Genomic DNA, 57,309 nt, shown 5'->3' on the forward strand with positions numbered 1-57,309 from the left:
CGCACCCACAAATTGCGCCGCTTCACGGCGGCCCGGCCGGGCCGCCGTGAAGCAGAACAAAACCAGAAATCTGTCAACGATCCTAACGGTCTATAACGTCAACTATGTTCCCGGTTGCTCACTATCGGTACTCAGGCGGGTTCCGCGGAAGCCCCGGTCTCTACATGCCGTTCCACCAGGAGGGTCGTGCCGTCCGCGCCGATGACTCGGATGGTGGCGCCCTTGGGCATATCGTTGCCGCGGACGGTCCATACGCCATCGCCGATCTTGGCTCGTCCATAGCCGTTTTCGATCGCGGTGCTGAGGATCAGGACACGGCCGACATAGGAGGCGCCGCGCCGGTTCAGCGCCGGTTCGTCGCTGTCGGACGGTTTCGGCCGGAACCAGCGCCGGCCCAGGATCGCGCCCGCCACCGACAGCACGGCGAAGACCAGGATCTGCAGCGGCAGGGAGAGGGCCGGCACGATCAGCAGGAGGAAGCCGACCGCGCCCGCGCCGACGCCGAGCCACAGGAAGGCGATTCCCGGCGCCAGGATCTCCAGCACCACGAACGCCATCGCGGCGACCCACCAGTACCAGAAGGAGATTTCGATCGCTTCCATCGTCCGATCCTTCCGTCAGGCGCCCTCGACCACGGGGGCGCCGGACGGGCCTCCCCAGGGCGAGGCCGGGCGCGGCGGAACCGGCGGGCGGGGGCCGGCCGGCGGCGTCGCGCCATTGCCGCCGCTGCCGCCGAACGCCTCCCGCGCGATCTCCGTGATGCCGCCGATGGCGCCGATCACCCCGGCCGCTTCGATCGGCATGAAGAAGACCTTCTGGTTGGGCGCCGACGCCATCTCCTTCAGCGAATCGACATAGCGGTTGGCGACGAAATAGTTGATCGCCTGGATGTCGCCGGCGGCGATCGCTTCGGACACCATGCGCGTCGCCTCGGCCTCGGCCTGCGCGCCCCGCTCCCGCGCCTCGGCGTCGCGGAAGGCGGCTTCGCGCCGGCCCTCTGCCTCCAGGATCGCGGCCTGCTTCAGCCCCTCGGCCCGCAGCACCTGGGCGCGCTTGTCGCCCTCGGCCTCCAGGATGGTGGCGCGCCGTTCGCGTTCGGCCTTCATCTGGCGGCCCATCGCGTCTACAAGGTCGCGCGGCGGGCTGATGTCCCGGATCTCGATCCGCGTGGCCTTGACGCCCCAGGTCGAGGTCGCCTGGTCCACGACAGACAGCAGCTTGGTATTGATGATGTCGCGATTCGACAGCAACTCGTCCAGATCCATCGATCCCATGACCGACCGGACATTGGTCATGGTCAGGTTGAGGATCGCCAGTTCCAGATTGTTGACCTCATAGGCGGCCATGGCCGCGTCCAGCACCTGGAAGAACACGATGCCGTCGGCGGTCACCATCGCGTTGTCCTTGGTGATGACCTCCTGCGACGGCACGTCCAGCACCGTCTCCATCATGCTGATCCGCGACCCGATGCGATCGACGAAGGGCACGATGATGTTCAGGCCCGGCTTCAGCGTCCGGGTGTAGCGGCCGAACCGCTCAACGGTCCATTCCTTGCCCTGAGGAACGGATTTGACGCCCATGAAGACGATGAGAATCGCCAGCACCAGAACGGCGACGACGAAAATGCTGAACGGCGACAGCAACATGCCCCGACCCCCTGTCAGAAGTCCCCTTCTTCCGCCCCCCGGCGAAAGCTCCCGGCCATAATCTGACACATATGCGCGAAAGTGGGCAGCTTTCTAATCGCCAGGGGGGGGAAGGGCGGGAGGATGCCCGGCGCCGGCGGCGCAGCATCAGGAACAGGCCCGGCGCGAAGACGACGATCAGGACGATCCGCGCGATATGATGGGTGGAGACGAAGGCCGCGTCCGCGCCCAGCGCGATGGCGACCAGGCTCATCTCCGCCAGCCCGCCCGGCGCGTAGGCCAGCACCAGCTCCGTTATGGCGATGCCGGTCAGCGCATGCATGAGAAGCGCGAAGGCGACGGTGATGGACAGAAGGCAGAGGGTCAGACCGATCGCGGTCGCTCCGATGACCGCCACCCCGCGGATCGTGGTCCCCGCGAACCGGCAGCCGATGAAGGCGCCGACGACCACCTGCGCCGCGGCGATCGCGAGCGCCGGCGGCGATCCGTCGGTCAGGCCGGCAAGGTGGAAGATTGCGGACAGGACCATCGGCCCGACCAGTGCGTCCGCCGGTATGCGGAGCGCGCCCGCGATCGGCGCGCCGACGATGCAGAGCGCCAGCATCAGGTAATCCAGGGGCGCGATGGCGGTCAGCGCCGGCCCCAGCCCGCCGCGCGCCGCCGCGTCATAGCCGTCCAGGAACCGGAACCAGACCGGAATGGTGAAGATCACCAGCATGATCCGCGCGCTGTGGCTGAGCGCGATGGCCTTCTCGTCGCCCCCCAGCTGGCTGCCCATCATCACCATCTCGTTGAAGCCGCCGGGGGTGGCGGTGAAATAGGCGGTGACGCTGTCCCATTTCGCGACGCAGCGGAGGAAGACCATGCCGACGGCGGTGCAGATGGCGATATAGGGAACGAGGCCGGCGAGCGTGACGGTCCAGCGGCCCAGATGGCCCACGATGTCGGGGGAGAAGGCGCTGCCCAGCATGATGCCCAGCACCATCACCATGAAGCCGCGCAGCCCCTTCGGCACGTTCAGCCTGACGCCCGCGATGGCGGCGACGCTGGTCGTCAGCATCGCGCCGATCATCCAGGCCAGCGGCATGTTCAGCCAGTTGAGCACCGCTCCGCCGGCCGTGCCGAGGCCAAGCGCCAGAGCCATGCGGGAATAGTCGACGGCGCGGATGGTGGCGACCTGACGGGCGGCCAGCTTGGACAGGGACGGCATATCGGAATCTGTTGGCGGCGGGGAAGACGCTCCTTCGATGCTCCGTTTGGCGCGTCGCGTCAATCTCGGGCAGAGATTATTCAGCGCCGTCGCCGACCCCGTCCGCCTCCACGAACCGTCCCAGCCGGACAGCGGTCTGCCCCTTCCGGACGTTATGGCACGGCATGATGATGACACAGCCATCGTGCGGCGCGAGGATCGGATGCGCGCCGTCCCGCCCGATCGGCGCGCCCGCCCTTTCCATCACCTCCAGCCCCCGGAAATCCGCCGCGAAGGTGAAGCGATCGGTCGCGGTGGTGACGGTATGGGTCACATCCACGACCCGTTGCGGCCGGGGCTCGGCGAGCGGGCGAAGTCCGGCGGGAACCCGGTCGATCGCGCCGGTTCGCAGCAGGAAGGCGAGCGCCGTTTCCAGCGCCGTTTCCGCCGCCCGGACCGACCAGTGCTGCCCGCATTCCACCAGAAGCGCCGCCGCATCCTCCTCCGAATCGCCGAACCGGCCATAGTCGCGCAGCCGACGGCCGGTCAGATGACCGTCGTCGCGCACCACGGTCTCCGGCGTTCCGACGCGCCGGGCGAGGTCCAGCCCCTTCTCGTGCCGGCCCGCCAGGATCAGCGAGGTCGCGTCCTGCTGCATGGAATGGAGGTCGAGAAGCATGTCGGCCTCGTTGACAATCGGCCTGATCTGCCGCGCCCGGTCCAGTTCCCGGGATCGCGACTTTCCCTCCAATACTGCCGAATCCCACAGCCGGTTCATGTCCTGGTCCAGGAACCGCGTCCGGCAGGGATCGGCGGGATCGAAGCGGGCATAGGCGGCGACGTTGACGAAGCCCAGCGTCACCTTCCCCGCCGCCGGCCGCAGCCTCGCCTTCATCAGCGCATCCAGCGCGATCGCCCCGCACGGCTCGTTGCCATGGACCAGCGCGGTCAGCAGGACATGCGGCCCCTGCCGCCCGCTGTCCAGCGCGATGAACCAGGGAACGCCCGTGCCGCCATCCTGGTAGGCGGAGATGTCCGGCGGAGATATCTCGACCGGCGGTCGGGGCGTCACGGCAGGAACTGTTCCTTGATGATGCGTTCCTGCAAGGCATGCTCCGGATCGAAGAGGAGGGTGAGCGCCACGCTGGGATCCGCCGTCACCTCCACCCGCGCGACATCCCGCACTTCCGTCGCGTCGGCGACGGCGCTGACCGGCCGCTTGCCCGCCTCCAGCACGTCGAAGACGATCCGCGCGGCATAAGGCAAGAGCGCGCCGCGCCAGCGCCGGGGGCGGAAGGCGCTGACCGGCGTCAGGGCCAGCACATCGGCCTCCAGCGGGATGATCGGGCCGTGGGCGGAAAGATTGTAGGCGGTCGACCCCGCCGGCGTCGCCACCAGCGCACCGTCGCACACCAGCTCGTCCAGCCGTTCGATGCCGTCGATGGATATCCGCAGCTTGGCCGTCTGGCGGGTTTCCCGCAGCAGCGACACCTCGTTGATCGCCAGCGCCGCGACTTCCTCGCCCGAAACCCGCCGGGCCAGCATCCGCAGCGGGTGCAGCGTCACGGGCACGGCGGCCGCCAGCCGCTCCAGCAGCCCGTCCTCCCGATAGTCGTTGAGCAGGAAGCCCACCGACCCGCAATTCATGCCGAAGACCGGCACGCCGCGATCGAGGAGCCGGCGCAGCGTCTCCAGCAGGAATCCGTCTCCGCCCAGCGCGACGATCACCTCCGCCCCCTCCGTGGGTGTGTCGCCATATCGGGCGGTCAGGCGCGACAGGGCGGCGCAGGATTCCTCGGTGTCGGAGGCGACGAAGCTGACGCGCTTGCCCGCGACGGCCGATGCGATATTGGGGGCGGTATCCATCATGATGGGTTGGACTCTAGCGCGCCGTTCCGGGAAGCGACAGGCGCTTATGGCGGGCAGGGCCGACCCTCGAAGCCCGGCCCGCGCACCTCGATGGAGCCATAAGCGCCGGGGATGATGGTCATCAGGATGATCGTCGTGTCGTCGAGATAGCGGTAGCGCTCATAGGGCGATTCGGCGGGCAGCCTGACCGGCGTTTCCATCCCCAGCGTGTCGGGGAGAAGCGCCCGCGCGAAGGACCATGCTTCCTCCGTGTTCCACAGCGCCTGCGGGGCCTGCCAGCATTCGCGGATCACCCGGTCGCGCTCGTCGACGGAGAAGCGCAGCCTTTCGGCGCCATATTCGCCCAGATAGACCAGTTCCCGGCTCCGTGCATCCATTGGATAATCGCCAAGATCGGCGCGGAGCGGTGGTGAGGGAAGGGAAGCGAGCAGCGCCGCGCAGACAATCGAAGCGATGCGCGCGGCCATCTCCCTACCCCCCGGTGACGCTCATATGCCGGGCCACCGCCGGCTGGTTGTGGCGGCGATCGATGATGAAATCGTGGCCCTTGGGCTTGCGGCCGATCGCCTCCTCGATGGCGGCGATCAGCGGCGCATCGCTCTCGGACTGGCGCAGCGGCGCGCGCAGGTCGGCCGCGTCCTCCTGGCCCAGGCACATATAGAGCGTGCCGGTGCAGGTCAGCCGCACGCGGTTGCAGCTTTCGCAGAAATTGTGGGTCAAGGGCGTGATGAAGCCGATCCGGCCGCCCGTTTCCTCCACCCGGACATAGCGGGCGGGGCCGCCGGTGCGATGGTCGATCTCCGTCAGCGTCCAGCGATTCGCGAGGTCGGCCCGGACCAGCGACAGCGGCAGGTACTGGTCCAGCCGCGTCTCTCCGCCGATGTCGCCCATCGGCATGACCTCGATGAAGGTCAGATCGTGGCCGTGCTTCCCGCACCAGCCGATCAGCGTGTCGAACTCGTCGTCATTGACGCCCTTGAGCGCGACCGCATTGATCTTGACCCGGATGCCGGCCGCCTTCGCGGCGGCGATCCCGTCCATCACCTGGGCGAACTTGCCCCAGCGGGTGATCGCCAGGAACTTGCCGGGGTCCAGCGTGTCCAGCGAGACGTTGACCCGCTTCACCCCGCAGGCTGCCAGCGCCTCGGCATGCTTGGCCAACTGGCTGCCGTTGGTGGTCAGCGTCAGCTCGTCCAGCGCGCCCGTCCGCAGATGCCGGGACAGGCTCTCGATCAGGCTCATGATGTTGCGGCGGACCAGCGGCTCCCCGCCCGTCAGGCGCAGCTTCCGGACGCCCAGCCCCACGAAGGCGCTGCACATCCGGTCCAGCTCCTCCAGCGTCAGCAAATCCGCCTTGGGCAGGAAGGTCATCTCCTCCGCCATGCAATAGACGCAGCGGAAATCGCACCGGTCGGTGACCGACACGCGGAGATAATCGATGCCGCGTCCGAAGGGATCGATCAGCGGCTTCGCCGCAGGGATGCTGCTCATGAACGGCCTTTCCTGTCCTGCAGGACAATATAAGGATGGTCGGGGCGTTTGTCGAAGCGTCGGCGACATTGACGGCGGGCGCTTCCTGGCGTTTCGTGGTGCCCATGACCAAAGAATTCGCCATCGCGCCCGATCCGGACGATCCCCGGCTGACGGAGCGGGTGACCGGCATCGACCATAATGGCGAGCGGATAGAGACCGCCGTCACCGTCGAACGGCCGCTGACCCTGTTCCTCAACGGGCGGGAGATCGTCACCATGATGACGATCGGCGACTATCCGGATTATCTGGCGATCGGATATCTGCTGAACCAGAACATGCTGCGTCAGGACGACCGGGTCACGGCAGTCGATTACGATCCCGACATCGACACGGTCGTCGTCCGCACCGAACGGCCGACGGACTATGAGGACAAGCTGAAGAAGAAGACCCTGACCTCCGGCTGCGCCCAGGGGACGGTCTTCGGCGACGTGATGGAGAGCTTCGAGACGATCCGCCTGCCCGAATCGGCGCGGATCAGGACCTCCTGGCTCTATACGCTGACCCGCAAGATCAACACCGCCCCCAGCCTCTATCTCACCGCCGGGGCGATCCATGGCTGCGTCCTGTGCGAGGGGGATCGGCCGCTGGTCTATATGGAGGATGTCGGCCGGCACAACGCGGTCGACAAGATCGCGGGGTACATGTTCCGGCACGGCGTCGATCCGGCGAGCAAGATCTTCTACACCACCGGCCGCCTGACCAGCGAGATGGTCATCAAGACCGTGCAGATGGGCATCCCGATCCTGGTCTCCCGCTCCGGCTTCACCGCCTGGGGCGTGCAGCTTGCCCGGCAGGCGGGGCTGACGCTGATCGGCCGGGCGAAGGGCCGCCGCTTCCTGGCGCTGGCGGGGGAGGATCGCATCGTCTTCGACGCCGATCCGCGCGCGGTGGCGGAGGAGGAAGGCCGCCACCGGCGGAAGGGCGCGGTCGACGATGCCGCGGAGTGACATCGTCGGGATCCTGCTGGCTGGCGGCCTGTCCCGGCGGATGGGCGGCGGCGACAAGACGCTGAGGACTCTCGGCGGCAGGCCGATCCTGGACCATGTGATCGCGCGGGCCGAACCGCAGGTGTCGGCGCTGGTGCTGAACGCCAATGGCGACCCGGCGCGGTTCACCTCCTATGGCCTGCCCGTCGCGTCGGATTCTGTGGAGGGATTCGCGGGACCGCTGGCTGGAATCCTGGCCGGATTGGACTGGGCGGCGGCGCACCGGCCGGAGGCGACCCATGTCGCCAGCTTCGCCTGCGACGCGCCCTTCTTCCCCCGCGATCTGGTGGACCGGCTGTCGGCGACGCTGACGCCGGAGACGCCGCTCGCCTGCGCCGCTTCGGACGGCCGGTCCCATCCCGTCTTCGCCCTGTGGCCGCTGACCCTGCGCGACGATCTCAGCCGCGCGCTGGTGGAGGAGGGGTTGCGCAAGGTCGACCTCTGGACCGCCCGCCACGGGCTGGCGACGGTGGATTTCCCGGTCCGGGATATCGATCCCTTCTTCAACGCCAACCGCCCGGACGATCTGGCGGAAGCCGAGAGGCTGCTGGCTATGGCCAACTGACGCGTCACCGAGATTGTTTTTATGGTCATTCCCGACTTGATCGGGAATCCAGGGGCCGCGCCGTTTCGGCCCTCTCCACCCAATGAGGATGCCTCCATCGGCAAGGCTCCTGGATGCCGGATCGTGGTCCGGCATGACGTTTTTGGCGGGAGAACGCGCCTTTCTTCCTCACCTTGAGCCCGTCAAAGTGCGTGCCCCACATGGTTCGACAGGCCCACCATGAGGTTTCCCTGGTTGGTCATTCCCGACCTGATCGGGAATCCAGCGGCCTTGCCTCCTCCGCCCTCGCCGGACATGGTGAAAGCTCCGCCGCCAAGGCCCCTGGATGCCGGGTCGGGGCCCGGCATGACCGCGTTTTTTGATGGCTCTCAATACTGGAAGGCCGCCGAAAGATCGGGCACACATGGTTCGACAGGCTCACCATGAGGTTTTCTTGTAATTGGTCATTCCCGACTTGATCGGGAATCCAGCGGCCTTGCCTCCTCCGCCCTCGCCGGACACCGTGAAAGCTCCGCCGCCAAGGCCCCTGGATGCCGGCTCGGAGGCCGGCATGACCAACTATCATGATGGCGCGTCCGGATGAAGCAGACCGCGCCGCTTCAGGTCGGCCCAGAGATCATCGGGGATCGGCCGGGTCAGATGCTCGATATTCTGTTCCATCTCCGCCCTTGAGCGCGCGCCGGGGATGACGCTGGCGACGACCGGATGCTTCAGCACAAATTGCAGGGCGGCCGCCGGCAGCGAGACGCCGTGGTCGCGGCAGGCCTCGCCCAGCCTGGCCGCGCGGTCGCGGACATCCTCGGGCGCGCGGTCGTAGTTGAAGGTGTCGCCGCCGGCGAGGATGCCCGAATTGTAGGGGCCGCCGATGATGATCGAGACGCCGCGCCGTTCGCAGAGCGGGAAGAAGCCGTCCAGCACCGTCTGCTCCAGCAGCGTATAGCGGCCGGCCAGCAGGAAGACGTCCCAATCCTGGTGCTCCAGCGCCTCCGCGCAGACCTCCCATTCATTGACCCCAAGGCCGATCGCGCCGACCACCCCTTCCTCCTTCAGCCGCCGCATCGCCCGCGCGCCGCCCGACATTGCTTCCGCCATCAGGCGGGGATGGTCGTCGCCATAGCTCGTCCGCCCGACATCGTGGAGATAGAGGATATCGATCCGGTCCGTGCCCAGCCGCTGAAGGCTGTCTTCCACCGACCGCATGACCCCATCATGGCTGTAGTCGACCACCGGCTGGAAGGGCAGCGGGGCTTTCCAGTAATCCTCCGGCGCCTGTGGCTCCGTCCGCCGCACCAGCCGCCGTCCCGCCTTGGTCGACAGTACGACACGGTCGCGGCCGAACCGGCGAAGCGCCTCCCCGAACCGGTGCTCGGACAGGCCATAGCCGTAGAATGGCGCGGTATCGACATAGAGAAGGCCGGCTTCCAGCCCGCCTGCGATCGTCTCGGCCGCCGTCTGATCGTCCACCGCCTGGTAGAGCCCGCCCAGCGCGGCCCCGCCCAGCCCCATGACCGGAACCTCGATGCCTGTCCGGGCGATGGGGCGTCTTTGGGCGAGCGTGCGGGGCGTCATCTCCGGTAGGCTCCTTCCTGTTGGCGATGTTCTGCCATGCAGCTTCAGGCCGAACGGGGCGGTCGATCAAGCCGGGGAGGCGAAGGATGCCCGATTTTCCGATCATCGACAGCCATGTCCATTTCTGGGACACGGGCCGCCTGCGTTATCCTTGGCTGGCGACGGTCCCGAAGATCGACCGGCCGTTCGGGCTGGAGGATTATCGCGCGGCGACCGTTGGCACGGAGGTCGAGGCGATGGTCTTCGTGCAGGCGGAGGCCGCGCCCGAACAGGGGCTGGAAGAAGCCGATTGGGTGGCCGGCCTCGCCCGCCGGGACCCGCGCATCCGCGCGCTGGTGGCCTGGGCGCCGCTCGACCGTGGACGGCGGGTGGAGGCGCATCTGGAGGCGGTCAGCCGCCATGCCTTCCTGCGCGGCATCCGCCAGAACATCCAGGCGCAGCCCGACCTGGATTTCTGCCTGCGCCCCGATTTCGTCGAAGGGGTGCGGATGCTGGGCGATTTCGATCTCAGCTTCGACATCTGCGTCGACCACCGGCACATGGAGAATGCGGTCCGGCTGGCGGAGAAGGCGCACGCCGTGCCAATGGTGCTGGACCATATCGGCAAGCCCGCCATCAGGGACGGCGCGCTCGACCCGTGGCGGAGCCATCTCCGCGAACTTGCGGCGATGCCCCATGTGTTGTGCAAGCTCTCCGGCGTCGCGACAGAAGCCGACCATGAGAACTGGAAGGATTCCGACCTCCGCCCCTTCATCGACCAGGCGCTGGAGGCTTTCGGTCCGGACAGGCTGATGTTCGGCAGCGACTGGCCCGTCGTGACGCTGGCCGCCTCTTACGAACGATGGATCGCAGTGCTGGACGATGCGCTTAGCCCACTGCCTCCGGCCGACCGCCGCAAGATCTGGCGCGACAACGCCGCGCGGTTCTACCGGCTGGGGGATACCCCCCGTCATTCCAGCGAACGCTGGAATCCATAGGCCTTCGCCGTTTCACCGGCAGGGAGAAAACCAGGCGCGGTCTCGGTTTCGATTGATACCGTATGGATGCTGGATCAAGTCCAGCATGACGGTTTGTGGGGGAAGAATCCTCACCTTGAGCTTGTCGAAAGGTGTGGGGCACACATGGTTCGACAGGCTCACCATGAGGGGAAGGGACGAATCTTCCCTTTGTTGGTCATTCCGGCCCCCGAGCCGGAATCCATGCGGCGTCGAGGTCCCATGGATGCCGGATCAAGTCCGGCATGACATTGTTTTTGTTGGTCATTCCCGACTTGATCGGGAATCCATAGGCCCTCATCGCTTCGCGGACGTCGAAAAAATCGGCGCAGCATGACGATCTCTTGAAAAGACTCCTCACCCTGAGCCTGTCGAAAGGTGCGGGCACACATGGTTCGACAAGCTCACCATGAGGGGAGGAGCACGCTCTATTCCATATGCCCGCATATTTCTTTAATGCGCGCTTAAGGATGGGTTGTCGCCATTGCGATGCTGCGCTGCAAAAAACGCGGCTGTAGTTCATCAGGAAATGGACTATCTCCTTATTCGAAAGGAGAAAACAACCATGTCCATCTTCACTCGTATCAGCACTGCTCTCGGCATCTCCACCCTCGGTCGCGAGGTCTCTCGCGCCATCGCCGAGCTGGAGGCCTATTCCGATCGTGAGCTGGCCGACATCGGTGTGACCCGTTCGGGCATCCGCCAGGCCGTCCTCTACGGTCGTGAGAACGTCGCCGTCGATCGTCCGATCATCGCCCGCCCGGTCAATGACGACCGTCCGGCGATCGCTGTCAGCAACGCCGCCTAAGGGTCCGTCCCGGGCGACGTTGAAGCACAGCTTCCCTTGAGGGCCGCCATTCGGGCGGCCCTGAGGAGCGGGTTCCGCCCGGCTCCTCTTTTTTATGCGCGGATACTGGCTGACGCTGCGCGTCAGGCTAGAGAGCGCCTTCCAGAATATCGACGATCAGCCCGGTCGCGGCCTCCGCCAGGATGATGCTGCCGCCGACAATCAGGTACTCGTACCCGTCGCGCCTCGGCAGTTGCGCCAGCAACGGCGAGGGCAGGTACCGTTTCGCGATGCCCGGCGGCAGCGGCTTCCCGCGCGCCAGATTCCGGGCGATGCCCGGCGGCAGGCCCCGTGCCTCGAACCTGTGGACGTCGAAATAATCATAGATCAGGTCACGCTCGCGCGGGCTGAAGAAAGCCGAGGCCAGTGTGATCGCGGCGGCCGATCCCAACTCTTCGGCCAGATCCTCTGAAAAATCATCGCGGTCGCGATCGTCCCTGTCGCCGCCATGGCCGCGGCCAGGATGATCGTCCTCGAAAGCGGGCGGGCCGCCGCCATGGCCCCGGCCGCGCCCCGGATCGGCGTTTGCGAGAAGCGGCGTTGCCGCCATCAGCGCGGCGCAGCCCAGCGCCAGCAGTCGTATGGATTTCATCGTCTGGTCCTTAAGATTCCGTGGGCGTCCCTACCATTCCTCCTACGCATCGATTGTGGTGGCGGTTTCGCGCCTTTCGGGCAGAACGAAGGCTTTCACACCCGCACGCCCAGTTCGAACAGCCCGCGCTTCAAGGCGGCGGGGTCGTCGAACACCCGGAAGGCCCCCGCGTCCACCAGTTCGCGGTCGCCATAGCCGCCGGACAGCAGCCCCACGCCCAGCGCCCCGGCGCGACGGGCGGCCAGAATGTCCCATACGCTGTCGCCGACGACGAAACAGCGCGTCGTCGGCACGTCCAGGCGGCGGGCCGCCTCCTCGAACAGATCGGGGTTCGGTTTGGCGTAGGCCACCTGGTCGCGCGTGACGATCGTCATGTCCCCGACCGGCAGCCCCAGCTTCTCGATCAGCGGCCCGGCCGTCAGCATCCGACCACTGGTGGCGATCGCCCAGGGCACGCCCGATTCGGTCAGCCCCTCCAGCAATTCCCGCGCGCCGGGCAGGGGGCTGATCGATCCCAGCCGCTCCTTGAAGGAGGCAGCGTGGCGGTCGCGCAACTCCTGCCGCAGGGAATCGTCCACCGGCACGTCCGTCTCCCGCGCCAGCGCCTGGGCAAACAGTCCGCCGCTCATGCCGATCCGGCGATGGATGCGCCAGATCGACATCTCTATCCCCACCGCGGCGAGCGCGTCGGACCAGGCGAGGACATGGTGGTAGACGCTGTCGACGAGCGTGCCGTCCAGATCGAACAGAATGGCGGGATGGTCGGGCGTGGGCATGGGCGGCGAGCCTCCGGAAATCTTGAGGGAGGGGCCGATTTGACCGCGAGGGCGGCGATCCTGTCCAGCCGTCATGGGCGCAGGGCAGCCGCCCGCTTGCGCGACGGCGCGGGCCCGTGCGAAAGCTGGCCCGAACCTTCTTTCCCAGCGCCGGATCCCGCCATGCCCCTGACCCCCGAAGAAATCACCCAGGCCGCCGATCTCCTGGCCGACGCCAGGCGTGACCACCGGACATTGCCGGAACTGCCGGGTGCGCTCCGGCCGCGCGACGAGGCCTCGGCATACGCCATCCAGCACAATGTCGCCCGGCGGCTCGGCCCCGTCGCCGGCTGGAAGGTCGGGGCGGGCGGCCCGGACGAGATTCCGACCTGTGCGCCGCTGCCGGCCGATCGCGTCACGGCATCACCCGCCCGGCTGCCGGCCGGCATGTTCCACGGCATCGGCGTGGAGGCGGAGATCGCCTTCCGCTTCGCCCGCGACCTGCCGCCGCGCGACCGCGCCTATTCGGAGGCGGAGGTGCTGGACGCCGTGGACGCCGCCATGCCGGCGATCGAGATCGTGGACGGAAGGCTGGCGGACGGGATGAAGGCCGATCCGCTGTCGAAGTTGGCGGACCATCTGGTGAACGGCGCGTTCATCCATGGCGCGCCGCTGGCCGACTGGCGGGGCCGGGCCTGGACCCGCCAGCCCATGGCGCTCTCGATCGACGGCAAGATCGTGGCGGAGGCGGTGGGCGGCAGCCCGGTGGGAGAGCCCTATTGGCTGCTGGTCTGGCTGGCGAATGTCGGCGCAGCCCCGATGGGCGGCATCCGGGCGGGGGAGATCGTCACCACCGGCTCCCGCAACCCCCTCGTCTTCGCCCCGCCCGGCGCGAAGGTGACGGCCTCCTTCCCCGGCCTGGGCGACGCTGAGGCCGAGTTCACGGCTGGCTGAGACTGGTGCGCCGCCGCTCCCGCACGAAATCGATGAAGGCGCGGAGCGGCGGCCGCACCTGACGGCGGCTTGGGTGGTAGAGGAAGGGGCCGGGGAAGCTGGGACACCAGTCGTCCAGCACCCGGCGTAGCCTGCCGTCCGCGATTTCCGCCGTCACGTAGTCCTCGAACGTCGCCCACAGCCCCACCCCTTCCAGGGCCGCTTGCTTCTGAAGCGCGATATTGGTCGAGACCATCCGCGCCGGCGGATCGATCCTGACGATCTTCCCGTCACGCTCGAATTCCCAGGCAGGGACGACTCCGCTGGAGAAGCGCTGGCGGAGGCAGGGGTAGCCCATCAGGTCAGAAGGTTCGGCCGGAATCCCATGGGCCTCCAGCACCTCCGGCGCCGCCACGACGACATAGCGCTGCGGCGGCCCCAGCGGCACGGCGATCATGTCCTGCGCCAGATGTTCGCCCCACCGGATCCCGGCGTCGTACCCTTCCCGGACGATATCGATCAGGCTCGTTTCGGTGACGACTTCCAGTCGCACGGCCGGATGCGCCTTCAGGAACGCCGCCGCCAGCGGCGCCAGCACCAGCTCCACCGCCGGGGTCGGGGCGTTGATCCTGAGCGTGCCCGCCGGTTCCCCGGCCTGCTCTCCGACCTCGTCCAACGCGGCCGTTATGTCGTCCAGCGCCGGGGACAGCCGCTCCAGAAGCTTCGCTCCCGCTTCGGTGGGCGCGACGCTGCGCGTGGTGCGGTTGAGAAGCCGGACCTCCAGCCTGGCTTCCAGCATCCTGACCGCTTGGCTGAGCGTGGAGGCGGAGACCCCGACGACGGCCGCCGCCCCGCGGAAGCTGCGGTGGCGGGCGACGGCGGCGAAGGCGGCGAGATCGTCAAGATCGGCCTTTGGCATTGTCCTGAATCCCGAACGACCTGTTGCGGATAGTGCATCTTATCGCACGATGGAGCGGACCATAGCTATTCCGGACAGCAATCATCTGGAAGAGGACAATCGCGATGCTGATGCGCTCGCTGGGGGCCAAGGGCCCCGAAATTTCCGCACTGGGTCTCGGCTGCATGGGCATGTCCGACCTCTACGGCCCCGCCGACCGCCAGGAAAGCCTGGCGACGATCCACGCCGCGCTCGACGCCGGGATCAACCTGCTCGACACCGGCGATTTCTACGGCATGGGCCATAACGAGATGCTGATAGGGGAGGCGCTTGGGACTGTCGACCGCGATTCCGTCGCGCTCAGCGTCAAGTTCGGGGCGCAGCGCGGCCCGGACGGAGCCTGGCTCGGCTTCGACTCCCGGCCGCAGGCAGTCAAATCGGCCCTGGCCTATACCCTGAAACGGCTGGGCGTCGACCATATCGACATCTACCGTCCGGCGCGCCTCGACCCGGCCGTGCCGATCGAGGAGACGATCGGCGCCATCGCCGATCTGGTGCAGGCGGGCTATGTCCGCCATATCGGCCTGTCGGAGGTCGGGGCGGAGACGATCCGCCGCGCCCACGCCGTCCATCCCATCGCCGATTTGCAGATCGAATATTCGCTGATCTCCCGCGGGATGGAGGACGACATCCTGCCGGCCTGCCGGGAACTCGGCGTCGGGATCACCGCCTATGGCGTACTGTCGCGCGGGCTGATCAGCGGCCATTGGAAGCCCGGTGACGCCGATGCCGCCGGCGATTTCCGCAGCCACAGCCCGCGCTTCCAGCTCGGCAATCTGGAACGGAACCTGGAACTGGTCGAAGCCCTGCGCGGCGTCGCGGCTTCGCGGGGCGTCACGGTGGCGCAGATCGCCATCGCCTGGGTGCTGGCCCAGGGGCCGGAGATCGTGCCGGTGATCGGCGCGCGGCGGCGCGACCGGCTGGGGGAGGCGCTGGGCGCGCTGGATGTCGCACTCTCGCCGGAGGATCTGGCCGCGATCGAAACGGCCGCCCCGCGCGATGCCGTCGCCGGTGAGCGTTACGCCCCCGCCCAGATGGCGATGCTCGACAGCGAGCGGTGAGGTTCCTTGCAACCGGCCGTCGCCCGGCCCACCTGTCCCTTGCGGGCCGGGCCCCTCTGGCAGCCATCGGGTTGTGATGTCGGACCGTATCCACGTGTCAATCCCAGGGAGGATTAGCCGATGAACAACCCCGCCGTTGGAATGCCCTGTCCCGTCTGCAAGGTGCCGCTCGTCATGAGCGACCGGCAGGGCATCGAGATCGACTATTGCCCGCAATGCCGGGGCGTCTGGCTGGATCGCGGAGAGCTGGACAAGCTGATCGAGCGCAGTGTCCAGGATTCCGCCCCGGCCGCCGCTCCGCCGCCAAGGCAGCCTCAGCCCGGCTATGCCGAACCACGCTATGAGCGGGATCATGATCGCGGCTACGCCCAGTCACATCATCGTGGCTATGGCCACAAAAAGAGGAAGAAATCCTTCCTGGAAGAGCTGTTCGACTGAAAGGAGGGGCGGGGCCGCCGGTCCCGCCCTCTCAGTTTTCCTGCCGCTTCACGCCGGCCCAGAACCAGGCCGGGTCGCGGTTCATCGCCTGATTGATGATCTCGGCCGTATTCAGCCGCGCCTCATGCTCCGGACAGCCCGGCTCCCGTTCCAGATAGCTGGCGACGGCGATGTCGAAGGCCACGGCGTTGCTGTCGCCTGCCTGCCTGCGGCCGCGATAGACAAGGGCAACGGAAGTGGTTGTCTCGGTATCGCTCATTATCCGAATCTACCTTTCCCGGCGGATATTGTTTAACACCCATCGTTAAAATCCAGTTCTTTCACCGTCCGGCGTCCGGCCTTTGCGCTTCCCCAGCCCCCTGCCCATCGATCCCGTCCTGCCGGCCGTCGCGGAGGCGCTGGAAGCAAGGGGCGTGGCGGTTCTCCAGGCCCCGCCCGGAGCGGGCAAGACGACGCGCGTTCCGCTGGCGCTGCTGGATGCGTCCTGGGCCGTTGGCCGGAAGATCGTGATGCTGGAGCCGCGCCGGGTCGCTGCCCGCGCCGCCGCCCGCCGCATGGCGGAAACGCTGGGGCAGCCGGTGGGGAAGACCGTCGGCTACCGCGTCCGGATGGACAGCCGGGTCGGGCCGGAGACGCGGATTGAGGTGGTGACGGAAGGCATCCTGACCCGGATGCTGCAGGACGATCCTGCGTTGGAAAGCTGCGCCGCTCTCCTCTTCGACGAATTCCACGAACGCAGCCTGAACGCCGATCTTGGGCTCGCCCTCGCGCTCGATTCGCGCGGCGCGCTGCGGCCTGATCTCAGGATCCTGGTCATGTCGGCGACGCTGGAGGGCGCGCCGGTCGCGCGCCTTCTGGGCGACGCGCCGATCGTCACCAGCGAGGGCCGCGCCTTTCCGGTGGAGACGCGATGGCTGGACCGGCCGCCGGCGGGACGGATCGAAGGCGCGGCGGCCGACGCCATCCGCCTCGCGCTTCGGGAAGAGGAGGGCGACATACTGGCCTTCCTGCCCGGCGGGCGGGAGATCAGGCGCACGGCGTCGCTGCTGAACGATGTCGGGGGCGCGACGGTGACGCCGCTCTATGGCGATCTGCCGGCCGAGGCGCAGGACCGCGCGCTGCGTCCTCTGTCCGACGGCCGGCGCAAGATCGTGCTGGCCACCGCCATCGCGGAAACCAGCCTGACGATCGAAGGCGTCCGGGTGGTGGTGGATTGCGGGCTGGCCCGGCTGCCCCGGTTCGATCCGCGCGGCGGCATGACGCGGCTGGAGACCGTTCGCGTCTCACAGGCCGCCGCCGAGCAGCGGCGCGGCCGCGCCGGCCGGACCGGCCCCGGCATCTGCTATCGCCTGTGGCCGGAGGCGGAGCACCGGTCGCTGCCGCTCCAGCCCGCGCCCGAGATCACGGAAGCCGACCTGGCGCCGCTCGCACTCGACCTCGCCCTCTGGGGCGTCGCCGATCCCGGCGACCTCGCCTGGCTGAATCCGCCGCCCGACGCCGCCTTTTCCCAGGCGAAGGCGCTGCTGGTCCGGCTGGAGGCGTTGGAAGGCGAGGGGGACGGGGATGGCAGGATCACCGCCCATGGCCGTCGCATGGCTGCGCTGCCGGTCCATCCCCGGCTGGCGCACATGATCCTGCGGGCCGGCGAACGGAGGCTGGGCGGCCTCGCCTGCGAGGTCGCGGCGCTGCTGGAGGATCGGGACGTGGCGCTGGCCCGGGACGCCGATCTGCGCGCACGGGTGGAGGGGGTGAGGGCGGTCCTCGGCGGCTCCTCCGCTGCGCGCGCCGGGGTCGATCCGGCAGCGGCCCGGCGGGTGGCGGAGCAGGCGAAGGGGCTTGCCCGCGTGACGGGAGCGAAGAGAGGGGAGGGCGATCCGCGCGCCGTGGGATTAGCGCTGGCCTTCGCCTATCCCGACCGGATTGCCCAGAGGCGGCCGGGTGGGGACCGTCGCTTCCGCCTCGCCAACGGCAAGGGCGCCTTCTTCCTCCATGACGATCCGCTGGCGGCCGAGGACTGGCTGGCGGTCGCCGATCTGGACGGCGACCGGCGGGAAGCCCGCATCTTCCTCGCCGCGCCGCTCGGCCGGGAGGAGATCGAGGAAGCCTTCGCCAACGGGATAGAGGAGATTTCCTTCGTCGAATGGGATGCGCGCGCCGAAGCGGTCTCCGCCCGCCGACAGCGCCGGCTGGGCGCGCTGGTGCTGAAGGACGATCCGCTGGCCGACCCGCCGGCCGACCGGGTGGCGGCGGCGCTGGTCGACGGCGTCCGACGGAAGGGGCTGGCCGTCCTGCCCTGGAACAGCGCGGCGCGGTCGATCCGGGACCGGATTGCCTTCCTCCGGCGCGTCGAAGGCGACGAGGCGTGGCCCGATTTCACCGACGAGGCATTGCTGACCGGGCTGGACGAATGGCTTGCTCCCTGGCTCGCCGGCATGAACCGCCTGTCGCATCTGGAAAAGCTGGACCTCGCCGGCATTCTCGCAAGCATGCTCGACTGGAACACGCGCCAGCGCCTCGACGACCATGCGCCGACCCATCTGACCGTTCCCAGCGGCTCCCGCATTCCGATCGATTATTCGGCGGAGGAGGGGCCGGTGCTGGCAGTGCGGTTGCAGGAGATGTTCGGGCTTGCGGAAACGCCGAGGGTCGCCGCGGGCAGGGCGTCCGTCACTCTCCATCTCCTCTCCCCGGCCCGCCGGCCGCTGCAGGTGACGCAGGATCTGGCCGGCTTCTGGCGGGGCTCCTACAAGGCTGTGAAGGCGGAGATGAAGGGCCGCTATCCCAAGCATTACTGGCCCGACGACCCGCTGATCGCCGAACCGACCGCGCGGACGAAAAAGCGGGCTCAGTAATGCGGCGGCAGGTCGTCGGTGCGGATGCCGGGCGACTGGGCGCGCAACTCCTTCTTCAGCCGCTCCACATCCTCCGCCAGCCGCTCGATAGCCTGCCATTGCCTGGCGACGAGATCGCTCAGATCCTGGATCTCCGCGCCCTGATGGGCGGCCTGGATCTCCAGGTCGGTAATGCGGTCGGGGGCAGCGTCGGGCATGTCGGCGGCTTCAGGATCGGGCTTCAGAAGACGAAGAAGTAAGCGAGTATAAGGACGATCGCCGCCAGCGCAAAGGAGATCGCCAGTACGTAGCGGCCTCCCTGATGGGTAATGCCCTGGCGCGCATCCGTCCGGTTCTTTTCGAGCGGCATGGGTGGCCTCCCTCGACGGTTTCGTGTCGGTCAGCCTTTCAACGGGAAGCCGCCGCTATTTGATCCCCGATCGCGAGGACTATCCGGCGGCGTCTCCATATCTTGTGTGAATCTTTCATGTCCCACCCCAAAAGTGCTGTCGCGTCGGCCGCTTTCGGATTAGGATTCATTCCAGTGATCCGCCCTGGCCGAAAGGATTTCCGCTAAGGTCATGACCAGAGGTCGAAGCGCCATCCCGCCTTCACCGCCGTCCCCTGACGGAGCCTCCCTTATCGGCCGTCCTGGATCACTTTCGAACGCCTCCCTCGTGGAGGCGTTTGTCGTTTCAGCCCTCCCACAAAAGATCGGATGCTGTCATGGCTAAACGTGCGTCGCGTCAGGCTGCCACCGCGAAGGTCCGCGCTCTGTTCCCGGATCAGGGGGGCTGGAATCCGCTGGATGGCGGCCCGTCGGACGAACAGCGCCGCGACACCAGCTATGTGCGCAATGTGCGCCCGATGGGCGAGAACCAGAAAACGCTGATGGAGGCGATGGACGGCCGGAACATGGTCGTGGCGCTGGGGCCCGCCGGCACCGGCAAGACCTATCTCGCCATCGCCAAGGCGGTGGAGGCGTTCCAGGCCGGCAAGGTCGGCAAGATCATGCTGTCCCGCCCGGCGGTGGAGGCGGGGGAGAGCCTGGGCTACCTGCCCGGCGACCTACATGAGAAACTGGCCCCCTATCTCCGCCCGCTCTACGACGCGCTGTCCGACCGGCTGGGCGGCAAGCAGTTGAAGGCGCTCCTGGCCGATGGCTCGATAGAGATCGCGCCCGTCGCCTTCATGCGCGGGCGCACGCTGAACAACGCCTTCATCGTGATCGACGAGGCGCAGAACTGCACCTACGGCCAGATCAAGATGCTGCTGACCCGGCTGGGCTGGCATTCCACCATGGTGCTGACCGGCGACCCGGACCAGAGCGACCTTCTACCGGGCCTTTCCGGCCTCGCGGACATCGCTGGGCGGCTCGACGCGCTGGACGACATCGCCGTCGTCCGCCTGACCGACCGCGACATCGTGCGCCACCCGCTGGTCGCCAGCATGCTGACGGTGCTGTGAGGGACGCCGTCCTCGCTCGGGCCGCCGCTCGCGCCGATTGACAACCGCCCGCGCCCGCCGCTAGAACCGGCAAGCCTAACGGCCGCTCCGCCCCTTAGGGCGGAGCGCGCCGCGCCGGAGGGGTGGCCGAGTGGCTGAAGGCGGCGGTTTGCTAAACCGTTATAGGGGGATAACTCCTATCGAGGGTTCGAATCCCTTCCCCTCCGCCAAACACCGCCGATTGTCCTCTATGATGCGGTATCGCCGCCAATCACCGCGTCTTCAGCACATGGCATAGTGAATCACCGATTTTACACTTTAGCACGATCTATCTTGGCCCAGCGCGATGGACTGGCGCAGCGCAATAATGGCGGCTCTCGACCCCATTGCAGACTTTCAAACCAATTGAGAAGATGCCAAAAAGCTGCCGTTCGTCCATTCACGCCAACTGCTTTGTATCGAGGCAATTTAAAGGTCGCACTCGTCTGTCGATACGAGCAATTCGCGCAATGCCGAGATCGGGAGCAGGACGAGGGGGAACCCTAAGTAATTATGCCGCGGCACCTTGACGCGTGTAGTCGCCACTGGCCAAGGATAGGGCTGAAGTTTTTGGGGCATCGATCGGACGACAATGACGCTTGATATCAGGGGCAGTATCAAGAATACGAAGCTCAGCTCGAATCCGTATGTCGTTTTTGAAGAGCTTCTTTCGAATGCGATAGATTCCTTCCTGATACGGAAGGACGCCGATCCGTCAGTGGCGCACCTGAAGGTGGTCATCAAGGTCGATTTTTTGCGCGATGATCTGCTTGGAGACCAAGAGGAGCTTGTCATCTCGTGCGCCGACAACGGTTGCGGCCTCGGTGATCCCCAGCTTCATGCATTCCTGACTAAGGACACGTCCTACAAGGATGACCTGGACATTCCCGGCATCGTCCAATGCAAGGGGGCGGGCCGAATCCAGTTCTTCCACCATTTTGCCGAACTCTCGATCGACAGCAATTTCTGGACAGAGGATGCACTTGTCCGTCGGCAGATGCGCTATACTGAAATACAGAAGCAAATCGACTTCAGTGATTTCACGCATAGCGTCGGCAATGAAGCTGATATTGGTACGAAGATTCGACTGAGCGAATTTAAGGACTCCGCGCGGACCCGGGTACTGCACGGGGAGGCGCCGAGCACGCTGTATTCAGCGCATGCGCTGAAAAGGGAGATGCTCGTCGCATTTCTTCAGCGCTTAGTGGGACTTCAAACCGGCCTCGGCGACTTCGAGATAACATTCACCTCAAAGCGCTGGAATCAGGAAGAGGCGGAGACCGATCACCTGCGCCGAGTCAATCTGCCCGAGGTGACGGCGCAGCGATCTGTGCAGGTCGAGGAGCGGGACCCGCGAACCGGCGACGGCCTCAACACGTTTCAAATTTTCAACCTTTCGCACTACCGGCTCGATCCCACCCAGTATGACCTTCCCAAGAACGCGATCGCACTGTGCGCAAAGTCATCGCCGGTCCGAGATATTACGGCCTACTATCTTCGAACCCGCGCCGAACAGAATAATCCAGTTAGTGGCTTCCACCACATCGTGCTCGTGGAGAGCCCGTTTCTGGACGACAGGGTCAACGAGCAACGAGACAATTTCGACAACATCCCAGACGAGCTTCCGTCGGACATGTTTTCTTCCGACCGGATTTCATACGCCGACATCCATGCAGAAATCGACCCAATAATCGAAGAGATGGTCGCCCCTTCTAACTGGAATAAGGAGGAGGTGCTTAAAGAAATCAGCGAACAATTCGGCTTGAACGAGGCGATGCTCGCCGACACAACGACCCGGATTCGGTATGGAGAACCAGCTAAGGCAGTCGTTGAACGCGTTCTAAAAAAGTATCAGGAGCGTGTAATCGATGAGACGGCCGAGATTTTCTCGCTCAAAGAAGAGATACTGAGATCTGAGCCGGACTCAAACGAGTTCAGAACTAAGGTTCATGAGCTGTCGTGGAAGTATACCGCGTCACTCAAGAACTTCGATATGGCTAACCTTTCGCAGCTAATTGTTCGCAGAACGGCGATCGTGGAAATACTGAGCCTTGCCTGTAAGAAGGAACTGTTGGTTCAAGCGGTGGTGAAAGGTGAACGGCGCAAAGATGAGCGCATCATCCACAGCATTTTCTTCCCGATGCAGAAGGACAGCGCCAGTGTGTCCGATCACGATATCTGGCTGTTGAGCGAGGAGTATCACTATTACGATTACATCGCGTCGGATATGCCACTGGCCAATATCGCCTGGGATGGGGGCGAGAAGGTATTCGATGAGGACATTGATGAGAGCTTCCAAGAGATTCTAGCCAAGCGCACTGACGAGAATAGCAAGAAGCGCCCTGACATAGCCCTGTTTAGCCAAGAGGGGTCGGCGATCATCATCGAATTTAAGGCGCCCGGCATCCCGATGGATGACCACATTGGTGATCTGACTGAATACGCACATCTGCTCGCCGCAAAATCTGATGGTAAGCTGAAGCGGTTCTATTGTTACTTGATTGGTGACACGTTGAACCCATTGCGGATGGGGCCGGGTTGGACTCAATTTCCGGTCGGACAAGGCTGGTTCCAATCAGGTGAGTTGCGTGACCCGGCATCGCGGCAACAACTCGGTGAGACGTACTCGGAGATTTTGTTCTTTGACGATGTGGTTGATCGCGCGCGGAAGCGGATCGGCGTGTATAAGGACAAGCTGAATATCAGTTTCAGTTAGCCTTGCCGATGCTGGAGGCAGAGAGGCTTTCTGCACCACTAGCCGCGTCAGAGTTTCGTTTCGCAAAGATAAGCCAAACGGTCGCAAGTTGACGGTACCTGATGCTTGAGCGGCCGAGTTTGGAACAGTTTTTGCGGAGATCTGCTTCGGGACGATTCAAGCCGGGCAGCCGTAATCTACCGTAAATTACTTACGCATTGATGCGCGCCTGCGATCCTGAACCAGGATCGGAGATGCTGCGCCGCTTCGAGGGGGAGGCGCGGCGTCCGGTCGCACTGCAATGTGGGGATCAGGTCCAGGCCGGCCGATAATGCTCAAGCTCACGACATTCTATGGCGGCTTACTGACGGCAGGCGATCGCATTGCCGCCTCGGACCGGTCGTCTGATGCCGGTCGCCGACGCAGCGAACCCCCACGAATGCCGTGGAAGGCGCGGGCCGTACTGGCGCTCGTTGCAGCCGCAATTCTCGCAACGGGAACGCCGGCACGGGCCGATGACGGGCCAGTCTCGTCGTCGGCCACGGGCTGGTCCTTTCAACTCTCGCCCTATCTCTGGATGACCGGCCTGAACGGCGATGTCGGCACCCGGCCGCGTCTGCCGACCGTCGATGTCGATGCGGGCTTCGACGAGATTTTCGAGCATCTCGACTTCGCCTTCATGGCCGTGGCCGAGGCGCGCCACGGCCGCGTAGGCGCCCTTGTGGACGTTGCCTATCTGCCCCTGAGCGCCGATGGCACGACGCCCGGTGCGCACTTCGGCGATGTCGATGTCGACAACACAACCTTCTTCGGAACGTTCAGCCTTGGCTACCGCGCGTTTGACGATCCTGCGGGGACGGTAGACGTACTGGCGGGCGTGCGAGCCTGGAGCGTCGATAACGACGTGACCTTCACCGCCGGGCTGCTGCCGCAGGTCGAGACGGGAGTGAGCGAGTCATGGGTGGATCCGGTAGTCGGTCTGCGTGGCCAGGTGGATCTCGGCTCCCGCTTCTTCGCGTCGGCCTATGGCGACATCGGCGGCTTCGGCGTCGTGTCCGACCTGACATGGCAGGTCTATGGCGGCGTCGGCTATCGTTTCTCCGACTTTATCGCCGGCCAGATCGGTTATCGGCACCTCAGCGTCGATTACGAAGATGATGGTTTCGTCTGGGACGTCGAACTGAGCGGACCGACGGTCGGCCTCAGCATCCGGTTCTAGGTTCCCTGGTTCGCCCGACCTCCCCCCCTGTGTCGTCATCTTGCCCGACGGCGCGTCACGGTTGTGCGTGCCGCAGGTAGTTTACCGTAAATTACTTTCGGCCGGTCCGCGCCCCATCGATCCTGCCTGAAACCGCGAAGATCCCGGAACCGCGCCATCGGCCGTCGGGGGAGCGGCTCCCTATCCCCCAGGGCCAGGACTTCGCGAGGAGAGTCTCCCATGCGTCCGCTCTCGACATCCGGCATTTCGTTGATCATGGTCGGCGCGATCAGCCTGTTCGCCGGCAGGCTTCCTGCTCAGGAGTCGCTGCCGTTTCCGCCAACGCCTTCGCCAAGCATCGCCGAGCGGACGATGCAGGAATCGACGTACCAGCCGCTGTCGGAGCCGCGCCGCCTGCCGGCCGATGCGCCGAACGTCCTGATCATCATGCTCGACGACACCGGCCCGGCGCTGCCGAGCACCTTCGGCGGCGACATTCAGACACCGACCCTGTCCCGCCTCGCACAAAGCGGGATCTCGTACAACCGCTTCCACAATACCGCTATGTGCTCGCCGACCCGCGCCGCCCTGCTGACCGGGCGCAACCATCATCGCGTCGGATTCGGGCAGATCGCCGAGCTCTCGAACAACTGGGACGGCTACAGCGGAATGTGGCCGGCCACCACCGCCTCGGTCGCCACTGTCCTCGGCGACTATGGATATGCCACCTCGGCGTTCGGCAAATGGCACAACACGCCGGCAGACGAGACGACGCAGATGGGCCCGTTCGACCGTTGGCCGACAGGGCGCCTCGTGGGCTTCGACTACTTCTACGGTTTCCTCGCCGGCGAGTCGTCGCAATGGGAGCCGGCGATCGTCGAGAACACCGTGCGCATCGAGCCGCCTGATCGCCCGGGCTACCACTTCACCGAGGACATGACGGACCAGGCAGTCGGATGGCTTCGCCGGCAGCGTGCCCTGGCGCCGGAGAGACCGTTCTTCTTGTATTGGGCGCCTGGGGCGGCGCATGGCCCGCACCACATCTTCAGCGAATGGGCGGACAGGTACGACGGCAGGTTCGATGATGGCTGGGATGCCATGCGCGAGCGCATCTTCGCGCGCCAGAAGGATCTCGGCTGGATTCCGGCGGACGCCGAACTGACCTCAAGACCTGCGACACTTCCTGCCTGGAACGATATTCCCGATGATGAGAAGCCGTTTCAAATTCGCTTGATGGAAGTGTTCGCCGGCTATGTCGAGCATGCGGACACGCAGGCTGGCCGGCTGATCGACGAACTCGAAAACCTCGGGGTCCGTGACAACACGCTGGTTTTCTACATCTGGGGCGACAACGGATCGAGCGCCGAAGGCCAGCGCGGGACGATCAGTGAGCTTCTCGCGCAGAACGGCATTGCGACCGAGACCGAGGACCATCTGCGGGCGCTCGAGGAGCTGGGCGGTCTCGACGTCTTGGGCGGTCCGGAAACCGATCCCATGTATCACGCCGGTTGGGCATGGGCGGGCAGCACGCCCTATCAGGCGACCAAGCTTGTCGCCTCTCACTTCGGCGGCACGCGCACGCCGCTCGTCGTGTCGTGGCCGCAATCGATCGCGGCCGATGATGCGCCGCATCCCCAGTTCCACCATGTCAACGACATCGTGCCGACGATCTACGACGTGCTCGGCATCGAGCCGCCGCGTCTCGTCGACGGTGTGTCGCAAAGCCCGCTGGACGGCGTCAGCATGCGGTACAGCTTCGCCTCCGCCACGGCGCCAGACCAGAAAACGGAGCAGTATTTCGAGATCATGGGCAGCCGCGCCCTCTATCGGGATGGCTGGATCGCCTCGGCATTCGGGCCGCGCACTCCCTGGGTGCCCGGGATGGACCCGAGCATCCTGACATGGACGCCCGACAACGACGTCTGGGAGCTTTACGACCTGCGCTCCGACTTTTCGCAGGCGCTGGATCTGGCGGCACAGCAGCCGGAGAGGGTCGCGACGATGGTGGATGCCTTCAACGTCACGGCAGAGGCCAACAGGGTTTATCCGATCGGCGGGGGCCTGTGGTCGATCCTCCATCCGGAGAACGCGCCCCACAATTCCGCGACGGCGTTCCGGTACACACAGGACGTTACCGCCGTCCCGGAATTCGCCGCACCGAAGCTCGGTGCGCGCAGCAACCTGGTCACCATCGATACCGAATTGAACCCCGACTCCGCCGGCGTGTTGTACGCGCTTGGCGCATTCTCGGGCGGGCTTGCGCTATGGGTCGAGAACGGCAAGATCACCTACGAGTACAACCTGTTCGAAATCGAGCGCACGCGCATCGAGTCGACTGGGTCCCTGCCGACCGGGGCCGCGACGATCGAGGTCGAATCGCGCTTCGGCCAGGGCCACGCCGCTCCGATCGACGTGACGATCCGCGTCAACGGACAGGCTGTTGCCGAAGGGCATGTACCGCGATCGGCGCCGCTGGCCTTCACCGCGAATGACGCGTTCGACGTCGGCAGGGACAGCTATTCGCCGGTCTCCCTGGCCTATTTCGACCGGGCGCCGTTCACGTTCGACGGCGAGATCAAGGAACTCGCGGTGAATTACATGGAGTAACCGCATCGCGGCGGCACACCGCCGCGCATTGGAACCCGTCGATGCATCTGGCGCGGTCGCACGGGACTGCATGAACTGCGCAGCCGCGATCGGCTTCGATCGCGGCTGCGCTCTACTCAAACCGCTCGACCCTACTGCGGCCGCCGCACTATGTCGAAGCGGTCGGCGTTCATCACCTTTGTCCAGGCCGCGGCGAAGTCCTTCGCGAACTTCTCCTTCGAATCGCTGGCGGCATAGACCTCCGCGAAGGCGCGAAGCTGCGAGTGCGAGCCGAAGATCAGGTCGACGCGGGTGCCGGTCCATTTCAGCTCGTTGGTCTTCCTGTCGCGGCCTTCATACAGATCGTCCGCTTCGGGAGACAGGTTCCACTGCGTGCCCATATCCAGCAGGTTGACGAAGAAATCGTTGGTCAGCCTGCCCGGCGTCTCGGTGAAGACGCCATGCTTCGAATCGCCGGCATTCGCGCCGAGGACGCGCAGGCCGCCGACGAGCGCCGTCATCTCCGGCCCGGTCAGCGTCAGCAGCTGTGCCCGATCGACCAGGGCCTCCTCGGGCATCATGAACTGCCTGCCGCCGAGATAGTTGCGGAAGCCGTCGGCGCGCGGTTCCAGCGGCGCGAAGGAGTCGATATCGGTCTCCTCCTGCGACGCGTCCATGCGTCCCGGCGTGAACGGAACCCTCACGTCGATCCCGGCATCCTTCGCCGCCTTCTCGACCGCCGCACTGCCAGCAAGGACGATGAGGTCGGCCAGGGAGACCTTCTTGTCGCCCGTCTGCGCGGTGTTGAAGTCCCTCTGGATCGCTTCCAGCTTCTCCAGCACCGTCCTGAGTTGCGCCGGCTGGTTGATCTCCCAGTCCTTCTGCGGCGCAAGCCGGATCCGCGCGCCGTTGGCGCCGCCGCGCTTGTCGGAGCGGCGGAAGGTCGACGCCGATGCCCAGGCCGTGGAGACAAGCTGCGGCACCGAAAGGCCGGAAGCCAGGATCTTCTCCTTGAGCGAGGAGATGTCCTGCTCGCCGATCACCTCATGATCGAGCGTCGGGATCGGGTCCTGCCAGATCAGCGTCTCGTTCGGGACGAGCGGGCCGAGATAGCGCACGCGTGGCCCCATGTCGCGGTGCGTGAGCTTGAACCAGGCGCGTGCGAAGGCATCCGCGAACTGGTCCGGGTTCTCGTGGAAGCGCCGCGAGATCTTCTCGTAGGCCGGGTCGAACCGCAACGAGAGATCGGTGGTCAGCATGGTCGGCAGATGCTTCTTCGACGGATCGTGGGCATCCGGGACCGTGGCTTCGGCGTCCTTCGCCTTCCACTGGTATGCGCCGGCCGGGCTCTTCGTCAGCTCCCATTCGTGCCCGAACAGATTGTCGAAGAAGTGGTTGCTCCACTGCGCCGGGGTCTGCGACCAGGTGACCTCCGGGCCGCCGCCGATGGTGTCGGGTCCGAGACCTGTGCCATGCGAACTCTTCCAGCCGAGGCCCTGATCCTCGATGGCGCCCGTTTCCGGCGCGGGCCCGACCAGCGACGGGTCGCCGGCGCCGTGGGTCTTCCCGAACGTATGGCCGCCGGCGATCAGCGCGACGGTTTCCTCGTCGTTCATCGCCATGCGGAAGAAGGTTTCGCGGATGTCCCTGGCCGCCGCGATCGGGTCGGGCTTGCCGTTCGGCCCTTCCGGATTGACGTAGATCAGGCCCATCTGCACCGCGCCGAGCCGCTCATCGAGCTGGCGTTCGCCGCTATAGCGTTCGTCGCCCAGCCACGTCCCCTCCGGACCCCAGTAGAGCTCTTCCGGCTCCCAGACATCGGCGCGGCCGCCCGCGAACCCGAAGGTCTTGAAGTCCATGGATTCCAGTGCGGCGTTACCCGCCAGCACCATCAGATCGGCCCAAGAGAGCTTGCGGCCGTATTTCTGCTTGATTGGCCACAGCAGCCGGCGCGCCTTGTCGAGGTTGACATTGTCGGGCCAGCTGTTCAGCGGCGCGAACCGCTGCTGCCCGGCGCCGGCCCCGCCGCGGCCGTCGGTGATGCGGTAGGTGCCCGCGCTGTGCCACGCCATCCGGATCATCAGCCCGCCATAGTGACCGAAATCGGCCGGCCACCATTCCTGCGAGTCGGTCATCAAGGCCTTCAAATCCTCGATCACGGCATCGAGGTCGAGGGTCTGGAACTCCTTGGCGTAGTCGAAATCCTTGTCCATCGGATCGGACAGGTCGGAATTCCGATGGAGCATCTCGATGTCCAGCGCCTCCGGCCACCAGTCCCGATTCCTGTGTCCGCGGGCGCCGCCTGTGAACGGGCATTTGCCCGAATTCTCGTCGGTCTTTGTGTCCATTACTGCCTCGCTGCCGGTTGACGTGTTTCCATAGCGTCAATTTACGCAGCGTATCCGATCAGGTAAACTAGGCTTTGCTGATCTCTACGATAAGAAAGTTTTATAATGCCCAGCCCAGTGACTCTCAGGCAGCTGCGCTACTTCGACGCGTTGGCGCATCATAGTCACTTCGGACGCGCGGCAGAAGCTTGTGCGATCTCGCAGCCGGCCCTGTCGATGCAGATCAGGGAGCTGGAGGAGATCCTGGGCGCCGCGCTTATCGAGAGAGGCGGAAGGAAGGTCCGGCTTACGCCGTTCGGGGAACAGGCCTCCCCGCGCGTCCGCGACATCCTGCGCTCGGTCGATGAGCTGGAAGATTTCGCGCGGGTGTCGCGGGACCGGATCGCCAGCCGGTTGCGCGTCGGCATGATCCCCACGGTCGCGCCCTATCTGTTGCCGAAGCTGATCGAGAACCTCACCCGAAAGCACCCGGAACTTGAGATTCATGTGCGTGAGGCGTTGACGTCGAAGCTGATCGAGGAGCTTACGGAAGGCAGGCTCGACGCGGCGATCGTCGCTCTGCCCGTCTCCGAGCCTTCGCTGACCGAAATCGCCCTGTTCGCGGAAAATTTCCTGCTGGTCCGGCCGGGCGAGGATGAGGGAAAGCCGCCGCCCAGCGGTGAGATGCTGCGCGAGATGCGGCTGCTTCTGCTGGACGAGGGGCACTGTTTTCGCGATCAGGCCCTGTCGTTCTGCAATATGCAATCGTCGCCACGGGAGGGGCTGCTGGACGCGAGTTCTTTCTCCACGCTCGTCCAGATGGTCAAGGCCGGCATGGGGGTGACGCTGATCCCGGAAATGGCCTTGGCGGTGGAGACGGGCGCGGGGTCGGTATCGGTCGCTCGCTTCAAGGACCCCCAACCCTCGCGGACCATCGGCATGGTCTGGCGCAAGACGAGCCCTCTGGCCTCACAACTCCTGGAGCTTTCCGGCCTGATCGTTCCTTGACCCAACACCGTCATGCCGGACCCCGATCCGGCATCCATGCGGCATCGATGACGACGGGGGTGCCTCCGGTTCTTCGCCGCCGGCGCAGCGTCACCGGCCTATGGATTCCGGCTCGGAGGCCGGAATGACCAACAAGAGAAGACTCCCTCATGGTGAGCCTGCCGAGCCGTGTATGCCGCGACGTCCTTCGACTAGCTTGTTCGTTGGCGCGTAGCGAATTGACAGACCTGGATAATGCCGGGCTTGATGAAAAAGGAAGATGAGTCGGATCAAGGAATCATGGAATGGAACTGATCACGCCCGGCCCCGCCAGCCTTGTGGTGTTCGTCAGCGCCGCGTTGGTGCTGCTGCTGGTTCCCGGCCCCGCCGTTCTCTACATCTTCGCGCGGTCTGTTGAGCAAGGCCGTCTCGCCGGCTTCATTTCCGTTATCGGCATCCATACCGCCACGCTCGTGCATATCGCGGCCGCCGCCCTTGGCCTGTCGGCGATACTCGCCTCATCCGCGCTCGCCTTCGGCATCATCAAGTACGCCGGCGCCGCCTACCTGATCTGGCTTGGCCTCAGGAAACTCTTCGGGCCCAGACAAGAATCCACCGTCGCGGTCGCGGAGCACAAATACGGGCGGCTGTTCCGCGACGGCTTCGTCGTCAATCTCCTCAACCCCAAGACAGCGCTGTTCTTTCTGGCTTTCCTGCCGCAATTCGTGGATGTGAGCCGCGGGCATGTCGCGATGCAGATCGCCTTCCTGGGGCTGCTCTTCACATTGATCGGATTCGTCACCGACTGCTGCTATGCGCTCGCCGCGGGAACGGCCGGCGGTTGGCTGAAGCGGAACCGCGGATATCTCCAGTTCGAACGGTATATCAGCGGGTTCCTCTTCATCGGCCTCGGCCTGACAGCGGCGTTCGCGGGCAACCAGCGGAAATAGGGCAGAGGAAATAGGGATCGCCAGCCCTATGAACCCCGCGCCGCCGCTTCCAGCCCCGCGATGTCGAGTTTCACCATCCCGAGCATCGCTTCGGTGACTCGCCTGGCCGTGTCCGAATCGGAATCGCCCATGAGTTCGCCGAGCCGTTTGGGCGTGATCTGCCAGGAGAGGCCCCAGCGGTCCTTCAGCCAGCCGCATTGTTCCGTCGACCCGCCTTCTTTCAGCGCGTCCCAGAGATGGTCGATCTCCGCCTGGGTTTCGCATTCGACCATGATCGAGAAGCTGTGGTTGAACGGATCGAGCGGACCCGCCTCGATCGCCATATAGCGTTGGTCGCCGAGCGTGAAGACGCCGATCCTGACGCTGCCTGCAGGCCCGCTCGGCGTGTCGGCCGGCAAGCCGGAGATCGACTGGATCGACGAGCCGGGGATCAGCGATGTGTAGAAGCCGATGGCGGCCTCCATATCCTTCTCGAACCAGAGATTCTGGGTGACCTTCATTGCTGTGATCCTTTCCTTTCAATCGCGATGCGCCAGGGACGCACAATCCGAGGACGGATGAGGCGACCCGTTGCCGACATGCTGAACGATTTTTCTTGCGCGAGAAGTTGTGCCGGAAACGCTGCCTGTTGGTTGCAGATCTGAGCAGCGGTATGCGCCAGCTGTGGGTACACCCTTCGACAGGCGATTCTTTTTGAAGTCATGCTGGACTTAATCCAGCACCCATACGGCATCGATGAAGATCAGGACCACGCCCGATCCCTCGCTGTCGGTGAAGCGGCAAGGGCCCATGGATTCCGGATCAAGTCCGGAATGACCTAAGGGAGAAGCTCTCGCCCCTATCCCCTCATGGCGAGCTTGTCGAACCATGTGCGCCCGGACCCTCCCAATACCGTCATGCCGGACCCCGATCCGGCATCCATGCGGCGTCGATGACGGGCAGGGACCGCGTCCGGTTCTTCACCGCCGGCGCAGCGGCGCCGGCCTATGGATTCCCGATCAAGTCGGGAACGACCAACAAGAGAAGACTTCCTCATGGTGAGCCCGTCGAACCATGTGCGCCCGCACCCTCCCAATACCGTCATGCCGGACCCCGATCCGGCATCCATGCGGCGTCGATGGCGGGCGGAGGCGCGCCCGGTTCTTCGCCGCCGGTGAAGCGGCAAGGGCCTATGGATTCCCGATCAAGTCGGGAACTACCAACAAAGAGGAGACTTCCTCATGGTGAGCTTGTCGAACCATGTGTGCCCGCATCCTTCGACAAGATCAGGACGAGGATCCTGCCGGCTTCATCCCATCTCCACCAACCGCTCGATGAAGCGCTTCTTCCGGGCGTGGCGATCGCGGATCGAGCGGAGCCGGCGGGTGAAGTTTTCGCCTTCACCCCGCTCCTCCGCGATCAGGCGCAGATCGGCCAGAAGCTCCATCGCCATGTCGTAGCCTGAGGGGTTGCGGCGCTCGATCTCCGTTTCGATCTCGTCCCAGACGCCTTCTCCACGGCGCGCCACCGCCTCTATCCGCGCCCGGCGCGCCTTCTCCGCTTCCTCGGCCAGCCGGCGGCGTTCGGCGGCGGCGCGTTCGGCCTCCTCCCGTTCGCGGGCGAGGCGGATTTCTCCGGCGCGGGACCGCAATTCGCCGACAGTACGGGCGGGGCGCGCCGAGGCTTCGGCGTTTAGCCCCTGGCGGTTCCGGACAGCGCGCCGCAGTTCGGCCGCGACATGCCGGTCGCCCTCCGCCAGCCGGGTCAGAAGTTCGGTCTTCTCAGCGTCCGCCATCGCCTCGATGGATTGCCGGACGGCTTTCGGCGAAGGCGCATCCGTCTCTTCGGAACGTTCGGCCGCCGCCTCGACGAGATCGGCATCGATGCCGAAGAAGTCCGCTAACGCCTCCAGCGCCGGCGTCAGCGGCGCGATTCCGGTCAACGGTTCCGGCTCGTCATCCTTGAAGACATCCATTTCGACGCCGATCAGCCACAGGAGATAGAGCGGCCTGAGGTCGCCCGCCAGCAGATCGTCGCGCAGCGGCGCCAGGGCGGCCAGCCAGCCGGAATCGTCATCGTCCCAATCGAACCCTACCTCCTCGCGATCGATGTCGAGGATCAGGTTCTCGCCCGCGTCCCGCACCAGAACGGGATAGTCGTCGCGGATGAAGGGTTCGATCACAGGCCGGTCGACCAGCCGTTTCGGCAGGCGGATCATCAGCCGATGTTCGCCCCAATTGGCGAGGTAGAGGTGAAGGTCGAACCAGCGCTCCATCAGCGCGGCGGGATCGCCCTTGAAGTCGCCCCACTCATAGGAATTCGTGAAGCTCCACGACGTGATCCGCGCCCGCGACGACAGTTCCCTCAGCGAATCGCGATCCTCCTCGTCAAGAGGCCGGTCGACCGCCAGGAATTCGTAATACTGGTATTCGCTCATCGCTCTTGATGGTCATTGCCGAATGGAACGGAAAGCAGCCGACAACGAGCATTACGGCGAGAAGCGCGTAGCCTCAATGGGGTCCTGACGGGCCGGCGGAAATGGCCAGCGCCATGGCGCGTTCGAACTCCCGGGCGTCGAACGGCTTCTTGACGACGATTTCGTCGCGATAGCCGTCGATCAGGCCCTCCACGCCGTATCCGGTGGTGAAGATGAAGGGCACTCCCCGCCGGCGCAGGATATCGGCGACAGGGAAGGAGGGCGAGCCGGCGACGTTGACGTCCAGGACGGCGAAATCGATATCGTCTTCCTTCGCATGCGACAGGGCGCTGTTCATCCGGGTGGCGAGAAACGCCACCTCATGCCCCAAATCGGAGATCATTCCCTCAAGGTGCATGGCGATCAACGGTTCGTCCTCAACGATCAGGATATGCCGGCTGCCTGCTTTCGTCCTGGTCGCCATGCGACTCCATTTTTATTGAATCCAGGGGCATCGGCGCGTCGATGGCGCAGACGACGCCGGAGGGTTCATAGAGAACACGCACCTCGCCGTTCAGTTCCAGCGCCAGCGCCCGTTCGATCAGGCGGGTCCCGAAACCCTGGCGCGCCGGGGGCGTCACCGGGGGGCCGCCGCTTTCCGTCCAGCGCAGCGCCAGGCGTCGGTCCTGGCCCCGCCCGTCCAGCCGCCAGGAGATATCGACATGGCCTTCGTCGTCCGACAGCGCGCCGTATTTCGCGGCGTTGGTCGAAAGCTCGTGCAGCGCCATGGCGATCGCCAGCGCGGCGCTCGGCGGAAGCTGGATGTGCGGGCCGCCGACGCGGAACCGGTCGCCCACGTCGTGAGGCTCGATCGTGTCCTTCACCACGTTCACCAGGTCCGCGCCTTCCCAGTTATCGTGCGTCAGCAGGTCATGGGCCTTGGCGAGCGCGATCAGCCGGGAGCTGAAGGCGGCGCGCGCCTCCTTCAGCGAGGCGGAGTCGCCGAAGGTCTGCGTCGCGATGGCCTGCACCTTCGCCAGGGAATTCTTGACCCGGTGGTTGAGCTCGTCGATGAGGATCTTCCGGTGCTTGTCGGCTTGCCGTCGTTCGGTCATGTCCCGCGCGATCGTCGAGCCGCCGATGGGCGCGCCCCTGGCGTCGGCAAGCGGGGATATGGTCAGCGACACCCACACGTCGCTTCCGTCCTTGCGCCGCCGCACCGTCTCGAAATGCTCGATATGCTCGCCGCGCCGCAAGCGCGCCAGAATGCCGGCTTCCTCCTCGCGCAGCTCAGGCGGCGCCAGCATCATGATGGACTTGCCCACGATCTCCTCCGCCTCGTAGCCGAAGAGCCGCCGGGCGCCATCGTTCCAACTGGTGACGACGCCCTCCAAATCCTTGCTCATGACGGCGTCGTCGGAGGATGAGACGATCGCGGCGAGCCGCCGCGCCGCCGCCTCCGCTCCACTTCGCTCAGTGATGTCCTCGATCGCCAGCAGGATCAGTTCGCCACGGCCGCCGTTTCGCGCCATCCTGCGGGCGTTCAGCAGCATGCAGCGCCGCCCCAGATCCGTGAAATCGTGCTCCACCTCGAAATCGACGACCGCCTGATCGTGGGTCAGGACGTCCTGGAGCAGTTCCCGCAGGCGCGGGATGTCCCATTGCCCGTTCCCAAGCTCATAGACAAGGCGGCCCTCGGTTTCCCCGCGAATGGCGTCGAACTGGTCGTAGAAGGCGCTGTTGGCGGACTGGACGCGAAGGTCGCCGTTCAGGACCAGAAGGGGCTGCCGGATCGTGGACACGATGGCCTCGGAATAGATCCGCGCCTCGTTGACCGCGTCGGCGGCCTGCTTCCGCTCGGTTATGTCCCCGAAGGTGATGACGACGCCCGCGATGCGGTTGTCCCGGGTGCGGTAGGGCAGCATGCGCCGCAGATACCAGCGGCCGGAATCGCTGGAGACCTCCGCGTCGATGCCGGTCAGCTTCCCCAGCACGGCCTCGGCGTCGCGCAGCAGGTCCTCGTCGGCGAATTTCCGCGCGAAATCGGCGACGGAGCGGCCGATGTCGGAGGATACGAGGTTGAACAGTTCCCTGGTCGCCGGCGCGAACCATTTGATGCGGAGATCGGTGTCCAGGAAGAGGGTCGCCGTCTCCGATCCGGCGAGGAGGTTGTTCAGGTCGTTGGTGGTGTTCTCCAACTCCCCGATCTTGTGCTGAAGCTGGCTGTTGACCGTGTTCAGCTCCTCGTTGAACGACTGCAACTCCTCCTTGGAAGTTTCCAGCTCCTCATTGGTGGACTGAAGCTCCTCGTTCATGGAGGTGGCTTCCTCGTTCGACGCCTTCAGCTCCTCGTTGGCGGTTTCCAGATGCTCGATGGTGTTCTGCAGTTCCGCGCGGACGGCGCTCAACTCCTCCTGAAGGTCGCGCTCGCCGGAGGAGATTTCGGCCGGATCGCGCCGGCCGGAATCCTCGGCCGGCGCCGGCCCGCCGTTCGACTTCTCCTCCTCGAAAGTCACCAGCAGGTCGCCGCCCCGGGAGGAAGAGGGAAGCGGCGACACCGTCACCGCGACCGGGCAGCTTCGGCCGTTCCGCCGGATCAGCGCCTTCGTCGCCACGGGCTGGTTCGTCGCCATCGCCTCGCGCACCGCGCCGCGAAGCTTGGCGACAAGCCCCTCCCGGGCCATCGCCATCAGATCCTTCGTCGGCTCGCCCGTCGGCTGCTCCAGATAGTCGCCGGTCCGCCCGTGGAAATAGAGCGCGCGGCATTTCCGGTCGATCAGGACCGACGCCGGCGCGTACCGCTCCAGCAGCGCGCGGCGCGCGACATCGGCCACCGGGGCCGCCGGCTCGGGGGCCGACGGTCGATCGGGATCGCTCGCCGCCGTTCGATCTCCGCCCCGCGTCGGGAAATCGATGATGTCGTGCCGGGTCGGTCCCATCCGGCGGTATATCCGCCACTTCTTGGAGACCGTCTCGAAAAGCTCATCATGCTTCCCGACCGTCTCCGCATTGCCCAGGAACAGATACCCGCCCTGCCTCAGCGCGAAATGGCAGAGCGCGATGATCCTCTGCTGCGCCGCGGGCTCCAGGTAGATCAGCAGGTTCCGGCACGAAACCAGGTCCAGGCGAGAGAAGGGAGGATCGCGCAGCAAATCCTGCGGCGCGAAGACGATCATGTCGCGCAGCTCCTTCCTGACCTGATAGGAGCCGTCCAGTTTCTCGAAGAACCGCCGCAGGCGCTCCGGCGGGAAGCCGGCCATGGCGGACGCCGGGAAGACGCCGTCGCGCGCCTGCCGCAGATTATCCTCCTGCGGGTCGGTCGCGAAGATCTTGAGATCGAACCGCTTTCCCGCCAGTTCGGCCTGCTCCGTCACCAGCATCGCCAGGGAATAGGCTTCCTGTCCGGTCGAGCAGCCGGGCGTCCACATCCGGATGGAGGCTCCGGATTCGCGGTTGGCGACCAGGGGCGCGATCGTCAGCTCCGTCAGGGCCTTCCATGCTTCCGGGTCGCGGAAGAAGGCGGTGACATTGATCATCAGATCCTTGACCAGCGCCGCGATCTCGGCGGGATCGTCGCGCAGGATGCGCAGATATTCGTCCAGGGTCTCGACGTTCCTGAGGCCGAGCCGGCGGTGAACGCGCCGCCGGAGCGTGCTCTGCTTGTAGTTGCGGAAATCGTGGCCGCCCCGCGCGCGGAGGAGATCCAGCACGCCCGCGATGCCGGCCTGTCCCTTCTTCGAGCCGTTGCCGATATCGCCCGGCGCGGCGATATAATCATGGCGAAGATAGCGAAGCAGGGCGGCCGGCATTTCCTCCGGGGCCATGATTTGGTCGGCCAGCTTCTCGGAGATCGCGCTTCGCGGCATCCCGTCGAATTTCGCGGTGTCGGGAGTCTGGACGAAGGCCATGCCGCCCTCCGCCCTGATCGCCTTCAGCCCTTCCGTGCCGTTGGTTCCCGTGCCGGACAGCACGATGGCGATCGATTTCTCCCGCCGGCTCTCCGCGATCGACGCGAACAGCACGTCGACCGGACGCCGATGGCCGCGCGCCTCCGCCGGTTTCAGGAGATGAAGCGCCTCGTCGCCCACTTTCAGATAATAGTCGGGCGCGATGACATAGACATGGTTCGGCGCGATCGACACGCCATCCTCCACCTGGACCACCGGCATGGCGGTGTGCCCGCTCAGCACGTGGGCCATATGGCTTTCGCGCGTCGGGTCCAGGTGCAGCACGATCACGAACGCCGCGCCGCTGTCGTCGGGCATCGCGTCGAAGAACCGGCCCAGCGCCTCGACGCCCCCCGCCGACGCGCCGATGCCGATGACGGGGGTCAGCGAAGCTGCCGCTACGTCTTCGCCGGCCTTGTCGTCGCGGATCTTCTCAACGTCGTCAGCCATGCCGATCCCGCCGGTGGAAGGGTGCGCCCGATATTGCTTATGGAGTCATGCGGCGTCGGACGCCCCAGACACAACAACATAGAGCGCCCGCCGGCACAATGTAGGTCGAATCGTCAGACGTACTGAATCTGGATGATCTCGTAGGATTTGCTGCCGTTGGGGGTCGTCACCTCGACCACGTCGCCGACGGCCTTGCCGATCAGGCCGCGGGCCAGCGGGGCGGTGACGGACAGGCGGCCGGCCTTGATGTCGCTCTCGTCCGCGCCGACGATCTGGTAGACCGCTTCCTCGTCGGTGTCCTCGTCGGCCAGTTTCACTGTCGCGCCGAACTTGACCACGTCGCCCGAAAGCTGGGACACGTCGATGACCTCCGCGCGGGAGATCTTGTCCTCAAGCTCCAGCACCCGGCCCTCGATGAAGCTCTGGCGCTCCCGCGCGGCGTGGTATTCGGCGTTCTCCGACAGGTCGCCATGCTCCCTGGCCTCGGCGATGGCCTTGATGATGGTAGGACGCTCGACGGTCTTCAGATGCTTCAGTTCTTCCTGAAGGCGAATATTGCCCGCCTGCGTCATGGGCACCTTTTCCATGCCTTACTACCTCTCGAGAGAATACAAACAACTGACCGGTCGGCCCGAACGCCGCCGGTTTCTGTCGGTCAATACGCCCCGCGAAGGTAAGACTGGAGCGGGGCGACTTCAAGACGTCCGGCCTTGAGCGCCGCGATGGCCTCCACCGCCGCGCGGGCGCCGGCGACGGTGGTGTAGTAGGGGATGTTGTTGACCAGCGCCGTCCGTCGCAGCGAGAAGCTGTCGCGGATCGCCTGGGCGCCGTCGGTGGTGTTGAACACCAGCGCCACATTGCCGTCGATCATCGCATCCACGATGTGCGGCTGGCCTTCCAGCACCTTGTTGATCCGCTCCACCGGCAGCTTCTCCCGCTCCAGCACCGCGGCGGTGCCGACGGTCGCGATCAGCCTGAAGCCCATGCCGGCCAGCTTCCGGGCCACTGGCACGATCGCCTCCTTGTCATGATCCTTGACCGAGACGAAGACGGCGCCCTCCAGCGGCAGCACCACGCCGGCGCCAAGCTGGCTCTTGGCGAAGGCGCGGCCGAAATCGGCGTCCAGCCCCATCACCTCGCCCGTCGACTTCATCTCCGGCCCCAGCAGCGTATCGACGCCGGGGAAGCGGCTGAACGGGAACACGGCCTCCTTCACCGCCGTATGCGGCGGGGTGGGGCCGTTCAGCGTGAAGGCGGAAAGCTTCTCCCCGGCCATCACCCGGGCGGCGATCTTGGCGATCGGCGTGCCGGTCGCCTTGGCGACGAAGGGCACGGTGCGCGAGGCGCGGGGGTTGACCTCGATCAGGTAGACGTCGCCGTCCTTGACCGCGAACTGCACGTTCATCAGCCCGACGACGCCAAGCGCGCCGGCAAGCTGCTTCGTCTGGCGCTCGATCTCCTGGACCGTGGCCTTCGACAGCGAATGGGGCGGCAGGGCACAGGCGCTGTCGCCGGAATGGATGCCGGCTTCCTCGATATGCTCCATGATGCCCGCGACATAGACCTCATGGCCGTCGCTGACGGCGTCCACGTCGACCTCCGTCGCATCCTGGAGGTAGCTGTCGATCAGCACCGGGTTCTTGCCGGAAACCTTGACCGCCGTAGTGATGTAGCGGCGCAGCATGTCGGCATCGTGGACGATCTCCATCGCCCTTCCGCCCAGCACGTAGCTGGGGCGCATCAGCACCGGGTAGCCGATCTCCTCGGCGATCGCCTCGGCCTCCCCGGCCGACCGGGCGATGCCGCTTGCCGGCTGGCGCAGCCCCAGCAGGTTGATCAGCCCCTTGAACCGCTCCCGGTCCTCGGCCAGGTCGATCGCGTCCCTGGCGGTGCCCAGGATCGGGATGCCGGCTTCCTCCAGATCCTGCGCCAGCTTCAGCGGCGTCTGCCCGCCAAGCTGCACGATCACGCCCGCGAACTCGCCCTTTCGCTGCTCCACCCGGATCAGCTCGATCACATCCTCGGCCGTCAGCGGCTCGAAATAGAGCCGGTCGGAGGTGTCGTAGTCGGTGGAGACGGTCTCCGGGTTGCAGTTGACCATGATGGTCTCGAACCCGGCCTCCTTCAGCGCATAGGCGGCATGGACGCAGCAATAGTCGAATTCGATGCCCTGGCCGATCCGGTTCGGCCCGCCGCCCAGGATGACGATCTTGCGCGCCTCGGTCGGCTCGGATTCGCACTCCGCCGGCTCCAGCCCGTCGCCCTCATAAGCGGAATACATGTAGGGCGTCTGGCTCGCGAACTCCGCCGCGCAGGTATCGATCCGCTTGTAGACCGGCGTGACCTCCAGCCCCCGGCGCGCGGCGGCGACGGCCGGCTCCTCCAGGCCCGCCAGCTCCGCCAGCCTTGCGTCGGAGAAGCCCATCTTCTTCAGCCGCAGGAAGCCCTTGCGGTCGGCGGGAAGGCCGTCCTTCCGTACCTCCTCCTCCGCCCGGACGATGCCTTCGATCTGGCGCAGGAACCAGGGATCGATCCGGCAGGCGGCGCGGACATCCTCCACGCTCATGCCCTGGCGCAGCGCCTGGGCGACGACCAGCAGCCGGTCATGGGTGGGGCGGGAGAGGGCGGCGCGGATGACGTTCATGTCGCCGCCGGAGCCGGCGCCCGGTATCTCCACCTCGTTCAGCCCGGTCAGCCCCGTCTCCATCGACCGCAGCGCCTTCTGGAGGCTTTCCTGGAAGGTCCGGCCGATCGACATCGCCTCGCCGACCGACTTCATGGAGGTGGTCAGGAGCGGGTCCGCGCCGGGGAACTTCTCGAAGGTGAAGCGCGGCATCTTCGTCACGACATAATCGATCGTCGGCTCGAAGGAGGCCGGGGTGACTTCCGTGATGTCGTTCTGAAGTTCGTCCAGCGTATAGCCGACAGCTAGTTTCGCCGCGATCTTGGCGATCGGGAAGCCGGTCGCCTTCGACGCCAGCGCGGAGGACCGGCTGACGCGGGGGTTCATCTCGATCACCACCATCCGGCCGGTGTCGGGATCGACCGCGAACTGGACGTTCGATCCGCCGGTGTCGACCCCGATCTCCCGCAGCACGGCGATCGAGGCGTCGCGCATGAGCTGGTATTCCTTGTCGGTCAGCGTCATGGACGGCGCGACCGTGATGGAATCGCCGGTATGGATGCCCATCGGATCGATATTCTCGATGGCGCAGATGATGATGCAATTGTCGGCGCTGTCGCGCACGACCTCCATCTCGAACTCCTTCCAGCCCAGCACCGATTCCTCGATCAGCACCTGGCTGACGGGGGAGAGCTTGAGGCCGGACCGGACGATCTCCTCGAACTCGGCCTTGTTATAGGCGATGCCGCCGCCCTGGCCGCCCAGCGTGAAGGAGGGGCGGATGATGGCCGGCAGGCCGACCTGCTCCAGCGCGTCCGCGGCCTCCGCGAACTCGGTGATCATGTGCGATCGCGGGCTGTCCAGCCCGATCTTGTCCATCGCCTCGCGGAAAAGCTGCCGGTCTTCCGCCTTGGAGATGACGTCGCGCCGGGCGCCGATCAGTTCGATCCCCAGCCGGGCCAGCGTGCCGTCCTCGTCCAGCGCCATCGCGGTGTTGAGCGCGGTCTGTCCGCCCATGGTCGGCAGCAGCGCGTCGGGCTTCTCCGCCTCCAGGATGCGGGCCACGATCTCCGGCGTGATCGGCTCGATATAGGTCGCGTCCGCCAGCTCCGGATCGGTCATGATCGTCGCCGGGTTGGAGTTGACCAGGATGACGCGGTAGCCTTCCTGCTTCAGCGCCTTGCAGGCCTGGGCGCCGGAATAATCGAACTCGCAGGCCTGGCCGATGACGATCGGCCCGGCGCCGATGATCGCGATGGACTTGATGTCTGTGCGTTTGGGCATGGTTCCGCCGCGTCGGGACAGGGGAGGAGGCGGGCGCTCTTATAAAGAGGAGAACCGCCGGAGGGAAGCCGTCGGTCGAGAAAGCTGCCATGACGGTGAGTGTTCCTGGTCATGCCGGACGACGATCCGGCATCCACACGGTGTTGATGCCTGCTGAAAACGCACCCCATTCTTCGCCGTCGGCGAAGCGGTGAGGCCCTATGGATTCCGCATCAAGTCCGGAATGACCAACAAAAACAACGTCATGCCGGACCACGATCCGGCATCCAGGCGCCTTGCCGGTGGAGGCATTCTCATTGGGTGGGGAAGGCCGAAGTGCGGGGCACCTGGATTCCCGGTCAAGCCGGGAATGACCGGGAAGATGGTGGCGCGCCGACCCAGGACCTATCGCCCGATCGGCAGGCCCGGCTGGTCCTTCACCTCTTCCATCACGACGTAGGTGTGGGTCTGGAGGATGCCGGGCAGCTTGGCCAGATAATCGCCCAGCAGCAGCCGGTAGGCGGCCATGTCGGCGACCCGGACCTTGATCAGATAATCGAATCCGCCGGCGACCATATGGCATTCCAGCACCTGCGGCACATCCATGACGTCCTGCTTGAACCGCTCGAACACGTCGGGCGTGGTGCGGTCCAGCGTCACCTGGGCGAAGATCAGCAGCCCAGCCTCCAGCTTCGTGGGATCGAGGCGTGCGCGGTAGCCGAGGATATAGCCGTCCCGCTCCAGCCGGCGGACCCGTTCCAGGCAAGGAGTGGGACTGAGATTGACCTTGCGCGAAAGGTCTACATTGGTGATCCGCCCGTCTTCCTGCAGGATGCGGAGGATCTTGCGGTCGATAGCGTCCAGCGCCCTGGCGGATGAGTCCATGCAGGATTTTTCTCTAGGGAAACGAAATCGGGAAAAAGTTTCTGCCACGGAATCCGCAAGAACAGTACCTTCATCTTCGTGCAATCGAGGATATTCCAGCAGAATTTTCTACAGCCGGAGAGCCCGACCATGCTGTTCGAACAGCCGCCCGCCTCCCCCGATCCCGCCCGCGCCAGGGTCCGAGCCGCGCTGCGCATGGACGAGACGGAATGCGTGAACGCCCGCATCGCCGAGGCGGCGGTGACGGAGGCGGAGCGCCGCCGGATCGACGAGACGGCGCGCGGGCTGGTCGACGCGATCCGCAAGGGGCGGCGCAATCCCGGCGGCATCGACGCCTTCATGCAGGAATACGAGCTTTCGACCGAGGAAGGCGTCCTGCTGATGTGTCTGGCGGAGGCGCTGCTGCGCATTCCCGACGCCGCGACGGCCGACCGGCTGATCCGCGACAAGATCGGCGGCAAGAACTGGGAAAGCCATCTGGGCAATTCCGACAGCGTCTTCGTCAACGCCTCCACCTGGGCGCTGATGCTGACCGGCCGCATCGTCGGGCCGGACGAGGCGACCGGCGGCAAGAGCTGGCAGGCCGGCCTGAGGCGCATGATCGGCAAGTCGGGAGAGCCGGTGATCCGCACGTCGGTCACCCGGGCGATGCGCATCCTGGGCAAGCAGTTTGTCATGGGCCGCACGATCGAAGAGGCGCTGGACCGCGCCCGGTCGGCGGAGAAGGGCGGCTATCGCCATTCCTACGACATGCTGGGGGAAGCGGCACGGACCATGGCCGACGCCGAGCGCTATTTCGACGCCTACGTCCAGGCGATCAAGGCGATCGGCGCGGCGGCGGCCGGGCGCGGGCCGATCGAGGCGCCCGGCATCTCGGTCAAGCTGTCGGCCCTGCATCCGCGATATGAGTTCGCCCAGACCGACCGGGTGATGGCGGAGCTGGTCCCGCGCCTGCGCAAGCTGTGCCTGCTGGCGGCGGAGGCCGATATCGGCCTCTGCGTCGATGCGGAGGAGGCCGACCGGCTGGACCTTTCCATGGACGTCATCGCCGCCATCTCCGCCGATCCGGTGCTGAAGGGCTGGGAGGGCTTCGGCCTTGCCATCCAGGCCTACCAGAAGCGCGCCCTGCCGTTGATCGACTGGCTGGCCGAACGGGCGCGCGCCGATGGCCGCCGGCTGATGGTCCGGCTGGTCAAGGGCGCCTATTGGGATACCGAGGTCAAGCTCGCCCAGGTGTCGGGCGTGGAGGGCTATCCGGTCTTCACCCGCAAGGTCTCGACCGACGTCTCCTACCTGGCCTGCGCCCGCAGGCTGCTGTCAGCGCCGGACGCCTTCTATCCCGCCTTCGCCACCCACAACGCCCATACCGTCGCCGCCGTGATGGCCTTTGCCGGCGACAACCGGCAGTTCGAATTCCAGCGCCTGCACGGCATGGGAGAACCGCTCCACGACCGGGTGGTGAGCCGCGACGGGCTCGGCCAGCCCTGCCGCATCTACGCCCCGGTCGGCAGCCATGAGGAGCTTCTGGCCTATCTGGTGCGCCGGCTGCTGGAGAACGGGGCCAACACCTCTTTCGTCAACCGCATTTCCGACGACACCCTGCCGGTCGACGCCATTGTCGCCGATCCGGCGGTGGAGGCGGCGCAACTGAAGGCGAAACCCCATCCGAAGATTCCGCTGCCGCCGGACCTCTACGGCGCGGCCCGCCGGAATTCCCGGGGGATCGACCTCAACGACCCGGCGACCCTCGCGCCGCTTGACGCGGCCATGTCGAAGGCCGCCGGCCGGACATGGAAGGCCGGCAAGGTGGGCAAGGAAAGACCCGTCGCTGATCCGTCCGACCGCCGCCGCATCGTCGGCGCGGTCGCGGAAGCCTCGGCGGAAGATGCCGGCCGGGCGGTCGGCGCGGCGCTGGCCGCGCAGCCGGGCTGGGATTCGACGCCTGCTTCCCGCCGTGCGGAAATGCTGGAGCGCGCGGCCGATCTCTATGAGACGCATATGGCCGACCTGATGGCACTTGCGGTCAGGGAAGCCGGGAAGACCGCCCCCGACGCCGTCGCGGAGGTGCGGGAGGCGGTCGATTTCCTGCGCTATTACGCGATGATGGCGCGGCGGGATTTCGCGGAGCCGGAGACCCTGCCCGGCCCGACGGGGGAGCGGAACGAACTTTCGCTGCACGGGCGGGGCGTCTTCGTCTGCATCAGCCCGTGGAACTTCCCGCTGGCCATCTTCACCGGCCAGGTCTCCGCCGCGCTGGCCGCCGGCAACGCCGTCATCGCGAAACCGGCCGAACAGACGCCGCTGATCGCGGCGGAGGCGGTGCGGCTGCTGCATGAGGCCGGCGTGCCGGCGGACGTGCTCCATCTGCTGCCGGGCGACGGCGCGACGGTCGGCGCGGCGCTGGTCGCCGACCCCCGCATCGGCGGTGTCGCCTTTACCGGCTCGACGGAGACGGCCCAGGCGATCCACCGGACGCTGGCGGAGAAGCAGGGCCCCATCGTGCCGCTGATCGCGGAGACGGGCGGCCAGAACGCCATGATCGTGGACAGTTCCGCCCTCCCCGAACAGGTGGTCCGCGACGTGCTGGCCTCGGGGTTCCAGAGCGCGGGTCAGCGCTGCTCCGCCCTTCGGGTGCTGTTCGTGCAGGAGGATGTGGCCGACGGGCTGGAAAAGATGCTGGCCGGCGCGATGGCGGAACTCCGCATGGGCGATCCGGGGCTGCTGAAGACCGACATCGGCCCCGTCATCGACGATGACGCGCTTAAGATGCTCCGCGACCATGCCGCCCGGATGGAGAAGGAGGGGAGGCTGATCGCCCGGACGCCGCTGCCGGAAGGGCTGGAGAACGGGACCTTCTTCGCGCCCGTGGCCTACGCCATCGACGGGCTGGATGTGCTGGAGCGGGAGGTGTTCGGCCCGGTCCTCCACGTCATCCGGTTCAAGGGCGACAGGCTGGATGCGGTGATCGACAGCATCAACGCCACCGGCTACGGCCTCACGCTGGGCATCCACAGCCGCATCGACGGGACGATCAGGCACATCCTGGACCGGGCGCGGGTCGGCAACATCTATGTCAACCGCAACCAGATCGGCGCGATCGTCGGCGTCCAGCCCTTCGGCGGCGAAGGCCTGTCCGGCACCGGCCCGAAAGCCGGCGGCCCCCACTACCTCCACCGCTTCGCGACCGAACGCTCCCTCTCCATCGACACCACCGCCGCCGGCGGCAACGCCGCCCTGATGGTGATGGAGGACGGCGCGTAGGGGGCTAACCAAGAGCGTGACAGCGCGGCTCTAACAGGATAATATTCCTGCGATAATCTGGCCCAAGCCGACAAAAGCCTACAAAAGCCCACATAAGAAAAAACCACCCCTCACCCTCCCGCTTCGCGGGTCCCTCCCTCTCCCCTGAGGGGCGAGGGTGAAGTTGGTAGCCCTCGCCCCTCAGGGGAGAGGGTTGGGTGAGGGGCTTCGGTCGCGCCCTCCAGCATGACATTGTTTTTATTGGTCATTCTGGACTTGATCCAGAATCCATAGGCCTTCGCCGTTGCACCGGCGGTGGCAGGCGTCTGCTCCGTCTACCGCAGCCGCCGCAATACCGGCAGCCGTCTTGCCGCCGTCGCGGGCTCGGCCGGCCTGGGCGTCGGGGCGTCCGGGTTGGTCAGGGCGGTCAGCACATGGTCGCGCCACGCGCCGTCTATGAACAGGTAGTCGCGGGCGAAGCCCTCGCGCTCGAAGCCCAGCTTCTCCAGCACCCTCGCGCTGCGGGCGTTCTCCGGCATGTGGTTCGCCATGATCCGGTGCAGGCCGAACTCCGCGAACATGAAGCCGATCGAAAGCCGCAGGGCCTCGACCATCAACCCCTCGCCCTGCCGCTCGCCGTCCAGGTGGTAGCCCAGATAGGCGGCCTGGAAGGGCCCGCGGATGATGTTGGAGAAATTGACCTGGCCGATGACGGCCGGCGGCTGCTCCCCGTCTTCATTGATGGGCCGGATCACCAGCCGGGCCGCCTGCTCCCGGTCGTAGAGCGCCCGCGCCGCGCCGGTCCATTGCCGCCAGTAGGAGAGGGTGTAGAACGCGTCGGACACCGGCGGCGACCAGGGAGCGAGATGATCCCGGTTGCGCCGCTGGAAGGCCAGCAGCGCCGTGGCGTCGCTCTCCCGCGCCAGGGCGACCGTGACGCGCTGTCCGGTCAGCAGGGGCGGGGGAGGCGGCGGCATCCGGCCTCCGCTCTCAGCGGCCGGAATCGATCAGGTCGGTGAACCGCTCGAACAGGTAATGGCTGTCCTGCGGGCCGGGGCTGGCTTCCGGGTGGTACTGGACGGAGAAGATCGGCCGGTCCTTCACCCTGACGCCCTCGTTCGTGCCGTCGAACAGGGAGACATGGGTCACCTCGACCCCCTCCGGCAGGCTTTCGGGCAGCACGGCGAAGCCATGGTTCTGGCTGGTGATCTCCACCTTTCCGGTGGCGAGATCCTTGACCGGATGGTTCGCGCCGCGATGGCCGCGCGTCATCTTGCCCGTCCGCCCGCCCAGCGCGATGGACAGGAGCTGGTGGCCCAGGCAGATGCCGAAGATCGGCTTGCCGCTGTCGATCAGCGCCTTGAGTGTCGGCACCGCGTATTCGCCGGTCGCCGCCGGATCGCCCGGCCCGTTGGACAGGAAGATTCCGTCCGGGTCGTGGCGCAGCACGTCCTCGGCCGTCGCGGTCGCCGGCACGACCGTCACCTCGCATCCCGCCGATGCCAGGCAGCGCAGGATGTTGCGCTTGGCGCCGTAATCGATGGCGACGACCTTCCGCGTCGGCGCTTCCTGGCGGCCATAGCCCGTCTCCAGCGCCCAGCGGGTCTCGTCCCATTTGTAGGTCTGGCGGCAGGAGACCTCCTTTGCCAGATCCATGCCCTCCAGCCCCGGCCAGCCTTCCGCCTTCCGGCGCAGCGCGTCGATGTCGAACCTTCCGTCGGGCGCATGGGCGATGACGCCGTTGGGCGCGCCCAGATCGCGGATGCGGCGGGTCAGCTTGCGCGTGTCCACGCCGGCGATCCCGACCATGCCGTTGGCCTTCAGCCAGTCGTCGAAGGACCGGGTGGCGCGCCAGTTGGCCGGATCGGTGATGTCGGCCCGCAGCACCACGCCGCGCGCGGCCGGCGTCGTCGTTTCCGAATCCTCCACATTGGCGCCGACATTGCCGATATGGGGGAAGGTGAAGGTGATGATCTGGCCGGCGAAGGACGGATCGGTCAGCGATTCCTGATAGCCGGTCATGGAAGTGTTGAAGCAGACCTCGCCGACCGCGTCTCCGGCGGCCCCGACTCCGCGGCCCCAGAGCACCGTGCCGTCGGCCAGGACCAGCGCGCCCGTCGCGCCTTCGGGCGCGGGGTTGGAAGAGGTTTTTGGCTCGCTCATCGCGGCTTGCCCTCGAATGGAAGAACTGTACATTTGCCGGGCGCGTGATAAAGCACGGATCGACGCGCGACGCCAGAGCCCTGGCTCATGGCTGCCCGGCGTCGGCCGGGAGGCAATCACCGGCTACGGCCCCGGCCCCGCGCCAATCGCGGCCGGCCGTCCAGCCGCATTTCATCCTTAGGAGACTCGCCCATGATCCGGTCCCAACTCAATGAGGCGCTCAAGACCGCGATGAAGGAAAGGGACGGCGTCGCGACCTCGACCCTGCGGCTGATCCTGGCGGCGCTGAAGGACCGGGACATCGCGGCGCGCGGACGCGGCAACACCGAAGGGATCGACGATACGGAGATCCTGTCCCTGCTGCAGACCATGATCAAGCAGCGGCGGGAATCCATCGTGCTCTATGAACAGGGCGGTCGGCTCGACCTGGCGGAGCAGGAGACCGAGGAGATCGCGGTGATCGAGAAGTTCCTGCCCCGCCAGATGTCCGAGGATGAGACGCGGCAGGCCGTCGACGCGGTCATCGCGGAGATCGGGGCCGCCGGCATCAAGGATATGGGCCGCACCATGACGGAGCTGCGCTCCCGCTATGCCGGCCGGATGGATTTCGGCAAGGCGAGCGGGCTGGTGAAGGCGACGCTGGGATAAGCTCCCGCTATCGATTAGAACCCTCCCATGTCGTTGCCTCCGCAATTCCTGGACGAGCTTCGGGCGCGCGTCGCGCTCTCCGACCTGATCGGGAAGCGGATGCGGCTGGTCCGGTCGAACCGGGAGTGGAAGGGCCTGTGCCCGTTCCACAATGAGAAGTCGCCCAGCTTCACGGTCAACGATCAGAAGGGCTTCTTCCATTGCTTTGGCTGCGGCGCCCATGGCGACGCCATCGGCTTCCTGATGCAGCATGACCGGCTGGGCTTCATGGAGGCGGTGGAGCAGCTTGCAGGCCAGGTCGGGCTGGAGGTGCCGCAGGCGACGCCGGAGGACCGGCAGCGCTACGAGAAGCGGAAGAGCCTCTACGACCTTACAGAAGCCGCCGGGCGCTTCTTCGAATCCCAGCTTGCCGCCCCGGCCGGCCGCGCGGCGCGGGACTATTTCACCCGACGCGGGCTGGATGGGGAGACGATCGCCCGGTTCCGACTAGGCTACGCCCCCGCCGACGCTCAGGCGCTGCTGGCGCATCTGAAGGCGGAGGGGTTCGAGGAGGCCGACATCCTGGAAGTTGGCCTCGCCCGCCGGCCGGACGACGGCCGCGCGCCTTACGCCTTCTTCCGGAACCGCGTGATCTTCCCCGTTGCCGATTCGCGCGGCCGGGTGGTGGCGTTCGGTGCGCGCCTGCTGGAAGGCGAAGGGCCGAAATACGTCAACAGCCCGGACGGGCCGCTTTTTCACAAGGGCCAGTTGCTCTACGGCCTCTCCCGCGCCCGGCAGGCGGCGGGGCAGGGCCATGCCGTCGTGGTCGCCGAAGGCTATATGGACGTGATCGCGCTGGTCCGCGCGGGTTTCGAGGCGGCGGTCGCGCCGCTGGGCACCGCGCTGACGGAGGCGCAGGCCCAGGAGCTGTGGAAGGTCGCGCGGGAGCCGGTCCTTTGTTTCGACGGCGACGGGGCCGGCAAGCGCGCTGCCTGGCGGGCGGTCGACCGGGTGCTGCCGCTGCTCAAGCCCGACCATTCCGTCCGCGTCGCCTTCCTGCCGGAGGGGGAGGATCCCGACAGCCTGATCGCCGCCGGCGGGATGCCGGCCATGCGCTCGGTCCTGGAAGCCTCCCAGCCGCTTTCCCAGGTGGTGTTCGACCATGAGGTCGCCGACCACCGGCTGGATGCGCCGGAAGGGCGCGCCGGCCTTCAGGCGGCGCTGGACGCCCAGGCGCGGCGGATCGAGGACCGGGCGGTCCAGGATTATTATTTCCGCCATTTCCGCGACCGGCTGGAGGAGACGTTCCCGCGCCGCCGTCAGACGGCCGGCGAAGGCCGGGCCTGGAACGGCCGCCGCCGTGGGAACGAACCGCCGCCGGGCCCCAGGCCCACCGGCATCGGCGCCCGCCGCGACGCCGATTTCGTGCCGTCGGTGCTGCTCGCGGCCCTGCTGCACCATCCCGCCCTGTTCGACGAGCTGGACGAGCATCTGGGGATGATCGCCTTCGCCGATGCGAAGCTGGATGCGCTGAAGCGGGCGACGCTGGAACGGTTATGCGTCCCGCCGGGCCTTGATTCGGAAGGGGTGCGCCTCCACCTTTCCCAAACCGGTCACGCCCCCGCCTTGCAACGGCTTCTGAATCAGCGTCTTTTCACCAGGGCGCCGTTCGCGCGGGCTGATGCGTCGGAGGACGGCGCGCGTGACGGTTGCCGCCATCTGTGGCGTCAATGGGCGACCCGCCGCATGCGCGACGAGTTGAAGGAAGCGTCGCGGGCCTTGGCTGCCGAGCCGACAGAAGCTAATCTCGCGCGCTTTCGTGCGCTGAGGCTTCAGGCGGAGCGGGAAGAGAGCGGCGACGGCGACATGGGCTATCGGTGAGGCGGGCGCGTCTCGCCACCGGTGTCGCCGGTAGAGAATGGCGGGATGGGACGGGCTGGACTGACCTTTAAGACGGGTTTGTCCGGGACCGTCGCTTTACCGTTTCCGAAGCGCGGGACCGTTTTGAAGCGCAAGGGTGTGCGCGGCGCATCGGTCTCCGAACTGATACAAGGGCATGGGTCTCTGATGGCGACGAAGGCATCCAATACCGCCGAGACGACGGAAAACCGCGAAGAAGGCAGCGAGGGTCCGCTGCTGGACAATATCGGCCAGGCGCTGAAGAAGGTCATCGCGAAGGGCAAGGAACGCGGCTACATCACCTATGATGAGCTGAACGGCGTCCTGCCGCCCGACCAGACTTCTTCGGAGCAGATCGAGGACGTGATGGCCGCCCTGTCTGAGATGGGCGTCAACGTTGTCGAGAATGAGGAGAACGAGGACGTAGCCCAGCCGGAAGCCGACAAGGATGGCGAGCCGCGCGCGGCCGGCAATCTGGACGATGAGGATATCGGCCGGACCGACGATCCCGTGCGCATGTATCTGCGCGAGATGGGGTCGGTCGAACTGCTGAGCCGCGAGGGCGAGATCGCCATCGCCAAGCGGATCGAGGCAGGCCGCGAGATGATGATCGGCGGCATCTGCGAAAGCCCGCTGACCATCCGCGCCATCATCGACTGGCACAATTCCCTGAAGGACGGGAAGCTCCTCCTCCGCGACATCATCGACCTGGACGCCACCTACGGCGCCGGCCCCGACGCCGAATCCTCCGACGAGGAATCCTCCGACGAAACCGCCGAGGGCGAGGAGGCCGAGAAGGAGGAGAATGAATCCGAGGAGGCGAAGGGCGAGAATGGCGACGCCGAGGGCGACGAGGACGACAACTCCATGTCCCTCTCGGCCATGGAGGAGGCGCTGAAGCCCCAGGTCCTGGAGACGTTCGACCAGATCGAGCAGACCTACGGCAAGCTGGCGAAGGTCCAGGAGCAGCGGCTGACGCTGATCCAGAAAGGCGATGCGCCGACCAGGCAGTCCGACACCAAGTACGACAAGCTGAAGCGCGAGCTGGTTGAGCTAATGGAGAAGGTGCGGCTGAACAACAGCCGGATCGAACAGCTTGTCGACCAGCTCTATGCGCTCAACCGCACGCTGATCGGCCATGAAGGCCGGCTGATGCGGCTGGTGCTTGAGACGCGGGTGCCCCGGGAGGAATTCCTCCGGAACTATTTCGGCCATGAGCTGGATCCGAACTGGCTGGAGCGGGTCGGCGGCCTGTCGACCAAATGGGGCCGGTTCGTGGAGCGCAACGGCGAGGCGGCGCAAGGCGTCCGCTCCTCGATCGCGGAGATCGCGGACGAGGCGGGGGTGCCGATCACGGAGTTCCGGCGCATCGTCTCCACCGTCCAGAAGGGCGAGAAGGAGGCCGGGCGCGCGAAGAAGGAGATGGTCGAGGCCAATCTCCGGCTCGTGATCTCGATCGCCAAGAAGTACACAAATCGCGGCCTGCAGTTCCTGGATCTGATCCAGGAAGGCAATATCGGCCTGATGAAGGCGGTCGATAAGTTCGAATACCGCCGCGGCTACAAATTCTCGACCTACGCCACCTGGTGGATCCGGCAGGCGATCACCCGCTCGATCGCCGACCAGGCACGGACCATCCGCATCCCGGTCCATATGATCGAGACGATCAACAAGCTGGTCCGCACCAGCCGGCAGATGCTGCATGAGATCGGCCGCGAGCCGACGCCGGAAGAGCTTGCCGAGCGGCTGATGATGCCGCTGGAGAAGGTTCGCAAGGTCCTGAAGATCGCCAAGGAGCCGATCTCCCTCGAAACGCCGATCGGCGACGAGGAGGACAGCCATCTGGGTGATTTCATCGAGGACAAGAACGCTGTCCAGCCGCTCGACGCCGCCATCCAGGCGAATCTGCGGGAGACGACGACCCGCGTGCTGGCCAGCCTGACGGCCCGTGAGGAGCGGGTGCTGCGGATGCGCTTCGGCATCGGCATGAACACCGACCATACGCTGGAGGAAGTGGGCCAACAGTTCAGCGTGACCCGCGAGCGTATCCGCCAGATCGAGGCCAAGGCGCTCCGCAAGCTGAAACACCCCAGCCGAAGCCGCAAGCTCCGCAGCTTCCTGGATACCTGAGAACCAACCGACCCCTCACCCAACCCTCTCCCCGGCGGGGAGAGGGCTTTTCTTACCCTCTCCCGCTTGCGGGAGAGGGAGGGCCCCGCGAAGCGGGAGGGTGAGGGGGTTTTTTGGTTAGTTCACCAACTCATCCACCGCGCCCAGGCGCAGAAGCTGGGTTTCGCCGGTGGAATCGTCCACCCCGTCATTGTCGATGACGACCAGCATCCGGCCGTCGGCCGTCACAGTCAATCCTTCGGGCTTGTCGGAGATCCAGCCGCTGCCTTCGCGCATCGCCGGCAGCAGGTCGGCGACGATGGTCTTCTCCACCAGCGGCAGGTCGCCGCCGGCCGGGGCGGGCGTGACGCCATCCAGCGAGATCGCCGTGACGACCTTGAATGCGCCGTGCGGGCCGGGCTGGTTGTCGCGTTCGATCAGCGCGAACCGCCGGCCGCCCAGATGGGTGATCTCCGACAGGCCGACCCAACCGCCATTGGCGGAGGACGGCGCTTCGAGCGGATAGCGGGCGAAGATCCATTCGTCGGTCTCCGGCGCATAGAAGCCCAGCTTCGCCTGTCCTTCGGGATCGCCGTCCCATTCGCGCTGGAAGGCCACGACGACGCGTTCCGTCCCGTCCTCGATCCAGCTCGCCACGCCTTCGAAGCCGTGCTTCCGCGCCCCGGCGGCCACGCTCTCCGGCAGTGCTATCTCCTGCTCCACCGCGCCATCCTCGGCGACCGCCAGCAGCAGGTTCGGCAGCCCGTCCTCCGGAGCGCCTTCCGAAACGGCCCAGAACCCGCCGCCCTGGCGCAGGGCGATGCCTTCAAGATCGTAGGCGGCGCGCTCTCCATCTTTCGTCAGCTCGACATAGTCGGTGATCCGCGCCGGGACGGCGGACACGTCCATCCGGTAGATGCGGGACGAGGCGTAGACGCTGTCGCTGGCCGCCCAGACGATGGCGGGGTCCTCGGGATCGGCCGCCAGGGCGGAAAGAGCGCCCCAGCCGATCGGCGCGCCGGTCGCCGGGTCGTCCTCCGAAACGACCGCCGGGAAGGAAGGTCCGGCGGCGTCTCGGGCATAAAGGCTGACTGTGGCGCGGAAGCCGTCCTCGGCGGAATCCTCCTCGGTCGCCACGACGAACAGGTTCCGCTCGGGGATCGCCAGCACGCCTTCGGGGCCGATGGCGGTCGGCAGGAAATCGACGAATTCCGGCTCCCCGCCCGTATCCTCGAAGACCGCGACGAAGTTCCCGCGTTCGGAATTCACGAAGAACAGGCCCTGGTCGCCGAACCGGCCGAACTCCACCCCTTCAGGCTCCACGCCCTTGTTGTCGGCGCGACCCTCTGGGTAGTGGCCGTGACGCATGCCGATATGCTCCATCAGCGCGCCGCTGTCATAAAGCGCCTCGCCCGTCCGGTCGAAGATGGTGAAGCCGCGCGATCCGCCCTCATAATCGCCCTCGTTGGCGGTGACGAAGCGGGTTTCGTCCAGCCATGCCACGGCGTCCGGCTCGCGGGGAACGTCCTGGAGGGAGCCGTTGCCCCGAACGATGCCGTCATCCTCGATGTCGATGGCCTCAAGGCTCGCGCTTCCGGCCGGAAAATGGTCCGTCACCTCGCCCGTCGCCAGATCGACCAGCGTCAGATGGTTGTTCTCCTGCAAGGTCACGATGGCGAGATTGTCTTCGTTGATGTCGACGAATTCCGGCTCCGGATCGTCGCCCGCGACGGACGCCAGCCCGGTCATATCGACCATGCGCGGCGCATCACAATCGGCCGGCAGCCCGTCCGCGCCCAGATCCAGGATGGCGAGGCCGCCCGGCGGCATCTGCGGGATGACGCCTTCATTCAGCTCCTCGTCCCGCTCGTTCTCGATCACCACCGCCAGATAGGCGCCATCCGGGCTGGCGGCGATGCTGTCCGGCTGGCCGCCGACATCGCAACGGGCGACGATCTGCCGGCTCTCCGGATCGATGACCGCGACATGGCCGGACGGGTCGGTGAAACTCTCCGACGTGTTGACCGCCGCGAAGACATGGCCGCCCTTGACGGTGACGGAGGTCGGCTCTCCCTCCAGCGCCAGCACGCCGGCCGGCCGCGGCGCTGCGGGATCGGCGATGTCGATGAACCCGATCTGCTCGCCCGGGCTGTCGGTATAGACCAGCATCATGCCGTCCTCGGTCGCCGAGACGATCTCCGCCACCGTCTGTATCGCCGGATCCGTCCCTTCCGGCAGGTTCTGGAAGACGGGCAACGTCGACAGGCGGCGGAAATGATCGCCTTCCGCCATGGCGCTACCCGGCAGGATGATGAGGGCGGCGGACGCCATCAGCGACGCGCGGGACCAGGGTGACATGGTCGTTTCTCCTTGGTGGGAATCTGGGGCGGGAATCCGGGGAAAGGGGGAGGGATCGTTCCTGCCCCGCAACGCTTGCTGCGTAGCAGCGGCGGATTTCCGTTTCGCGACGGTTCGCTGACCGTTTTGTTTCTTCTCGCGCCTCTCTATGGTTCCGCCCCATGCGAGTCACCCTCCTGGGCACCGGTTGCCCCGCCGTCCATCCCCGCCGCTATGGCGCGGCCACGCTGTTGCGATCCGCGCGGGGCACGATCCTGATAGATTGCGGATCGGGCGCGACCCAGCGCCTCGTCTCCGCCGGATCGTCGGGGCGCGACCTGGACGCGGTGCTTCTGACGCACCTCCATTCCGACCATCTGGTCGATCTCTACCAGCTCATCCTGTCGAGCTGGCATCAGGGGCGGGACCGGCCCCAGCGCATCTACGGGCCGCCCGGCACGCGCGCCCATGTCGATGGGCTGATGGCGCTGTGGCGGGAGGAGCGGGAGCTTCGCATCGCCCACGAGAAGCGGCCCTCGATAGAGGCGCTGACGGTCGAGGTGACGGAGATCGCGGCCGGCAAGACGCTGGAGATCGCGGGCGTCGCGGTTCGGGTCGTGCCGGTCGACCACCGGCCGATCCGCCACGCCTACGGCTTCGTGTTCGAGGAGGAGGGGAGGAAGGTCGCGATCAGCGGCGACACGCGCTATTGCCCGGAACTGATCGCCGCCGCCGGCGGCGCGGACCTTCTGGTCCACGAGGTCTTCATCCACCGGGAGATGAAGCCCGTTCCCGGCATCCGCACGGCGGAGACGATCGAGGCGACCGCCAGCTACCACACCCTTTCCGGGGAGGTCGGACGCGTCGCAGGGGAGGCGGGCGCCAAGGCGCTGGCGCTGACCCATTTCGTCCCGCCGGAATTCGACCGGCCGGCGCTCCTGGCGGAAGTCCGCCGCGCCTATCGCGGCCCCATCCTGATCGGCGAGGATCTGATGACCATCGACGTGGCGGCCGGAACCGCGATCCACGGCGAAACCCACATCGCCTTCGGCTGACAGGTGGCAGGTGACAGGTGGCTGGCAAAGCGCCTTTTGCCCGCCGCCCCAACCTGCTAAGACACCTCCCGCGTGGGCCTGTAGTTCAGTGGTCAGAACCCGCCGCTCATAACGGTGTTGTCGCAGGTTCGAATCCTGCCGGGCCCACCATTTTTCGGGAATTGTAGGGTTTTGAGCGCCTGCCCGATGCCGTGCTCCGCGCTGATGCTGCCGCCCAAGTCACGATCTCGTCGAGATCTACCGACGCACCGCCAAGGGCTTCGGCCTCGACGTCGTCGTTGGTCCCGAGGATGCAGCGATACGCGGCGCCCTCACCATCGCGGCCCTCGCCGGGGAGGCCGCCTATGTGGCTTCGTGATCCGGACGCAAGGCAGTTTGTTGCTACGGGTCGAGGGGTAACGTCAGGACCGAAGGAGCGAGATTTGATATCAGTCGGCGAACAGTTCCGGCATTGATCGTCGCGCGATAGGCCGCAGGCGGTCGGCTTCGGCTTCCGGAATCCAGCGATAGGGACGGCGGAGCCTCGTGCCGATCGGTCCCCAGCCGCCGATTGTCGCCAGAAGTTTGTCGAGCGCCGCGTTGGAATAGCCGGGCTTCTCGCGGAAAGGCACGATGTGCGTGTCGATGAAGTGGCAGAGCCGGCGCTCCAGGTCCAGCGCGGCGTCGATGTCCTTTCGCATCAGGTCCGTCCAGCGCTGCGCGCCGCGCGGATCCAGGCAGGCGACATTGGAGAAGGAGCCGGCGGCCACGCCTTCCCTGGTCTCGGTCGCCAGCCGGTGGCCGGGGACGAACAGGGCGATATCGCCGAGGTGTCTTCTGACGGCTTCGCGCCACGCCGCGTCTCCGCTCGCGAGCTTGACGCCGACGACCGTCGGGGCCTCGGCCAGGATCCGGGCGAGTTCGTCGGGCGACAAAACGCGCTTGGCATGTGGAGGATTGTAGAGAATCAGCGGGACATCGCCGGCGGCGTCCACCGTCAATCGCAGGAAATCGATGGCTTCGGCATCCGTGACCGGCAACCAGTCGGGCAGGATGACCTGGATCGCCTCGGGGCGCAGCGCGGCGGCGCGGGCCGTCCGCTCGCGCGAAACGCTCGGATCGGAATGACAGGCTCCGATCACGAAGGGCATGCCGGCGGCGCGGCACTTCTCCGCCATCAGGGTCTGGATCGAATCGTATTCGGCCTCCGTCTGATTATGGAATTCGCTGGCCGTGCCGTTCGAGTAGATTCCGTCCACGCTGGCTGCAATCAGCCGGTCGATCACCGTCGCCAGACGGCCGAAATCGATGCTGTCATCCTCGTCTATCGGCAGGAGGACAG

At 66.1% G+C, this 57,309-nt stretch carries 45 protein-coding genes and 2 tRNA genes (1 of these 47 only partly in view); 21 read left to right on the plus strand and 26 right to left on the minus strand.

The window, feature by feature from the left end; all coding sequences use genetic code 11:
- Nucleotides 1-131 precede the first annotated feature (131 nt).
- From AAFN89_RS06270 to moaA, 7 genes are all read right to left on the minus strand, one after another.
- Complete coding sequence (locus AAFN89_RS06270; protein WP_347537054.1) at nucleotides 132-602, minus strand: NfeD family protein; 471 nt, start codon at nucleotides 600-602, stop codon at nucleotides 132-134.
- Between the two features lie 15 nt (nucleotides 603-617).
- Nucleotides 618-1,646: an SPFH domain-containing protein gene (locus AAFN89_RS06275; RefSeq protein WP_347537056.1), complete on the minus strand. Its 1,029-nt coding sequence runs from the start codon at nucleotides 1,644-1,646 to the stop codon at nucleotides 618-620.
- Entirely contained in the window at nucleotides 1,537-2,856 is a 1,320-nt protein-coding gene (locus AAFN89_RS06280; protein WP_347537058.1) for an AbrB family transcriptional regulator, read from the minus strand. The genes AAFN89_RS06275 and AAFN89_RS06280 overlap by 110 nt, the downstream gene beginning before the upstream one ends.
- Nucleotides 2,857-2,932: 76 nt before the next feature.
- On the minus strand, nucleotides 2,933-3,907 hold the full coding sequence (locus tag AAFN89_RS06285) for a succinylglutamate desuccinylase/aspartoacylase family protein (protein ID WP_347537060.1): 975 nt from the start codon (nucleotides 3,905-3,907) through the stop codon (nucleotides 2,933-2,935).
- Nucleotides 3,904-4,704: an NAD kinase gene (locus AAFN89_RS06290; RefSeq protein WP_347537062.1), complete on the minus strand. Its 801-nt coding sequence runs from the start codon at nucleotides 4,702-4,704 to the stop codon at nucleotides 3,904-3,906. Before AAFN89_RS06290 ends, AAFN89_RS06285 begins: the two co-directional genes overlap by 4 nt.
- A gap of 44 nt (nucleotides 4,705-4,748) precedes the next feature.
- Complete coding sequence (locus tag AAFN89_RS06295; RefSeq protein ID WP_347537064.1) at nucleotides 4,749-5,171, minus strand: hypothetical protein; 423 nt, start codon at nucleotides 5,169-5,171, stop codon at nucleotides 4,749-4,751.
- A gap of 4 nt (nucleotides 5,172-5,175) precedes the next feature.
- Nucleotides 5,176-6,195: a GTP 3',8-cyclase MoaA gene (gene moaA / locus AAFN89_RS06300; protein WP_347537066.1), complete on the minus strand. Its 1,020-nt coding sequence runs from the start codon at nucleotides 6,193-6,195 to the stop codon at nucleotides 5,176-5,178.
- 104 nt (nucleotides 6,196-6,299) lie between these two features.
- Between moaA and AAFN89_RS06305 the strand changes: the two genes are divergently transcribed.
- A complete protein-coding gene (locus tag AAFN89_RS06305; protein WP_347537068.1) occupies nucleotides 6,300-7,184 on the plus strand; it encodes a formate dehydrogenase accessory sulfurtransferase FdhD in 885 nt (294 codons plus the stop codon).
- The gene (gene mobA / locus AAFN89_RS06310) at nucleotides 7,171-7,788 is read left to right on the plus strand and encodes a molybdenum cofactor guanylyltransferase MobA (RefSeq protein WP_347537070.1); all 618 of its coding nucleotides are present in this window, start codon (nucleotides 7,171-7,173) and stop codon (nucleotides 7,786-7,788) included. Before AAFN89_RS06305 ends, mobA begins: the two co-directional genes overlap by 14 nt.
- A 561-nt stretch (nucleotides 7,789-8,349) precedes the next feature.
- On the opposite strand, the gene AAFN89_RS06315 is transcribed toward mobA, so the two are convergent.
- On the minus strand, nucleotides 8,350-9,357 hold the full coding sequence (locus AAFN89_RS06315; protein ID WP_347537072.1) for an aldo/keto reductase: 1,008 nt from the start codon (nucleotides 9,355-9,357) through the stop codon (nucleotides 8,350-8,352).
- Between the two features lie 86 nt (nucleotides 9,358-9,443).
- Here AAFN89_RS06315 and AAFN89_RS06320 point away from each other — a divergent pair, with 86 nt between their 5' ends.
- Nucleotides 9,444-10,334, plus strand: a complete 891-nt coding sequence (locus AAFN89_RS06320) for an amidohydrolase family protein (RefSeq protein ID WP_347537074.1) — start codon at nucleotides 9,444-9,446, stop codon at nucleotides 10,332-10,334.
- A 583-nt stretch (nucleotides 10,335-10,917) separates the two neighbouring features.
- Nucleotides 10,918-11,160 (plus strand): DUF1127 domain-containing protein, encoded by a 243-nt coding sequence (locus AAFN89_RS06325; protein WP_347537076.1) that lies wholly within the window; start codon nucleotides 10,918-10,920, stop codon nucleotides 11,158-11,160.
- 127 nt (nucleotides 11,161-11,287) lie between these two features.
- On the opposite strand, the gene AAFN89_RS06330 is transcribed toward AAFN89_RS06325, so the two are convergent.
- Together AAFN89_RS06330 and AAFN89_RS06335 are read right to left on the minus strand one after the other, a co-directional pair.
- Entirely contained in the window at nucleotides 11,288-11,791 is a 504-nt protein-coding gene (locus tag AAFN89_RS06330) for an anti-virulence regulator CigR family protein (protein WP_347537078.1), read from the minus strand.
- A 95-nt stretch (nucleotides 11,792-11,886) separates the two neighbouring features.
- Entirely contained in the window at nucleotides 11,887-12,567 is a 681-nt protein-coding gene (locus AAFN89_RS06335; RefSeq protein WP_347537080.1) for an HAD family hydrolase, read from the minus strand.
- 162 nt (nucleotides 12,568-12,729) lie between these two features.
- Between AAFN89_RS06335 and AAFN89_RS06340 the strand changes: the two genes are divergently transcribed.
- Entirely contained in the window at nucleotides 12,730-13,500 is a 771-nt protein-coding gene (locus AAFN89_RS06340) for a fumarylacetoacetate hydrolase family protein (protein ID WP_347537082.1), read from the plus strand.
- Here AAFN89_RS06340 and AAFN89_RS06345 read toward each other — a convergent pair.
- The gene (locus tag AAFN89_RS06345; RefSeq protein ID WP_347537084.1) at nucleotides 13,487-14,398 is read right to left on the minus strand and encodes a LysR family transcriptional regulator; all 912 of its coding nucleotides are present in this window, start codon (nucleotides 14,396-14,398) and stop codon (nucleotides 13,487-13,489) included. The two genes, AAFN89_RS06340 and AAFN89_RS06345, sit on opposite strands and share 14 nt — an antisense overlap.
- A 104-nt stretch (nucleotides 14,399-14,502) precedes the next feature.
- Between AAFN89_RS06345 and AAFN89_RS06350 the strand changes: the two genes are divergently transcribed.
- Both AAFN89_RS06350 and AAFN89_RS06355 read left to right on the plus strand, forming a co-directional pair.
- A complete protein-coding gene (locus tag AAFN89_RS06350; RefSeq protein ID WP_347537086.1) occupies nucleotides 14,503-15,498 on the plus strand; it encodes an aldo/keto reductase in 996 nt (331 codons plus the stop codon).
- A gap of 120 nt (nucleotides 15,499-15,618) precedes the next feature.
- Entirely contained in the window at nucleotides 15,619-15,936 is a 318-nt protein-coding gene (locus AAFN89_RS06355) for a zf-TFIIB domain-containing protein (protein ID WP_347537088.1), read from the plus strand.
- 31 nt (nucleotides 15,937-15,967) lie between these two features.
- On the opposite strand, the gene AAFN89_RS06360 is transcribed toward AAFN89_RS06355, so the two are convergent.
- Nucleotides 15,968-16,195, minus strand: coding sequence for a hypothetical protein (locus AAFN89_RS06360; RefSeq protein WP_347537090.1), 228 nt, complete (start codon nucleotides 16,193-16,195; stop codon nucleotides 15,968-15,970).
- Nucleotides 16,196-16,277: 82 nt separating this feature from the next.
- Between AAFN89_RS06360 and hrpB the strand changes: the two genes are divergently transcribed.
- The gene (hrpB, locus tag AAFN89_RS06365) at nucleotides 16,278-18,788 is read left to right on the plus strand and encodes an ATP-dependent helicase HrpB (protein ID WP_347537092.1); all 2,511 of its coding nucleotides are present in this window, start codon (nucleotides 16,278-16,280) and stop codon (nucleotides 18,786-18,788) included.
- Here hrpB and AAFN89_RS06370 read toward each other — a convergent pair.
- Together AAFN89_RS06370 and AAFN89_RS06375 are read right to left on the minus strand one after the other, a co-directional pair.
- Nucleotides 18,782-18,985: a SlyX family protein gene (locus AAFN89_RS06370; RefSeq protein WP_347537094.1), complete on the minus strand. Its 204-nt coding sequence runs from the start codon at nucleotides 18,983-18,985 to the stop codon at nucleotides 18,782-18,784. The genes hrpB and AAFN89_RS06370 overlap by 7 nt on opposite strands.
- 23 nt (nucleotides 18,986-19,008) lie before the next feature.
- Nucleotides 19,009-19,137, minus strand: a complete 129-nt coding sequence (locus tag AAFN89_RS06375) for a hypothetical protein (RefSeq protein ID WP_347537096.1) — start codon at nucleotides 19,135-19,137, stop codon at nucleotides 19,009-19,011.
- Between the two features lie 356 nt (nucleotides 19,138-19,493).
- Here AAFN89_RS06375 and AAFN89_RS06380 point away from each other — a divergent pair, with 356 nt between their 5' ends.
- From AAFN89_RS06380 to AAFN89_RS06400, 5 genes are all read left to right on the plus strand, one after another.
- On the plus strand, nucleotides 19,494-20,234 hold the full coding sequence (locus AAFN89_RS06380; protein WP_347537098.1) for a PhoH family protein: 741 nt from the start codon (nucleotides 19,494-19,496) through the stop codon (nucleotides 20,232-20,234).
- Nucleotides 20,235-20,350: 116 nt separating this feature from the next.
- Nucleotides 20,351-20,443, plus strand: a tRNA-Ser gene (locus AAFN89_RS06385).
- A gap of 401 nt (nucleotides 20,444-20,844) precedes the next feature.
- Complete coding sequence (locus AAFN89_RS06390; protein ID WP_347537100.1) at nucleotides 20,845-22,968, plus strand: hypothetical protein; 2,124 nt, start codon at nucleotides 20,845-20,847, stop codon at nucleotides 22,966-22,968.
- A gap of 310 nt (nucleotides 22,969-23,278) precedes the next feature.
- Entirely contained in the window at nucleotides 23,279-24,166 is an 888-nt protein-coding gene (locus AAFN89_RS06395; protein ID WP_347537102.1) for a hypothetical protein, read from the plus strand.
- A gap of 219 nt (nucleotides 24,167-24,385) precedes the next feature.
- Nucleotides 24,386-26,752, plus strand: a complete 2,367-nt coding sequence (locus AAFN89_RS06400) for an arylsulfatase (protein ID WP_347537105.1) — start codon at nucleotides 24,386-24,388, stop codon at nucleotides 26,750-26,752.
- Nucleotides 26,753-26,883: 131 nt separating this feature from the next.
- Here the strand turns inward: AAFN89_RS06400 and katG are convergent, their stop codons facing one another.
- Entirely contained in the window at nucleotides 26,884-29,079 is a 2,196-nt protein-coding gene (gene katG, locus AAFN89_RS06405) for a catalase/peroxidase HPI (protein WP_347537107.1), read from the minus strand.
- Nucleotides 29,080-29,184: 105 nt separating this feature from the next.
- Here katG and AAFN89_RS06410 point away from each other — a divergent pair, with 105 nt between their 5' ends.
- Both AAFN89_RS06410 and AAFN89_RS06415 read left to right on the plus strand, forming a co-directional pair.
- Nucleotides 29,185-30,066: a LysR substrate-binding domain-containing protein gene (locus AAFN89_RS06410; protein WP_347537110.1), complete on the plus strand. Its 882-nt coding sequence runs from the start codon at nucleotides 29,185-29,187 to the stop codon at nucleotides 30,064-30,066.
- Nucleotides 30,067-30,350: 284 nt separating this feature from the next.
- Nucleotides 30,351-30,995, plus strand: coding sequence for a LysE family translocator (locus AAFN89_RS06415; protein WP_347537112.1), 645 nt, complete (start codon nucleotides 30,351-30,353; stop codon nucleotides 30,993-30,995).
- 26 nt (nucleotides 30,996-31,021) lie between these two features.
- Here AAFN89_RS06415 and AAFN89_RS06420 read toward each other — a convergent pair whose 3' ends face one another.
- The 7 genes from AAFN89_RS06420 to AAFN89_RS06450 form a co-directional block, all read right to left on the minus strand.
- Nucleotides 31,022-31,495 carry a VOC family protein gene (locus AAFN89_RS06420; RefSeq protein WP_347537114.1) on the minus strand — a complete coding sequence of 158 codons (474 nt, stop codon included), beginning with the start codon at nucleotides 31,493-31,495 and terminating at the stop codon, nucleotides 31,022-31,024.
- Nucleotides 31,496-32,283: 788 nt separating this feature from the next.
- Nucleotides 32,284-33,411, minus strand: a complete 1,128-nt coding sequence (locus AAFN89_RS06425) for a hypothetical protein (RefSeq protein WP_347537116.1) — start codon at nucleotides 33,409-33,411, stop codon at nucleotides 32,284-32,286.
- Between the two features lie 73 nt (nucleotides 33,412-33,484).
- The gene (locus AAFN89_RS06430) at nucleotides 33,485-33,874 is read right to left on the minus strand and encodes a response regulator (protein WP_347537118.1); all 390 of its coding nucleotides are present in this window, start codon (nucleotides 33,872-33,874) and stop codon (nucleotides 33,485-33,487) included.
- Entirely contained in the window at nucleotides 33,828-37,787 is a 3,960-nt protein-coding gene (locus AAFN89_RS06435) for a chemotaxis protein CheB (protein ID WP_347537120.1), read from the minus strand. The genes AAFN89_RS06430 and AAFN89_RS06435 overlap by 47 nt, the downstream gene beginning before the upstream one ends.
- 113 nt (nucleotides 37,788-37,900) lie before the next feature.
- Entirely contained in the window at nucleotides 37,901-38,374 is a 474-nt protein-coding gene (gene greA / locus AAFN89_RS06440) for a transcription elongation factor GreA (RefSeq protein ID WP_347537122.1), read from the minus strand.
- Between the two features lie 68 nt (nucleotides 38,375-38,442).
- Nucleotides 38,443-41,694 (minus strand): carbamoyl-phosphate synthase large subunit, encoded by a 3,252-nt coding sequence (gene carB, locus AAFN89_RS06445; protein ID WP_347537125.1) that lies wholly within the window; start codon nucleotides 41,692-41,694, stop codon nucleotides 38,443-38,445.
- 384 nt (nucleotides 41,695-42,078) lie between these two features.
- A complete protein-coding gene (locus tag AAFN89_RS06450; RefSeq protein ID WP_347537127.1) occupies nucleotides 42,079-42,558 on the minus strand; it encodes a winged helix-turn-helix transcriptional regulator in 480 nt (159 codons plus the stop codon).
- A 129-nt stretch (nucleotides 42,559-42,687) separates the two neighbouring features.
- Here AAFN89_RS06450 and putA point away from each other — a divergent pair, with 129 nt between their 5' ends.
- Nucleotides 42,688-45,819 carry a bifunctional proline dehydrogenase/L-glutamate gamma-semialdehyde dehydrogenase PutA gene (putA, locus tag AAFN89_RS06455; RefSeq protein WP_347537130.1) on the plus strand — a complete coding sequence of 1,044 codons (3,132 nt, stop codon included), beginning with the start codon at nucleotides 42,688-42,690 and terminating at the stop codon, nucleotides 45,817-45,819.
- 314 nt (nucleotides 45,820-46,133) lie between these two features.
- Here the strand turns inward: putA and AAFN89_RS06460 are convergent, their stop codons facing one another.
- Nucleotides 46,134-46,775, minus strand: a complete 642-nt coding sequence (locus AAFN89_RS06460; protein ID WP_347537132.1) for a GNAT family N-acetyltransferase — start codon at nucleotides 46,773-46,775, stop codon at nucleotides 46,134-46,136.
- A gap of 13 nt (nucleotides 46,776-46,788) precedes the next feature.
- Nucleotides 46,789-47,961 carry a glutamine-hydrolyzing carbamoyl-phosphate synthase small subunit gene (gene carA / locus AAFN89_RS06465; RefSeq protein WP_347537134.1) on the minus strand — a complete coding sequence of 391 codons (1,173 nt, stop codon included), beginning with the start codon at nucleotides 47,959-47,961 and terminating at the stop codon, nucleotides 46,789-46,791.
- A gap of 192 nt (nucleotides 47,962-48,153) precedes the next feature.
- On the opposite strand from carA, the gene AAFN89_RS06470 reads away from it, so the two are divergent.
- The 3 genes from AAFN89_RS06470 to rpoD all read left to right on the plus strand — a co-directional run bounded on the left by AAFN89_RS06470 (nucleotide 48,154) and on the right by rpoD (nucleotide 52,617).
- Entirely contained in the window at nucleotides 48,154-48,609 is a 456-nt protein-coding gene (locus AAFN89_RS06470; protein ID WP_347537136.1) for a GatB/YqeY domain-containing protein, read from the plus strand.
- A gap of 27 nt (nucleotides 48,610-48,636) precedes the next feature.
- Entirely contained in the window at nucleotides 48,637-50,469 is a 1,833-nt protein-coding gene (dnaG, locus tag AAFN89_RS06475; protein WP_347537138.1) for a DNA primase, read from the plus strand.
- A gap of 186 nt (nucleotides 50,470-50,655) precedes the next feature.
- Nucleotides 50,656-52,617: an RNA polymerase sigma factor RpoD gene (gene rpoD / locus AAFN89_RS06480; RefSeq protein WP_347537140.1), complete on the plus strand. Its 1,962-nt coding sequence runs from the start codon at nucleotides 50,656-50,658 to the stop codon at nucleotides 52,615-52,617.
- A gap of 117 nt (nucleotides 52,618-52,734) precedes the next feature.
- Here the strand turns inward: rpoD and AAFN89_RS06485 are convergent, their stop codons facing one another.
- The gene (locus AAFN89_RS06485; protein WP_347537142.1) at nucleotides 52,735-54,954 is read right to left on the minus strand and encodes an esterase-like activity of phytase family protein; all 2,220 of its coding nucleotides are present in this window, start codon (nucleotides 54,952-54,954) and stop codon (nucleotides 52,735-52,737) included.
- 161 nt (nucleotides 54,955-55,115) lie between these two features.
- Here AAFN89_RS06485 and AAFN89_RS06490 point away from each other — a divergent pair, with 161 nt between their 5' ends.
- Both AAFN89_RS06490 and AAFN89_RS06495 read left to right on the plus strand, forming a co-directional pair.
- Nucleotides 55,116-55,988, plus strand: coding sequence for an MBL fold metallo-hydrolase (locus tag AAFN89_RS06490; RefSeq protein ID WP_347537144.1), 873 nt, complete (start codon nucleotides 55,116-55,118; stop codon nucleotides 55,986-55,988).
- A 74-nt stretch (nucleotides 55,989-56,062) separates the two neighbouring features.
- A tRNA-Ile gene (locus tag AAFN89_RS06495) sits at nucleotides 56,063-56,138 on the plus strand.
- A gap of 278 nt (nucleotides 56,139-56,416) precedes the next feature.
- On the opposite strand, the gene AAFN89_RS06500 is transcribed toward AAFN89_RS06495, so the two are convergent.
- Nucleotides 56,417-57,309 carry the 3' portion of a dihydrodipicolinate synthase family protein gene (locus AAFN89_RS06500; protein ID WP_347537146.1) on the minus strand. The gene runs 37 nt beyond the window's last position, so only the last 893 of its 930 coding nucleotides appear in the window; the start codon falls outside the window, past its right edge; it ends in the stop codon at nucleotides 56,417-56,419.

The organism is Inquilinus sp. CAU 1745 (assembly GCF_039839375.1).
Taxonomy (GTDB): Bacteria; Pseudomonadota; Alphaproteobacteria; order DSM-16000; family Inquilinaceae; genus JBDOQU01.

What these genes read in the sequence shown, in the direction of transcription:
- carB (WP_347537125.1), bottom strand. Translation starts at nt 41,694, where the DNA reads ATGCCCAAACGCACAGACATCAAGTCCATCGCGATCATCGGCGCCGGG.
- AAFN89_RS06410 (WP_347537110.1), top strand. Translation starts at nt 29,185, where the DNA reads ATGCCCAGCCCAGTGACTCTCAGGCAGCTGCGCTACTTCGACGCGTTG.
- AAFN89_RS06350 (WP_347537086.1), top strand. Translation starts at nt 14,503, where the DNA reads ATGCTGATGCGCTCGCTGGGGGCCAAGGGCCCCGAAATTTCCGCACTG.
- greA (WP_347537122.1), bottom strand. Translation starts at nt 38,374, where the DNA reads ATGGAAAAGGTGCCCATGACGCAGGCGGGCAATATTCGCCTTCAGGAA.
- AAFN89_RS06320 (WP_347537074.1), top strand. Translation starts at nt 9,444, where the DNA reads ATGCCCGATTTTCCGATCATCGACAGCCATGTCCATTTCTGGGACACG.
- dnaG (WP_347537138.1), top strand. Translation starts at nt 48,637, where the DNA reads ATGTCGTTGCCTCCGCAATTCCTGGACGAGCTTCGGGCGCGCGTCGCG.
- AAFN89_RS06395 (WP_347537102.1), top strand. Translation starts at nt 23,279, where the DNA reads ATGCTCAAGCTCACGACATTCTATGGCGGCTTACTGACGGCAGGCGAT.
- AAFN89_RS06485 (WP_347537142.1), bottom strand. Translation starts at nt 54,954, where the DNA reads ATGTCACCCTGGTCCCGCGCGTCGCTGATGGCGTCCGCCGCCCTCATC.
- AAFN89_RS06490 (WP_347537144.1), top strand. Translation starts at nt 55,116, where the DNA reads ATGCGAGTCACCCTCCTGGGCACCGGTTGCCCCGCCGTCCATCCCCGC.
- AAFN89_RS06325 (WP_347537076.1), top strand. Translation starts at nt 10,918, where the DNA reads ATGTCCATCTTCACTCGTATCAGCACTGCTCTCGGCATCTCCACCCTC.
- AAFN89_RS06430 (WP_347537118.1), bottom strand. Translation starts at nt 33,874, where the DNA reads ATGGCGACCAGGACGAAAGCAGGCAGCCGGCATATCCTGATCGTTGAG.
- AAFN89_RS06435 (WP_347537120.1), bottom strand. Translation starts at nt 37,787, where the DNA reads ATGGCTGACGACGTTGAGAAGATCCGCGACGACAAGGCCGGCGAAGAC.
- AAFN89_RS06360 (WP_347537090.1), bottom strand. Translation starts at nt 16,195, where the DNA reads ATGAGCGATACCGAGACAACCACTTCCGTTGCCCTTGTCTATCGCGGC.
- AAFN89_RS06355 (WP_347537088.1), top strand. Translation starts at nt 15,619, where the DNA reads ATGAACAACCCCGCCGTTGGAATGCCCTGTCCCGTCTGCAAGGTGCCG.
- AAFN89_RS06295 (WP_347537064.1), bottom strand. Translation starts at nt 5,171, where the DNA reads ATGGCCGCGCGCATCGCTTCGATTGTCTGCGCGGCGCTGCTCGCTTCC.
- AAFN89_RS06330 (WP_347537078.1), bottom strand. Translation starts at nt 11,791, where the DNA reads ATGAAATCCATACGACTGCTGGCGCTGGGCTGCGCCGCGCTGATGGCG.
- carA (WP_347537134.1), bottom strand. Translation starts at nt 47,961, where the DNA reads ATGAGCGAGCCAAAAACCTCTTCCAACCCCGCGCCCGAAGGCGCGACG.
- AAFN89_RS06415 (WP_347537112.1), top strand. Translation starts at nt 30,351, where the DNA reads ATGGAACTGATCACGCCCGGCCCCGCCAGCCTTGTGGTGTTCGTCAGC.
- AAFN89_RS06460 (WP_347537132.1), bottom strand. Translation starts at nt 46,775, where the DNA reads ATGCCGCCGCCTCCCCCGCCCCTGCTGACCGGACAGCGCGTCACGGTC.
- AAFN89_RS06280 (WP_347537058.1), bottom strand. Translation starts at nt 2,856, where the DNA reads ATGCCGTCCCTGTCCAAGCTGGCCGCCCGTCAGGTCGCCACCATCCGC.
- AAFN89_RS06345 (WP_347537084.1), bottom strand. Translation starts at nt 14,398, where the DNA reads ATGCCAAAGGCCGATCTTGACGATCTCGCCGCCTTCGCCGCCGTCGCC.
- AAFN89_RS06425 (WP_347537116.1), bottom strand. Translation starts at nt 33,411, where the DNA reads ATGAGCGAATACCAGTATTACGAATTCCTGGCGGTCGACCGGCCTCTT.
- putA (WP_347537130.1), top strand. Translation starts at nt 42,688, where the DNA reads ATGCTGTTCGAACAGCCGCCCGCCTCCCCCGATCCCGCCCGCGCCAGG.
- AAFN89_RS06315 (WP_347537072.1), bottom strand. Translation starts at nt 9,357, where the DNA reads ATGACGCCCCGCACGCTCGCCCAAAGACGCCCCATCGCCCGGACAGGC.
- AAFN89_RS06305 (WP_347537068.1), top strand. Translation starts at nt 6,300, where the DNA reads ATGACCAAAGAATTCGCCATCGCGCCCGATCCGGACGATCCCCGGCTG.
- AAFN89_RS06375 (WP_347537096.1), bottom strand. Translation starts at nt 19,137, where the DNA reads ATGCCGCTCGAAAAGAACCGGACGGATGCGCGCCAGGGCATTACCCAT.
- AAFN89_RS06450 (WP_347537127.1), bottom strand. Translation starts at nt 42,558, where the DNA reads ATGGACTCATCCGCCAGGGCGCTGGACGCTATCGACCGCAAGATCCTC.
- AAFN89_RS06335 (WP_347537080.1), bottom strand. Translation starts at nt 12,567, where the DNA reads ATGCCCACGCCCGACCATCCCGCCATTCTGTTCGATCTGGACGGCACG.
- AAFN89_RS06470 (WP_347537136.1), top strand. Translation starts at nt 48,154, where the DNA reads ATGATCCGGTCCCAACTCAATGAGGCGCTCAAGACCGCGATGAAGGAA.
- AAFN89_RS06380 (WP_347537098.1), top strand. Translation starts at nt 19,494, where the DNA reads ATGGCTAAACGTGCGTCGCGTCAGGCTGCCACCGCGAAGGTCCGCGCT.
- AAFN89_RS06340 (WP_347537082.1), top strand. Translation starts at nt 12,730, where the DNA reads ATGCCCCTGACCCCCGAAGAAATCACCCAGGCCGCCGATCTCCTGGCC.
- katG (WP_347537107.1), bottom strand. Translation starts at nt 29,079, where the DNA reads ATGGACACAAAGACCGACGAGAATTCGGGCAAATGCCCGTTCACAGGC.
- AAFN89_RS06390 (WP_347537100.1), top strand. Translation starts at nt 20,845, where the DNA reads ATGACGCTTGATATCAGGGGCAGTATCAAGAATACGAAGCTCAGCTCG.
- AAFN89_RS06290 (WP_347537062.1), bottom strand. Translation starts at nt 4,704, where the DNA reads ATGATGGATACCGCCCCCAATATCGCATCGGCCGTCGCGGGCAAGCGC.
- AAFN89_RS06275 (WP_347537056.1), bottom strand. Translation starts at nt 1,646, where the DNA reads ATGTTGCTGTCGCCGTTCAGCATTTTCGTCGTCGCCGTTCTGGTGCTG.
- AAFN89_RS06420 (WP_347537114.1), bottom strand. Translation starts at nt 31,495, where the DNA reads ATGAAGGTCACCCAGAATCTCTGGTTCGAGAAGGATATGGAGGCCGCC.
- moaA (WP_347537066.1), bottom strand. Translation starts at nt 6,195, where the DNA reads ATGAGCAGCATCCCTGCGGCGAAGCCGCTGATCGATCCCTTCGGACGC.
- AAFN89_RS06270 (WP_347537054.1), bottom strand. Translation starts at nt 602, where the DNA reads ATGGAAGCGATCGAAATCTCCTTCTGGTACTGGTGGGTCGCCGCGATG.
- rpoD (WP_347537140.1), top strand. Translation starts at nt 50,656, where the DNA reads ATGGCGACGAAGGCATCCAATACCGCCGAGACGACGGAAAACCGCGAA.
- mobA (WP_347537070.1), top strand. Translation starts at nt 7,171, where the DNA reads ATGCCGCGGAGTGACATCGTCGGGATCCTGCTGGCTGGCGGCCTGTCC.
- AAFN89_RS06400 (WP_347537105.1), top strand. Translation starts at nt 24,386, where the DNA reads ATGCGTCCGCTCTCGACATCCGGCATTTCGTTGATCATGGTCGGCGCG.
- AAFN89_RS06370 (WP_347537094.1), bottom strand. Translation starts at nt 18,985, where the DNA reads ATGCCCGACGCTGCCCCCGACCGCATTACCGACCTGGAGATCCAGGCC.